This window comes from Vibrio sp. 1731 (assembly GCF_033339955.1).
GTDB classification, from domain to species: domain Bacteria; phylum Pseudomonadota; class Gammaproteobacteria; order Enterobacterales; family Vibrionaceae; genus Vibrio; species Vibrio alginolyticus.
In genome coordinates this window covers 158510-216180 of sequence record NZ_JAWOVO010000009.1, presented here as the reverse complement: position 1 = coordinate 216180, position 57671 = coordinate 158510, and the positions used below count along the sequence as shown (strand labels likewise).

48 protein-coding genes (2 of these 48 running past the window's edge) are annotated in these 57671 nt (G+C 45.1%); 25 read left to right on the top strand and 23 right to left on the bottom strand.

What is annotated here, in order from left to right:
- Positions 1 to 261, bottom strand: the 5' end (the start) of a protein-coding gene (locus R7035_RS13105; RefSeq protein WP_005375462.1) for an SgrR family transcriptional regulator. It extends 1497 nt beyond the left edge of the window; the window shows 261 of its 1758 coding nt (coding positions 1-261); it begins with the start codon at positions 259 to 261; its stop codon lies beyond the left edge, outside the window.
- Between the two features lie 564 nt (positions 262 to 825).
- Between R7035_RS13105 and R7035_RS13100 the strand changes: the two genes are divergently transcribed.
- Both R7035_RS13100 and R7035_RS13095 read left to right on the top strand, forming a co-directional pair.
- On the top strand, positions 826 to 1365 hold the full coding sequence (locus R7035_RS13100) for a redoxin domain-containing protein (RefSeq protein WP_104980833.1): 540 nt from the start codon (positions 826 to 828) through the stop codon (positions 1363 to 1365).
- A gap of 511 nt (positions 1366 to 1876) precedes the next feature.
- Complete coding sequence (locus R7035_RS13095; RefSeq protein WP_054865852.1) at positions 1877 to 2560, top strand: hypothetical protein; 684 nt, start codon at positions 1877 to 1879, stop codon at positions 2558 to 2560.
- Positions 2561 to 2755: 195 nt separating this feature from the next.
- Here R7035_RS13095 and R7035_RS13090 read toward each other — a convergent pair whose 3' ends face one another.
- Both R7035_RS13090 and R7035_RS13085 read right to left on the bottom strand, forming a co-directional pair.
- Positions 2756 to 3121 (bottom strand): winged helix-turn-helix transcriptional regulator, encoded by a 366-nt coding sequence (locus tag R7035_RS13090; protein ID WP_054865851.1) that lies wholly within the window; start codon positions 3119 to 3121, stop codon positions 2756 to 2758.
- A 167-nt stretch (positions 3122 to 3288) separates the two neighbouring features.
- Entirely contained in the window at positions 3289 to 3873 is a 585-nt protein-coding gene (locus R7035_RS13085) for an NAD(P)H-dependent oxidoreductase (RefSeq protein ID WP_017635228.1), read from the bottom strand.
- A gap of 270 nt (positions 3874 to 4143) precedes the next feature.
- Between R7035_RS13085 and R7035_RS13080 the strand changes: the two genes are divergently transcribed.
- Both R7035_RS13080 and arsB read left to right on the top strand, forming a co-directional pair.
- Positions 4144 to 4485: an ArsR/SmtB family transcription factor gene (locus R7035_RS13080; protein WP_213891168.1), complete on the top strand. Its 342-nt coding sequence runs from the start codon at positions 4144 to 4146 to the stop codon at positions 4483 to 4485.
- An 85-nt stretch (positions 4486 to 4570) separates the two neighbouring features.
- Positions 4571 to 5626 carry an ACR3 family arsenite efflux transporter gene (gene arsB, locus R7035_RS13075; protein ID WP_005385145.1) on the top strand — a complete coding sequence of 352 codons (1056 nt, stop codon included), beginning with the start codon at positions 4571 to 4573 and terminating at the stop codon, positions 5624 to 5626.
- 36 nt (positions 5627 to 5662) lie between these two features.
- Here the strand turns inward: arsB and R7035_RS13070 are convergent, their stop codons facing one another.
- Entirely contained in the window at positions 5663 to 6442 is a 780-nt protein-coding gene (locus tag R7035_RS13070; RefSeq protein ID WP_203345638.1) for a helix-turn-helix domain-containing protein, read from the bottom strand.
- 19 nt (positions 6443 to 6461) lie between these two features.
- Complete coding sequence (locus R7035_RS13065) at positions 6462 to 6995, bottom strand: YbhB/YbcL family Raf kinase inhibitor-like protein (RefSeq protein WP_206952735.1); 534 nt, start codon at positions 6993 to 6995, stop codon at positions 6462 to 6464.
- A gap of 187 nt (positions 6996 to 7182) precedes the next feature.
- Between R7035_RS13065 and R7035_RS13060 the strand changes: the two genes are divergently transcribed.
- The 4 genes from R7035_RS13060 to R7035_RS13045 all read left to right on the top strand — a co-directional run bounded on the left by R7035_RS13060 (position 7183) and on the right by R7035_RS13045 (position 11160).
- Complete coding sequence (locus R7035_RS13060; protein WP_149191590.1) at positions 7183 to 7974, top strand: PhzF family phenazine biosynthesis protein; 792 nt, start codon at positions 7183 to 7185, stop codon at positions 7972 to 7974.
- Between the two features lie 207 nt (positions 7975 to 8181).
- A complete protein-coding gene (locus R7035_RS13055; RefSeq protein ID WP_411913238.1) occupies positions 8182 to 9132 on the top strand; it encodes an HlyD family secretion protein in 951 nt (316 codons plus the stop codon).
- Between the two features lie 4 nt (positions 9133 to 9136).
- Positions 9137 to 10063, top strand: coding sequence for an ABC transporter ATP-binding protein (locus tag R7035_RS13050; RefSeq protein ID WP_054574432.1), 927 nt, complete (start codon positions 9137 to 9139; stop codon positions 10061 to 10063).
- Entirely contained in the window at positions 10063 to 11160 is a 1098-nt protein-coding gene (locus R7035_RS13045; RefSeq protein WP_064354574.1) for an ABC transporter permease, read from the top strand. Before R7035_RS13050 ends, R7035_RS13045 begins: the two co-directional genes overlap by 1 nt.
- A 109-nt stretch (positions 11161 to 11269) precedes the next feature.
- Here the strand turns inward: R7035_RS13045 and R7035_RS13040 are convergent, their stop codons facing one another.
- A complete protein-coding gene (locus tag R7035_RS13040) occupies positions 11270 to 11641 on the bottom strand; it encodes a hypothetical protein (RefSeq protein ID WP_005375433.1) in 372 nt (123 codons plus the stop codon).
- A 384-nt stretch (positions 11642 to 12025) separates the two neighbouring features.
- Positions 12026 to 16264, bottom strand: a complete 4239-nt coding sequence (gene fdhF / locus R7035_RS13035) for a formate dehydrogenase subunit alpha (protein ID WP_054574434.1) — start codon at positions 16262 to 16264, stop codon at positions 12026 to 12028.
- Between the two features lie 315 nt (positions 16265 to 16579).
- Between fdhF and R7035_RS13030 the strand changes: the two genes are divergently transcribed.
- The 7 genes from R7035_RS13030 to R7035_RS13000 all read left to right on the top strand — a co-directional run bounded on the left by R7035_RS13030 (position 16580) and on the right by R7035_RS13000 (position 26762).
- Positions 16580 to 17002: a hypothetical protein gene (locus R7035_RS13030; RefSeq protein WP_054574435.1), complete on the top strand. Its 423-nt coding sequence runs from the start codon at positions 16580 to 16582 to the stop codon at positions 17000 to 17002.
- A gap of 135 nt (positions 17003 to 17137) precedes the next feature.
- Entirely contained in the window at positions 17138 to 18529 is a 1392-nt protein-coding gene (locus R7035_RS13025) for a TolC family protein (RefSeq protein ID WP_054574436.1), read from the top strand.
- A 146-nt stretch (positions 18530 to 18675) separates the two neighbouring features.
- On the top strand, positions 18676 to 20397 hold the full coding sequence (locus R7035_RS13020; RefSeq protein ID WP_318146160.1) for an efflux RND transporter periplasmic adaptor subunit: 1722 nt from the start codon (positions 18676 to 18678) through the stop codon (positions 20395 to 20397).
- Positions 20398 to 20399: 2 nt separating this feature from the next.
- Positions 20400 to 23609 (top strand): efflux RND transporter permease subunit, encoded by a 3210-nt coding sequence (locus tag R7035_RS13015; RefSeq protein WP_318146159.1) that lies wholly within the window; start codon positions 20400 to 20402, stop codon positions 23607 to 23609.
- 76 nt (positions 23610 to 23685) lie between these two features.
- Positions 23686 to 24252, top strand: a complete 567-nt coding sequence (gene copI / locus R7035_RS13010; RefSeq protein ID WP_256901007.1) for a copper-resistant cuproprotein CopI — start codon at positions 23686 to 23688, stop codon at positions 24250 to 24252.
- Between the two features lie 326 nt (positions 24253 to 24578).
- Entirely contained in the window at positions 24579 to 25430 is an 852-nt protein-coding gene (gene blaCARB, locus R7035_RS13005) for a CARB family carbenicillin-hydrolyzing class A beta-lactamase (RefSeq protein WP_262651866.1), read from the top strand.
- A 282-nt stretch (positions 25431 to 25712) separates the two neighbouring features.
- On the top strand, positions 25713 to 26762 hold the full coding sequence (locus tag R7035_RS13000; protein WP_262651867.1) for a sensor domain-containing diguanylate cyclase: 1050 nt from the start codon (positions 25713 to 25715) through the stop codon (positions 26760 to 26762).
- 112 nt (positions 26763 to 26874) lie between these two features.
- Here the strand turns inward: R7035_RS13000 and R7035_RS12995 are convergent, their stop codons facing one another.
- The gene (locus tag R7035_RS12995) at positions 26875 to 27027 is read right to left on the bottom strand and encodes a hypothetical protein (protein ID WP_005375418.1); all 153 of its coding nucleotides are present in this window, start codon (positions 27025 to 27027) and stop codon (positions 26875 to 26877) included.
- Between the two features lie 246 nt (positions 27028 to 27273).
- On the opposite strand from R7035_RS12995, the gene speG reads away from it, so the two are divergent.
- Positions 27274 to 27813: a spermidine N1-acetyltransferase gene (speG, locus tag R7035_RS12990; RefSeq protein WP_005375417.1), complete on the top strand. Its 540-nt coding sequence runs from the start codon at positions 27274 to 27276 to the stop codon at positions 27811 to 27813.
- A 47-nt stretch (positions 27814 to 27860) separates the two neighbouring features.
- Here the strand turns inward: speG and R7035_RS12985 are convergent, their stop codons facing one another.
- From R7035_RS12985 to R7035_RS12955, 7 genes are all read right to left on the bottom strand, one after another.
- Entirely contained in the window at positions 27861 to 28658 is a 798-nt protein-coding gene (locus R7035_RS12985) for a hypothetical protein (RefSeq protein ID WP_005385112.1), read from the bottom strand.
- A gap of 176 nt (positions 28659 to 28834) precedes the next feature.
- Positions 28835 to 29920 (bottom strand): OmpP1/FadL family transporter, encoded by a 1086-nt coding sequence (locus tag R7035_RS12980; RefSeq protein WP_318146158.1) that lies wholly within the window; start codon positions 29918 to 29920, stop codon positions 28835 to 28837.
- Positions 29921 to 30040: 120 nt separating this feature from the next.
- Positions 30041 to 33181 (bottom strand): efflux RND transporter permease subunit VmeQ, encoded by a 3141-nt coding sequence (vmeQ, locus tag R7035_RS12975; protein ID WP_262651869.1) that lies wholly within the window; start codon positions 33179 to 33181, stop codon positions 30041 to 30043.
- Between the two features lie 10 nt (positions 33182 to 33191).
- Complete coding sequence (gene vmeP / locus R7035_RS12970; protein WP_256901010.1) at positions 33192 to 34334, bottom strand: efflux RND transporter periplasmic adaptor subunit VmeP; 1143 nt, start codon at positions 34332 to 34334, stop codon at positions 33192 to 33194.
- Between the two features lie 90 nt (positions 34335 to 34424).
- Positions 34425 to 35216 carry a hypothetical protein gene (locus R7035_RS12965; protein WP_132936330.1) on the bottom strand — a complete coding sequence of 264 codons (792 nt, stop codon included), beginning with the start codon at positions 35214 to 35216 and terminating at the stop codon, positions 34425 to 34427.
- Between the two features lie 527 nt (positions 35217 to 35743).
- On the bottom strand, positions 35744 to 37903 hold the full coding sequence (locus tag R7035_RS12960) for a prolyl oligopeptidase family serine peptidase (protein ID WP_262651870.1): 2160 nt from the start codon (positions 37901 to 37903) through the stop codon (positions 35744 to 35746).
- A 206-nt stretch (positions 37904 to 38109) separates the two neighbouring features.
- Complete coding sequence (locus tag R7035_RS12955) at positions 38110 to 39681, bottom strand: ATP-binding cassette domain-containing protein (RefSeq protein ID WP_206970783.1); 1572 nt, start codon at positions 39679 to 39681, stop codon at positions 38110 to 38112.
- Between the two features lie 445 nt (positions 39682 to 40126).
- Between R7035_RS12955 and R7035_RS12950 the strand changes: the two genes are divergently transcribed.
- From R7035_RS12950 to R7035_RS12940, 3 genes are all read left to right on the top strand, one after another.
- Entirely contained in the window at positions 40127 to 40552 is a 426-nt protein-coding gene (locus R7035_RS12950) for a universal stress protein (RefSeq protein WP_005375398.1), read from the top strand.
- A 166-nt stretch (positions 40553 to 40718) separates the two neighbouring features.
- Positions 40719 to 41336, top strand: coding sequence for an NAD(P)H-dependent oxidoreductase (locus R7035_RS12945; RefSeq protein WP_005375391.1), 618 nt, complete (start codon positions 40719 to 40721; stop codon positions 41334 to 41336).
- Positions 41333 to 43297, top strand: a complete 1965-nt coding sequence (locus R7035_RS12940) for a monovalent cation:proton antiporter-2 (CPA2) family protein (RefSeq protein ID WP_005375390.1) — start codon at positions 41333 to 41335, stop codon at positions 43295 to 43297. The genes R7035_RS12945 and R7035_RS12940 overlap by 4 nt, the downstream gene beginning before the upstream one ends.
- 92 nt (positions 43298 to 43389) lie before the next feature.
- Here R7035_RS12940 and R7035_RS12935 read toward each other — a convergent pair whose 3' ends face one another.
- Positions 43390 to 43683 (bottom strand): hypothetical protein, encoded by a 294-nt coding sequence (locus tag R7035_RS12935; protein WP_005375389.1) that lies wholly within the window; start codon positions 43681 to 43683, stop codon positions 43390 to 43392.
- Positions 43684 to 43928: 245 nt separating this feature from the next.
- Between R7035_RS12935 and R7035_RS12930 the strand changes: the two genes are divergently transcribed.
- Positions 43929 to 44222 (top strand): ArsR/SmtB family transcription factor, encoded by a 294-nt coding sequence (locus R7035_RS12930; protein WP_005375388.1) that lies wholly within the window; start codon positions 43929 to 43931, stop codon positions 44220 to 44222.
- A 108-nt stretch (positions 44223 to 44330) separates the two neighbouring features.
- On the opposite strand, the gene R7035_RS12925 is transcribed toward R7035_RS12930, so the two are convergent.
- Positions 44331 to 45680, bottom strand: a complete 1350-nt coding sequence (locus R7035_RS12925) for an alpha-amylase family protein (protein WP_206970782.1) — start codon at positions 45678 to 45680, stop codon at positions 44331 to 44333.
- Positions 45681 to 46200: 520 nt separating this feature from the next.
- Here R7035_RS12925 and R7035_RS12920 point away from each other — a divergent pair.
- Both R7035_RS12920 and R7035_RS12915 read left to right on the top strand, forming a co-directional pair.
- The gene (locus R7035_RS12920; protein WP_005375386.1) at positions 46201 to 46557 is read left to right on the top strand and encodes a MerR family transcriptional regulator; all 357 of its coding nucleotides are present in this window, start codon (positions 46201 to 46203) and stop codon (positions 46555 to 46557) included.
- 58 nt (positions 46558 to 46615) lie between these two features.
- Positions 46616 to 46993, top strand: coding sequence for a carboxymuconolactone decarboxylase family protein (locus R7035_RS12915; protein WP_206970781.1), 378 nt, complete (start codon positions 46616 to 46618; stop codon positions 46991 to 46993).
- Positions 46994 to 47070: 77 nt separating this feature from the next.
- Here R7035_RS12915 and R7035_RS12910 read toward each other — a convergent pair whose 3' ends face one another.
- Together R7035_RS12910 and R7035_RS12905 are read right to left on the bottom strand one after the other, a co-directional pair.
- Positions 47071 to 47301: a PAS factor family protein gene (locus R7035_RS12910; protein WP_005375384.1), complete on the bottom strand. Its 231-nt coding sequence runs from the start codon at positions 47299 to 47301 to the stop codon at positions 47071 to 47073.
- A gap of 282 nt (positions 47302 to 47583) precedes the next feature.
- Complete coding sequence (locus tag R7035_RS12905) at positions 47584 to 50010, bottom strand: M9 family metallopeptidase (RefSeq protein ID WP_318146157.1); 2427 nt, start codon at positions 50008 to 50010, stop codon at positions 47584 to 47586.
- A gap of 448 nt (positions 50011 to 50458) precedes the next feature.
- Between R7035_RS12905 and R7035_RS12900 the strand changes: the two genes are divergently transcribed.
- Entirely contained in the window at positions 50459 to 51436 is a 978-nt protein-coding gene (locus R7035_RS12900) for a hypothetical protein (RefSeq protein ID WP_149191601.1), read from the top strand.
- Positions 51437 to 51467: 31 nt separating this feature from the next.
- Here R7035_RS12900 and accD read toward each other — a convergent pair whose 3' ends face one another.
- Entirely contained in the window at positions 51468 to 52331 is an 864-nt protein-coding gene (gene accD / locus R7035_RS12895) for an acetyl-CoA carboxylase, carboxyltransferase subunit beta (RefSeq protein ID WP_017821534.1), read from the bottom strand.
- 141 nt (positions 52332 to 52472) lie between these two features.
- On the opposite strand from accD, the gene R7035_RS12890 reads away from it, so the two are divergent.
- Entirely contained in the window at positions 52473 to 53372 is a 900-nt protein-coding gene (locus R7035_RS12890; RefSeq protein WP_017821535.1) for a LysR family transcriptional regulator, read from the top strand.
- Positions 53373 to 53519: 147 nt separating this feature from the next.
- Here R7035_RS12890 and R7035_RS12885 read toward each other — a convergent pair whose 3' ends face one another.
- Positions 53520 to 55079, bottom strand: a complete 1560-nt coding sequence (locus tag R7035_RS12885; RefSeq protein WP_170893355.1) for a methyl-accepting chemotaxis protein — start codon at positions 55077 to 55079, stop codon at positions 53520 to 53522.
- A gap of 550 nt (positions 55080 to 55629) precedes the next feature.
- Positions 55630 to 56706: a nickel/cobalt efflux protein RcnA gene (locus R7035_RS12880; RefSeq protein WP_161441390.1), complete on the bottom strand. Its 1077-nt coding sequence runs from the start codon at positions 56704 to 56706 to the stop codon at positions 55630 to 55632.
- A gap of 135 nt (positions 56707 to 56841) precedes the next feature.
- On the opposite strand from R7035_RS12880, the gene rcnR reads away from it, so the two are divergent.
- Positions 56842 to 57114 carry a Ni(II)/Co(II)-binding transcriptional repressor RcnR gene (gene rcnR / locus R7035_RS12875; RefSeq protein ID WP_005375370.1) on the top strand — a complete coding sequence of 91 codons (273 nt, stop codon included), beginning with the start codon at positions 56842 to 56844 and terminating at the stop codon, positions 57112 to 57114.
- Between the two features lie 266 nt (positions 57115 to 57380).
- Here the strand turns inward: rcnR and R7035_RS12870 are convergent, their stop codons facing one another.
- Positions 57381 to 57671 carry the end of a GntP family permease gene (locus R7035_RS12870; RefSeq protein WP_170893356.1) on the bottom strand. 1203 nt of this gene lie beyond the right edge of the window, so 291 of the gene's 1494 nt are visible here — the last part of the coding sequence; its start codon lies beyond the right edge, outside the window — the gene reads right to left on this strand; it ends in the stop codon at positions 57381 to 57383.

Sequence of the window (57671 nt, the reverse complement as noted above, 5' to 3'; positions counted from 1 at the left end):
TAACTTGATACGTTCAAGAGCCAAGCTCTCTTTTAAAACGTCTAACTCCATATTCAGAATAAGAGTCGATCGTTGGTTCCGCCCAGCTTTCGGGTGCCAGCTCAACCACGCCTTCTGCTGCATCTGCGTTAGCAGGCTACGAGCATGCCGAGAAGAAGTGAACATGATGTCGGCAATGTCCTGTAACGTGGTTTTTGTTTCATCACCAACGCTAAACGAGAGTAATCGTTGGTAATAGCGAAACAAATTGAGATCAGACACTGAATCAACCTTAGATCTGTGAAGTTTGTGGATAGGAATAGTTTACTTAAGTTGGCGGTAATAAAATAAGAAAACTTCCTAATTATCTGTTCCCCTTTTCCACAATTAACCTCCAAATTCGGCTTTAAAGCCCCATATATTTACGTTATTAGGAAAAAAGCCAACAAAAGCACTCTCTTTTTTATATCCCCTTTTATACACATAATTTACTCGTCAGCTAAAGGAGGAAAAAATGAAGAAGCCAATGATGGCGTACTTTTTTCAGCAACGCCTAGCTCAATCGAGTAATAAAATAGAAGTGATGACTCTGGTTTATCTTAACGATATGTTCCAGTGGTCATAGCCTAACCTCAAGCAGAACTTAGCTCCTGATACTACACCCCCACTTCGTTGTATCTTAAGTTCTGCTTTTTCATCTTTTGCACTCTACTACCTTATTGCAGGTTACTAAAAGTTAACTAGTTGAAACACCGCAAAACAGAGTCTACATTGAAGTCTCATCCCCCAATCGCTTTGTTGAGAAAGGGGCATTCATGGATATACACCACCAATTCGGGAGTCAATATGGCAACTTCAGTGAAACTTAAAGCGGGCGACAGCTTCCCTCATCTTCAAGCCACTTTGCTAGATGGTTCAAGCGTAACGTTGGGTCAGCCGCAAGGTGATGCGACTTGGCAAGCAGTATTCGTTTATCGTGGTAAACACTGCCCTCTTTGTACTAAGTACCTCAACGAGCTTGAGAGTTACAAACAGGCTTTCGCTGATGCTGGCGTCGATATTCTTGCCGTTTCTGGCGACTCAAAAGCACAGCTAGAGGGGCATCTAGAGAAACTCGAAATCAGCTTCTCTATCGCTTACGGCCTGACCGAAGAACAAATGAAAACGCTAGGCTTGTATGTATCTATTCCTCGATCTGAACAGGAAACCGATCATAATTTCGCAGAACCAGGTCTGTTTGTGGTGAATGAACACGGCGACTTACACGTGGTGGATATTTCAAACAACCCGTTTGTTCGCCCTGAGCTTGGCGCGCTATCACGCGGATTGGCATGGATTCGCGATCCAAACAATAACTACCCTATCCGTGGCACATTGGATTACTAATATCTTCTACACCCAAGTAAACTTTCTATCCTTAAATAAGCTAGGATTCTTGCCTTAGTGAGAATAACTTGGAATGCATATCAGATCCGTGAGATCTGATATGTATCAACAAGTTGGAAATAGAGTCCTTGTTCATTATACAACGTCTTGATGAAAAACAAGATCAGTGAAGTCCAGGCTCCCCTCAAACGACGTTAAGTATTTACTTCTAAGTCACTTTCACGATAAATACATGAAATTAAGACTAAAAACTTAGACTTAACGGATACATAAATCATAACGGTACCTACACAAGTAGTTGGCTAGCGATTATTATCCTATTGCAACTCACAATTGTGCAATTCTAATAATTCATACCATAAATGAAAACATAGATACCGTAAGAGACAAAATAAAAGCAAACGATTAAATTATCAATAAAACACCGTTCAATTAAAAATAAAAATTTTCACTTTATATAAATATAATTAATCGTTATTTGCAATCACACATCTTAATTGAGAAATACAGTATGAATAAAATCTCTTTGCTTTATATGGCCGTTTGTATCGGATTAGTTGGATGCGGTTCAGGAGGAAGCGACAACGATCCAGCAAAAGATATACATCCCACCATTTCAAATCCGGAACAAGTCAACGCAATGACGGTGGACAAAGGTCATTTCTATTGTTCTGTAAACCAACAAAAACTGGAACACGGAGGGACATCTGCAACCTTGTCCTACCTGATTGAAAAGAAAAGAAATTCTACGGTTGTCGACGATTATGAATGTACCGAATACGGTTTAAAGAAAGGTGAGTCAATTATCGTCACTAAAAGTGCAATTGAAAACTTTTCATACTCAAAACATTATAAAAGCACGAAGAAGAATGACATTAATGGGTTTAAAATCATCTACCCTACAGGGCTTACGACTCCGATTAATAAAGATTATGAAAAAATTACGATCACGTATAATACGGAGAGACCTGACGTTAACATTAAGATAATTCAATATTTTGACGAAAAGTCTAAATTATATACCATCAAAAAATATGAAAGCCACGTTAACGACAACTCACCAATAGGTTTAGTTGAGAAAGAGGAATTCGATAAATATTCCGATTTTGAAAAGAAACTGGAATTAAATAGTGCTTTTTTAAATTCAACTGAAGTGAGTGATTTATTCTACAACTTACTAAGTATGATAAAATAATAACTAGAAATCAAAAACTTAAAAAGTACGATTATGCTCAAGTAGCCTCGATATGCCTGACTCGAAAGAGTACGTTGTTTTACGAAACAAATTACGATTTGAATGAAGCACATCTAAGTTACTTGGGTATAAACGGCGATGTATTGTTAATCAGCTTTCAAAAGAGAGTAACGTTTGCGATTAACTACTTTGGTCTTAACGAAGCTCAATTTGATGCTTTTCAGACCAAATTCGCAAATCATCAAGAATCTTAAGTGCGGTACGGCCGAACTCTGTTAGTTCATAGCTTACGGCAATTGGGCGGTCGCTGATCACTTTGCGCACCACCATACCTTCCGCTTCTAGCTCTTTCAGGCGTTGGTCGATCATCTTTTTACTTGCACCGCCTAGCATGCGTGCTAAGTCATTGAAACGAACTGGGCCGTCTTTCAAATGATAAATCAGAGAACCTTTCCATTTACCACCAATTAGACGCATCCCTTTCTCGATAGCACATGGCTCCGCACATACGTTCACCACTGACTTACGACCTTTGCTATCTACACTGATTCTGCTTTCCACAATACACCTCAAGATACGCACCTAATCTAGGTAACGAAAAGTAAGCTAGATACATTTAGTGCTTTAGAGTAATAAAAACGTCACCTCGCCGCAAACAAATAAAAATGGACCGCATGTAGCAGTCCATCTCAATTCATCATTCAGTTCGCACTATCTTTCTAAAAGGATTAGAAGTTTTCGTTAATGTGAGCTTCGAAACGAACAAAATCGTTTTCGATATCTGCGTTCTTCATCACGTCGTAACAAGCGAATGTAGGCAGTGCTGACATACCAAAGAAGCGGAAGTTAGCGTGCATGTGGAACATCAAATCATCCACGCCTTTACCTTGGAATAGGTATTCGCTCTCATCATCAAACGATTCTTCTGGCGCGTTGAATGTCAGTGAAAGCATGTATTTGCTGTTGGTTTGAGTACCGCCTGTACCATAGTTTTTCTTTGGTTCTTCTGCGCTACGGCCATCAAATGCACACAGTGCGCCGCCCATACCCGCAGTAAACACGTCGTCCATGTATTTTTTGAATGACCAAGGCACAGACATCCAGTTGATTGGGCTTTGGATGATCACGCGATCAGCCCATTCAAAGTGTGCGAGTTGCTCATCTACGTTGATCTCATCTTGCATTGTCACAACGCGAACCTCATGGCCTTTTGCTTGCAGAAGCGTCTGTGCTTTGTCGACAAGAGAAGCATTTAGACGACCTTCTGAATATGGTGATGGTTCGTGTGCATTGATGATCAGTACGTTGCTCATGGGATTACCTTTAAATAAGTTCACAAGATGACGCAGTAACCATTGTGCGTCGGATGTGGTTTATTATGGTAACCTAGAAATATAGTGCAATTAGTTAACTTTTAGTAACCTGCTTAATTTTTAATTATATCACTGTTTTTAAAAGATATATTTTTTCAACTTTTTATTCATCGTTATTTCACGATTAATTTTTTCATCGATTTGTTGCATCTTCCATAGAGCAGGCGTACACTTTATCGCAATTCGACGATTAACTATTAAGGCCAGCGAATGAGTGATAAGTGCAAGGAGACGTGCGAAGTCGTTTTTCAGACAACGCAACAACAGCTCGAGAAAGAACAAACTCTAGCAGCGCAAGCAAAAGCTTTGTCGCATCCAGCACGTTTGCGCATTCTGCATATCCTGCACACGCTCGATACCATGGGCGGTTGTTTGAACAGTGATTTGGTTTCTGAACTGGGTCTTGCGCAATCTACTGTTTCCGAGCACTTGCGTATTCTCAAGCAAGCAGGCTTTATCAGCGCCGAGCCAAACCCACCTAAGGTGTGTTACCGTATTCAACGCGACGCGTTTGATCAGTTCAATCTAGGCTTTTCCAAGTTATTTGATTGATTCCCTTTGCACGCTGGTCAGGCGTGCAGAGATAAACTATACCTTCAACTATCGCTTTTCGACGATAAACGAATAAGAGAACACTATGACTACTCAAGTTTTAAATAGTGCCAGCGACAAAATGAGCTTCTTGGACCGTTACCTAACGGTGTGGATTTTTGTCGCAATGGCAATCGGTGTAGGTATTGGCGCAGCGTTCCCTCAAGTTGCTGAGTGGAATGAGTCAATGTCAGTCGGCAGCACGAACGTACCGCTCGCGATTGGTTTGATTTTGATGATGTACCCGCCACTCGCAAAGGTGAACTACAACCTGCTAGGTACAGTGACGAAAGATAAAAAAGCGATCACGCTGTCTTTAGTCATGAACTGGATTGTCGGCCCTATTTTAATGTTCATCCTTGCATTGACTTTCCTAGGTGATCATCCGGGTTATATGGTTGGTATCATTCTGATCGGTCTTGCTCGTTGTATTGCGATGGTATTGGTATGGAACGATATCGGTGGCGGTAACAAAGAATACGGCGCAGCCCTAGTTGCACTAAACAGCGCTTTCCAAATCGTGACTTACAGTGTGATGGCATGGTTATTCATCACTGTATTACCACCAGTCTTTGGTTACGAAGGTTTCGTGGTTGATATCTCGATGATGGACATCGCGGAAAGCGTTCTGATTTACCTTGGTATCCCATTCCTAGCGGGCTTCCTAAGCCGTAAATGGCTGGTCGCTGCGAAAGGTGAACAATGGTACAACGACGTGTTCATCCCACGCATTTCACCAATTACGCTTATCGCCCTACTTGCGACCATCGTACTGATGTTCAGCTTGAAAGGTGAAATGATTCTTGAACTGCCAATGGATGTATTCCGTGTAGCAATTCCGCTGGCCATTTACTTCGTGTTGATGTTCTTTGTCAGCTTCTTCGTTGGTAAGAAAATGGGCATCGACTACGACAAAAACGCATCGATTGCCTTCACGGCAACGGGCAACAACTTTGAATTGGCAATTGCGGTTTCTATCGCGGTGTTTGGCCTAAACTCAGACCAAGCTTTTGCTGGTGTCATTGGCCCGCTGATCGAAGTGCCTGTATTGATTGCTTTGGTGAATGTAGCATTGCGAATGAAAGCCAAATATTATGGCTAACCTAAAAAGCACAAAAAATACAAAAGCGGTAAAACATTAACTCACTACCGTTTTAATATACTCGCTGGGCGTTAGGCCGAACTTACTTTTAAAGCGTTGGCTAAAACGCCCCTCTGACTGATAACCACACAACTGTGCGAGCAGCGCAACGTTATACGAGCCATTTTGCATCAAGTAAAGTGCGTGATTTAAGCGCACTTCTGCCAATACTTCGCGATACTGGGTACCTTCTTGTTTCAGTTTTCGTATCAATGTTGCTCGGCTCATAGCAAAGTGCCCCGCGACCATATCTAATGGATGCTCCTCCCCTGGAGAGCGCGATAAGTAACGACTAAGTTTCTGACTAAAAGAGATATGTGAACTCGAGAACAACCGATGCAATAACCCTCTCTCAGCTAGCTGCTGATATAGGCCCATAATCCAATAGCGTTGTGTCGCTTCACTTAAGCTTTCCCGCTCAAACGAAAACAAAGCATTTAACGTCGCTTGCAATGCTTTATCTGTCTCAACAACGGGTACATAGTTTCCTAATGCGTTGCTCATGCTTAGCTCCAACATTTCATCGCTAGGCACACAGTGAAAACTGAACATTCGAGAAAGAAATCGCCCTTGTAGAGGAAGATTTTCAAAATTTAGGGATGCATTTGCTTCACAAAGCATGATATTTGGATGATGGATGTCGAGTACTTCGTCTTTCCAGAAAAGATGTTTACTCCCCTTAACAATCTGAATAATGCTTGGGGAGTGAATCCTGACATTACGAAGCTTCTGCTGCTGCTCCGCACGAAACAGAGTAACCTGATATTGGTGACCCATTCTCTCCCCTTATATTCAATTATCGCGTGTAAGTCGTGGTTAATGTCGCTTTACCCAAAGCAACACTATTCAAAGTAAACCCTACAATGGCTGGTGGCGTGTTTTCATCCAAATTCAGTTCTTCAGTTGGCAATGCCCACACCGTAAACTGGTAACGATGCATCCCATCATTCCTTGGAGGACACGCGCCGCCGAACCCCGTTGTGCCGTAGTCAATACGAGATTCTTTGCCGCCTAACTTGTTCATATCAATGCCTCGAGGCAGCTCGCTAACGGTGGATGGAATATTAAACGCTATCCAATGCCAAAAACCACTGCCTGTTGGTGCATCGGGGTCATACACGGTGATCGCAAAACTTTTTGTGCCCTTTGGAGCTTCTTTCCACATCAATTGTGGTGATTGATTCCCGCCATCACATCCCCAACCAGAGTATTCAAATGTCTTCGCCATCGGGTGGCCTTCTTGAATATCTCTACTCACGAGTTCAAATGCATGGGTAGAACCGACCGCAAAAACACTCAATACCAAAACTGACTTGTAGATCGCTTTCATGTTTTTCTTCCTTTCAATGAATTCAACACTAGTCTAAATACCCAGCAGTCCGAATCCTTGTCAGTAAGTATCAAAAAACACAAAATAATCTATAATTTTGACACTTTAAGATTCTAACACAAATTTCTTACTCTCTTAATTGCACTTGGTTTATGCTAATTAATCGCTCACGGAATAAGGAAGGAAAATGGAATTGGATATCTACGTGGTGGACGCCTTCACCGATACGCAATTCAAAGGCAACTCAGCAGCGGTGGTACCGTTAGAGGAATGGCTAGCCCCAGAATTGATGCAAAATATCGCGACAGAAAACAACTTGTCGGAAACGGCTTTTCTAAAATCCATTGGCGCAAACCGATATGAGATTCGTTGGTTCTCTCCGATTACTGAAATCGATTTCTGTGGACACGCCACACTGGCCTCGTCGTTAGTGCTGTTTGATGAGCTTGGCATTAATGGCACGATTGAATTTCATACTCTGGAAGTAGGAACCCTCACCGTAGAGAAGAATGCGCAAGGTAAGATCGAGATGACGTTCCCTGCTCGTCTTCCAAAAGCCGTTTCTGATATTCCCTCGGCATTGATTGAAGGCCTAAGTTGCGATGTGGAACGCGTACTGCTTAGCCCTCAAGCGTATTTCGTGGTGGTCGACAGCCAACAGGAGGTACTTGAGGTTCAATACCGTTCAGAGCACCTCAAGACACTCGCTCCTTACGATGTGGTCGTTACCGCGAAAGGCGATCAACAAGACTTTGTATCTCGTTACTTTTGGCCTGCAAATGGTGGTGACGAAGACCCCGTAACTGGCTCGATTCACGCTGGATTAGCACCGTTCTGGGCAGAAGCGTTAGGCAAAACATCACTGGTCGCTTACCAAGCTTCTCAGCGCGGAGGTATTTTGCACTGTGAAGTTACTGACGAACAAGTAAGAGTATCTGGCGACGGCGTGCTCTACATGAAAGGCAAAGTTTTTGTTTAAATGATATTCATGTAATCAACTTAAAAGAGCCAAGTAAAGCACGGCTTCCGCAGGATCAAGCCAGCTTCAATAATTAATCAATTGATGAATATTGAAGGAATTAACTTCCTAGCCGGACAAAACTGACTCACGTTACACTGAATGCAGTCCCATACTCTTCTATAGCTTGATACGAGTTCGAGCTCACCTTCTTAGAGGAAGCGTCGCATGATGAAGCGAATCATTCTTGGCACCCTAGCCCTGACTCTTTTAACTGCCTGTTCCAAAGATGACGGACAGCAAGCCCTTGGCACACTAGAACGTGACCGCGTAACCTTTACTGCAACCTCTAGCGAGATAATTCGTGCCCTTCCCATCAAGGAAGGCAGCCAAGTCACCGAAGGAGAAGTGCTGGTTCAGCTCGATACAAAGAACCAAGAAGCCGTTTTAGCTCACGCCGTAGCCGAACAAGCCAAGGCTGACGCCTATCTTTTGAAATTGACCAATGGTGAGCGACCAGAAGACATTGCTGCAGCGCAAGCACGTGTTGCCAGAGCGGAAGCTCAATTGGTTGAAGCGCAAAAGAACTACCAACGTAAAGCAGAGTTAGTTCGTAAGAAACTCATCAGCCAATCAGAGAAAGACACCGCTTTAGCAGCCAGAGATTCTGCCCGTGCAGAGCTAGACTCCTCACAAGAAGAGTTCAGCAAACTGACCGCTGGCTCTCGTCCTGAAGATATTGAACAAGCGAAAGCCGCACTCATGGCAGCAAAAGCCGATGTAGCACTACAAGAACAGAAACTGGCAGAACTCACCATCACGGCCACGCGAGATGGCTTGCTAGATAACCTACCGTTTAACCTTGGTGAACGCGTTCCGGTGAATGGCATTGTTGCCGTAATTCAAGCGAGCCGCGTCCCATACGCCCGTGTTTATGTTCCTGCCAATTATCGAGTCAACTTTGTGCCGGGTAAAACGGTTAACGTGCATGTAGATGGCGTTGAGCAACCTTATAGCGGCACCGTTCGTTGGGTTGCGACTGAGCCTTCATTCACGCCCTATTTCGCGCTTACCGAGGAAGAGCGCTCGCGTTTGATGTACCTAGCAGAAGTCGACCTACAAGACTCAGCACAATCCTTGCCTTCAGGTATTCCAGCGCATGTGGATTTGGTGGAGTAAGCCAATGACCGAATACGCGATTCAAGCTGAAAATGTAGTGAAAAAGTTTGGTGACTTCACCGCCATCAACAACATCACGCTTAATGTGCCCAAAGGCAGTATTTATGGTTTTCTTGGCCCCAACGGCTGCGGTAAATCAACAACCATTCGTGTGCTGACTGGCTTGCTTAGCCCAAGTGAGGGCAATGTCGATGTACTCGGGCTAGAGATCCCAAAACAATCTGAGCTTCTGCGCCTCAAGATTGGCTACATGACGCAAAAGTTCTCGCTTTATGATGATCTGACGGTTCAAGAGAATCTTGAGTTTATTGGACAAATCTTTGGTATGGAAACCAAGGCTCTGAAAGCTCGCATCGAAGAACAACTATCCACCTACGGTCTCGACCAACTACGTAAACAGCGCGTCGGCGGAATGAGTGGTGGCCAGAAACAACGCTTGTCTCTCGCCGCAGCGACCATGCACAAACCAGAACTGTTGTTTCTTGATGAACCCACATCTGCGGTTGACCCAGAAAACCGACGCGATTTCTGGGAGCAGTTGTTTGATCTCTCTGACCAAGGCACGACGATTTTGGTCACTACGCATTACATGGATGAAGCAGAGCGTTGCCATCGTCTGGCTATTATGGAAGCGGGGAAAATCCGCGCCGATGGTGAGCCAGAAGAACTCATGGCGCAAATGGGCGTTAACATCGTCGAAGTCAAAGCGGATAACTTACGCGAGCTAAAAGAGAAAGTCATTCAGCGTGAAGAGGTGCGCTCGGCCGCACAGCTCGGCATTCGTTTACGCATTTTGATCCACCAGCACATCGAAGAACCGATCGAATGGTTAACCCAAACCTTTCCTGAGCTTGATGGCTGCGAGATGAACATTGCTCGCCCGAGCTTGGAAGATGTGTTTGTCAGCGTGACGGGAGAAGGTCGCCAATGATGAAATCTATTGCCCGTATGAAAGCGGTAATGATCAAAGAGATCCGTCAGCTTTCACGTGACCGCATTACCTTTGGCATGGTCGTGATGATCCCGTTGATTCAGCTCCTGCTGTTCGGCTTTGCCATAAATACCGATATTCGCAACATTCCCGTGGGCGTCGTCGATCAAAGTGGCAGTACTGCTGGGCGTGTGATCACCGAGTCCGTCAAAGTCACGCAAGTGGTCGATGTGGTCGAAACCTTCGCTACCGCAACAGAAGCCGAGCAAGCCATTCAAGACGGCTTGGTACGAGCGGCTTTAATTCTGCCTAGCGATTTAACCCAACGTATGGTGCAAGGGCGAGAGCTTGGCCAATGGATTGTGGATGGTTCAGACACCATGATCAGCTCTGCGATTCTCTCACTACAAACCATGCCGTTAACAGATTTTGATTTTGAAATACGCCCTACTCCAACCAAAACCTTTGAAGTTGCGCTGTATTACAACCCGAGTCGGCGCTCGGCGGTGAACATTGTCCCTGGTTTATTGGGCGTGATTCTGACCATGACGATGATCTTGTTCACCAGTGCAGCCATTGTTCGAGAACGAGAACGTGGCAATTTAGAGTTACTGATTACTACGCCAATCCATTCCATAGAACTCATGGTAGCGAAGATCATCCCCTACATCTTTGTTGGTCTGATACAGGTGTTTATCATTTTAGGCTTGGGTCACTGGATATTTGGTGTGCCGATAAACGGCGCCATTAGTCAGATACTATTTGGCACGCTGTTGTTTATCGCCGCGAGTTTAACCTTAGGTTTGGTGATATCCACCATTGCGACGACACAGCTTCAGGCAATGCAGATGACGGTGTTTATTCTTTTGCCGTCGATTCTTCTATCCGGATTTATGTTCCCTTATGAAGGAATGCCCATCGCGGCACAATGGATATCCGAAGCGCTGCCTGCCACCCACTTTATGCGAATTATTCGTGGTGTGGTGCTGCGTGGTGCAGACCTAATGGAACTATGGCGAGATACAGTTTGGTTACTTGGATTCACCGTTATCGGCCTTATTGTCGCTTCATTTCGCTTCAAAAAATCACTCGACTAATCCCACGATATTGCGTTCATTCCTTAAAAACAAAAATAGCCCCAACGAAGGGCTATTTTTTGTTTCTGTGTTCATACACTGTGCTATCAAGCTCAACTCTCAGACAATATTAATAGTACTCACCGTAGGAACAATCTCGTAAATCGGAAATATTGTAGTTTTTCAAAGAGTTTATTTTAAAGTTGAACACTACCTGTTTACAGACAACGCCTTCGCGATCCGTGTACGTGATAATACCTTCACTGTACGCTCGCTGACCATCAGAGGATGTCACGTCAGCAACAAGTTCCAAATGGCCCTTATGCGCGTCTACGCGATTCATCATCTCAAACACATCTACCCACTCTTCGCGATTTGCCATTTGTATTAGCATCGACTTCGCCTGTGTTTCCAACTGCTGGGGGTATACATAATAACGGTTGTAACCAAAGTATGCGCACATAAGTAATAAAACGAGTGCAAATGAGGTTGTTCTTGTCATACAAGCTTCCTCTTGTTGTTATAAAAATCTTGCTTCGTTAATTCAGTATAGGAAGCGAGCAAAGTTTAGGTTATAGAACTTGCCCAAATAACAGGGGACAGTCAGAGACAGTCAATTCTATGACAAGCTCAACAACAAACTTTATTGCACTCTCATCATGGGCTTGAACAAAAATACGCCACAGAGACAGCAAGAAGTAAGAAGTAAGAAGTAAGAAGTAAGAAAGGAAAACTAACCGGAGCGCGGTGATAACAGAAAAGTAAAAGGAGTTTGAAGAAAAAGACAATCCGAGTGAATGTAGTGAGAGCGGAAATCAAGAGTAGATTATCCGCCCATCAACTAGGCTCAAATTGTCAGTGCCCACAACAACGTGACTCGCCGAATTTAAACGTGTTGGTAACTATCTTCGAGAGACTCTGTCTGCGTTGTCTTTTCGCTCACTTCCACTTTAACCGCAGCGACCTTGAACTCAGGGATCTTCGCATGCGGGTCAGTTGCCGTTGTCGTTAGGCGGTTGACTGGCGATTCAACAAAGTGGAATGGAATGAACACCACTCCTTTTTGAATACGCTTAGTCACAAAAGCATCAATCTCAATGCTGCCGCGACGTGTAGACACCGTCAGACGCTGACCATTACTGATGCCAAGTGCTTCTGCGTCTTCCACGCTCACCATCGCTCGTGGGCCAGCAAGATTATCCAACCCTTTGGTTTTGCGCGTCATGGTGCCAGTGTGGAACTGCTCAAGTACGCGACCCGTCGTTAACACAAGTGGGTACTCTTCATCTGGCAGCTCAGCCGCATAACGGAACGGTACACCCACCATCTGCCCTTTACCACGAGTAAACTGGGTTTGGTGCATGATGCGAGTACCCGCAGGGTTGTTCTTGTTGCTCGGCCATTGCACACCGTTTGGCGTAATGGCATCCCAACGAAGACCCGCGTATTGAGGTGTCACTCGTGCGATTTCATTGGTGATATCAGACACGCAGTGGTAATCCCAATCACTGCCCATGGCATTGGCAATTTCTTGAATAATCCACCAATCTTCTTTCGCTTCACCCGGTGCCGTGACAACCGGATTCACACGCTGTACACGACGTTCTGTATTGGTGAAGTGACCCGCTTTCTCTGCAAACGAGCAAGAAGGCAGAACCACATCCGCGTATTGCGCAGTCTCCGTTAGGAAGATGTCTTGAACAACCAAGAAGTCGAGTGCTTCTAAACCTTCAATCACATGCGCTTGGTTCGGGTCACTCAACACTGGGTTCTCACCCATGATGTACATACCACGAACGTCACGATGGCAAGCCGCATCAATGATTTCTGTCAGGGTTAGACCTTGCTCAGAAGGCAGATTTGGCGCATTCCATTCAATCGCAAACTTCTGACGCACAATTGGGTTGTATACCTTTTGGTAGCCTGGGAAACTGTTTGGCAAAGCCCCCATATCACACGCGCCTTGCACGTTTGATTGACCACGCAGCGGATTGATACCACCACCTTCAATACCGATGTTGCCACACAGTAATTGCAGGTTAGCGATAGAACGCACGTTGTCATGACCTGTCGTGTGCTGAGTAATACCCATCGAGTAGTACACAGCTGTACGATCTGCCGTACCGATCATGCGCGCCATTGCTTGAATGTCTTCGGCTTTAACACCCGTAACCAACTCCACTTTATCGAGGTTGTAAGCTGGCGACATCACCTCTTGCAACAAGGTATCAAAGCCGTCGACACGTTCTTCAATGTACTCTTGATCGTACCAACCGTTCTTGATGATCTGCTGCATGACGCCATTTAAAAGCATCACATCTGTACCCGGACGGTGCGCCATGTACAACTCAGCATGCTCTGCCATATCGACACGTTTCGGGTCAGCCACAATCAAGCGAGCGCCGTGGTGACGAATTGCTTGTTTGATGTGTGAAGCGATAATCGGGTGCGCCGATGTGGTATCCGAACCAATAATAAAGATCACATCAGAGTGCTTAATGCTTGGAATGTCGTTGGTCATTGCACCACTACCGAGTGATGCCTCAAGACCGGTTACACTCGATGCGTGACACAAGCGCGCACAATGATCGACGTTATTGGTGCCTAGTTCACGACGGACAAATTTTTGGAACGCGTAGTTGTCTTCGTTGGTGGTTTTCGCTGAAGAGAAACCCGCCAATGCGTTGCTGCCAAAATCTTGCTTGATGCCAGAGAACTTGCTCGCAATCAGTTGAATCGCCTCTTCCCAACTTGCAGGCTGCAACCAACCGTCTTTACGAATCAAAGGCGTGGTAAGACGCTCTTCACTGCCGATGAAATCAAAACCAAAGCGCCCTTTCACACACAGCATGCCTTGGTTCACTGGCGAGTCACCGCCCTTCACGTAACGAATCGTATTGGTTGCTTCGTCCACGAACATAGTCAACTTACAACCCACACCACAGTACGTACAAATGGTGTCGACCGCTTTCAGATCTTCAGTACGACCCTGTGAGCGGTCACGACTATCGACCATCGCGCCCGTTGGACACACTTGAACGCACGCGCCACATTGCACGCAGTTCGAATCGCCCATTAGGGTTAAGCCATTCTTGTTACTTCCAAAGTGTGGACGGTCGTCAGGACGTAATGCAGGACGACCTTGTTTGTCGCACACAAAGTTCAGTACGCCGTGCACGGCTTTGTCACGACACGCTTGGATACACTGACCACAGCTAATACAGCGGTTGGCATCAAACTCAATAAACTCAGAGCTACGGTCAACTTCGTACTTATGACGCAAGTCTTTCGCACGAAGATCTAACCAATCTTGATGCGATTTAATCTGTAAGGAGAAGTCAAAGCTTTGCTCAGCTTCATATTCGGTGGAGTAATCACGCAGCGCACAATCGGTATTTGCCTGACAGCCACATTCAAGGCAGCGCGCCGCTTCCTTCATCGCTTCTTCGTTATCAAAGCCCAACTCCACTTCAGCGAAGCTTTGCTCGCGTTGTGCTGGAGTCAGCTCAGGCATGATAGAGCGAGCGACTTTCTGGATGTTCTCGAAGTGAAGCGGATCGACTTGAGAGAGCTTCTTCTCTTTACGCGAGTTGAACGCTGCCTTTGGCATATCCGCCATATCACCATTCAAAAACAGGTCAATCGCTTTTGCCGCAACGCGGCCATCACCCACCGCTTCAACTGCCGTTGCTGGACCACGGCGGAAATCACCAATACTGAAGATATTGCCCGTGCCGGTGTGCATGGTCTTTTCATCGGCATCAGAGGTGTTCCAACGCGTAAGCGGAATCGACAAATCTTCGCCTTCGAGGAAGCTCAGATCTGGCTTTTGCGATACTGCCGCAATCACGGTGTCGAACTCTTCGGTGAAGAACTCGCCGGTTGGTTTAGGGCTGCGACGACCAGATGCATCCGGCTCACCCAACGCCATGCGTTCTAGACGAATCGCATTCACGCGTCCGGTTTCATCGGCAAGGTTTTCTGCCGGGTTGGTTAAGAAGTGGAATTTCACCCCTTCGTGTTCCGCTTCGACAATCTCGTAGTCTTCTGCCGGCATTTCGTCACGGGTACGACGGTAAATCAACGTGGTGTCTGCACCAGCACGACGCGCAGTACGAGCACAGTCAATTGCCGTGTTACCACCACCGATCACCGCGACTTTCTGACCCGTGACGTAGTTTTGCTCGGTAACGTAATCTTTGAGGTAATCAACGCCTAAGTAGCAACCTTCAAGGTCACTGCCTGTGTAGTGCATTTCAACCGCTTGAGACGCACCGACAGCCAAACACACCGCGTCGTATTCTTCACTCAATTGAGAAAGCGTTAAATCCACACCCAGCTTTTGATTGGTGTGAACTTGCATGCCATTACGGCACATCAGTTCGATTTCTTTATCGAGAATGTCTTTTGGTAAACGGTATTCAGGAATACCGTAACGCAACCAACCGCCCGCTTTTGGCATGGATTCAAAGACCGTAACGTCGTAGCCTTCATTCGATAAGTAGTAGCCAGCTGTCAGACCACCAGGGCCACTTCCGACGACGGCAATGTTCAAACCTTTGCTTGGTTTCTTTTCTGGTACGTAGGCTTCATGCGCAGACAAATCCGCATCCGCGGCATGACGTTTTAGCTGGCGAATTGCGATAGGTTCATCGACTAACGAACGGCGACATTCACTTTCACAAAATGCTGGGCACACGCGGCCAATCGATAACGGCATAGGGAGCGTACGCTTAATCACTTCAATCGCTTTTTGATGATCGTTCTGTGCGATGTGATAAAGGTACGATTGGATATCAACGCCCGCTGGACACGCGGTTTTACATGGCGCTTCACAATCGGCGTAATGGTCCGTCATGATGCGGTTGAGTGCTTTTCTGCGGTGCTCGCTTAATTGTTCTGATTGCGTGACCACATTGAGACCACGGTAAACTTCGAGTTCACACGCGCGTTTAGTGCCGCCGCTTTCGACTTCAACCACACACAAGTCACACGGTACTTTTTCATTACTTTTGTTCATTCCGCACAGCGATGGGATCTCGACCCCACACACTTTTGCTGCTTCTAAAAGGGTTAGACCCTCTTCTACAATTCTATATTTTCCATCGATGACAATTTCTATCATGCAACCCCCGCAGCAAAGCAAATCCAAATCTGCACAAGTAAAACCATGCATTCTATAAGGATAATCATTTGTAAGACAAGTTAGTGTGATGTAAAACTTATAAACCACATTTTTCACGTGTCATAAAAAGCCAGGGCTTCTTTCGCTAACTTTCCACACTCGGTGTTTAACAAACGTTTTACTCCCTCGAAAGTGCGAAAACTGTAGGGTTGGACTATTTTGATAATAAGAGTAATAAATGATTGACCTTACCCTTAGGTTAACCTTTAGAATCGAAGGGTTTTCATCATTTTCATCAAACACATGGGAAAGGGTATGCACTTAAAATCGCTGCATACAATCTGGTTAGCTCTCTTCACGACACTAGTGCTATTGGTATCTAGTGTGGCGAACAGTGAGCCGTTGATGAATATTCAAATGATGTCTACTGGCATGGCTCACCATCCTTCTATGATGAGTGACAGCGAACACTGCGGTATGCCTGGCACGATGGACGTCTCCATGACTGACGGTTCTATGTCCGAAGATGGCGATGCAAGAGAAACCAGCATGAACTGTGGTGGAGGCTCCGGCATGGTTCATACCTGCTGTACTGCCGCGTGTACGATAGTTTTCGTCCCCCTACCGAATCCTATCAATAGCCCAATGCCCGTTGTCTATCGCGCAACCATTACTCCTGAAGTTGCTTCCCCAGTCGTACACGTCAGCCGCGACCTGTACCGACCTCCTATAGCCTAAACCCGTCCTAGCATTCGACCCTGCGCGTGTATCGCAGGTTGTTTTAATGCGCCTGAACGATGAGGTAACAAGGCTTTACTGTTCCCGCAATAAAATCCGCACCTCCATCGATCCGGCGAACACTGGATTTAGATTATGGATATCAAACCATACCGCTTAGCTGCACCTATTTTTATGGTGGCTCTGGTCGCTGCGCCAACCTTGGTTAACGCCGCAGGTAGAGAGACGCACGCAGCGCAAAATTCCGCATCAAGTGAGCGAGCTTCAACGACCAAGCTTGCCCAACTGATCAACGTCGCTTTGAGTAACGATGGCAATCGTAAGCAATACTCAGCGCAATCTGCTGCCATGCGTGAAACGGGCGTCGCGAGTGCGACCTTGATGGACCCAAAACTAAAAGTGGGTTTTGGTGGCTTGCCTGTCGACAGCTTCAAATTCGATGAAGACCCAATGACCAACATCTCCGTTGGTTTAATGCAACAGTTTGAGCGTGGCTCTACGCTTGATTTACAACAGAAGAAAGCCAATCAACAAGCCGACGGCCTTGGGCTTCAAGTGCATGCTCGTGAGCTTGAGGTAGCCAACAGCATGACTCAACTTTGGTTAGAGCTTGGTTACCAGCAACGCGCTGAGCAAATCTTGCTTGAGAACCGCAAGTTGATGAAGGAGATGGAAAGCTTTATTCAAACCAACTATTCGATTGGTAAGAGTGAAGCGCAAGACCTACTCAACGCTCAATTACAAGTCAGCAAGTTGGATGAGAAACTGCAAGCCAACGCACAAATGCAACGTCGTCTTATCTCTCAACTCTCCGAATGGTTGGGGTCAGATTGGTTGGCGAATGAACAGGCCCTGCATGCGAGCAATCAACTTAATTGGGACACACTGAACAGCAAACTTGCTGCCAGTCAGGGTTCCACCAAGCATTATCAGCAACTCAGCCAACACCCGATGGTTAAGATGGCCGACGTCAGCATTTCTGCCAATAAAACGCAGGTGGAAATTGCTGAGCAAGCCTACAACCCACAATTTGGCGTCGAAGTAATGTACGCCTACCGCCAAGCCGACAACATGATGGGTGAGCCCGCCTCCGATTTGGTCAGCGCTTACCTCACCATGGACATTCCGTTGTTTACGGGTGACCGCCAAGATCGCAATCTCGCGGCCGCTCAATACCAAGTTGGCGCGGCACAATCACAAAAAGACACCTTACTAACGCAGATGAATGCCAAGGTGAACACTCTGTTGGTTGATCGCGGCAACTTAACCCAACGCTTAGAACGTTATCAATCCACCTTATTGCCTCAAGCGAAAGCGCGCATTCAAGCCGTTGAGCGGGGTTATCAAAACAACACAGCGCAGTTTAACGATGTGATTTCCGCCACGACTGACGAGTTGGCTCTGCAATTGGAGCAACAACGTCTACTGACCGATCTCAACATCGCAAACAGCAATTTAGCCACCCTACTCGGTGGTTTCGACTACCAAGTGGCTTCACCGGAAGCTCGCTCTATTTCGACATATTAATTTGTGATTCCCCAAGACAGTTGGGGCTACAGCTAGGCAGCAAACGAGAGAACCCCATGAGCATAGATCTGCTATGTGATTTGGGTGAACGAGAGCAGGCAACAACGCTGTAGCGTCAAATGTGAAGGGGAAAATAAGGTAAAACAATGAAAACATTTAAGATTGCAACCATCGCGCTGATTGTTGGTGGTGCTTTAGGGTTTGGTGCTAATCATTTTCTTGCGGGCTCGTCGACTCACGACATGAGTGCGATGGGTGGCGAATCTGCTGCAAGCTCTAATGATCCGCTTTACTGGGTTGCCCCAATGGATCCGAACTACAAACGCGACAAGCCGGGTAAGTCCCCAATGGGCATGGATTTGATTCCGGTTTACGCAGAAGACCTATCCGGTGAACAAGACGCACCGGGTACAGTGACTATTGACCCTTCAGTAGAGAACAACCTCGGGGTTAAAACCGCAAACGCGACACTACAACAGCTATCACCACGCATCGAAACGGTTGGCTATATTGCCTTTGATGAAAGTCTGTTATGGCAAACCAACGTTCGTGTGGCGGGTTGGGTAGAAAAACTCTACATCAATGCCGTGGGTGAGAAAGTGAAGAAAGGCGATGTGCTGTTCACGCTCTACTCTCCAGAACTGGTTAAAGCACAAGAAGAATTGCTGAATGCGTACCGCACTGGCCGCAAAGGTCTTGAAAAAGGCGCGACCGAGCGCTTGGTAACGCTTGGGGTTGACCGTGCTCAAATCAAATCCATTACTCGTAGTGGTAAAGCATCGCAAACCATTGAAATCAAAGCGCCTGCTGATGGCGTTATCGCGAGCTTAAACGTGCGTGAAGGTGGCTATTTGTCCCCTGCTCAAGCGGTGATCAGTGCAGGTCCTTTGGACAATGTTTGGGTTGATGCAGAAGTCTTTGAGCGTCAAGCACACTGGATGAAAGCGGGCTCTCAAGCCACGATGACCCTTGACGCGATTCCGGGCAATGAATGGCAAGGTGTCGTGGATTACGTGTACCCAATCCTCGATCCGAAAACACGTACGTTGCGTGTGCGTCTTAAATTCCCTAACCCAGATGGCGCATTGAAGCCAAACATGTTCGCCAATATTGCCTTGCAGCCTGTCACTGACGACGCAGTGTTAACGATTCCTAAATCATCTGTTATCCGCTCTGGCGGTATGACTCGCGTTGTTCTGGCGGAAGGTGATGGCAAATACCGTTCTGCTCGAATTGAAGTTGGCCGCGAAGCTGGCGAACAAATCGAAGTATTACAAGGACTTAAACAGGGCGATAAGATCGTTACTTCATCTCACTTCATGCTCGACTCTGAATCAAGCCAGTCGGCGGATCTGTCTCGCATCAATGGTGTAGAAGCGGCAGCAGAAACGGCATGGGCCAAAGGTGAGATCACGGATGTGATGAAAGATCACCGTATGCTGACCATAAACCACCAACCTGTACCAGAATGGGATTGGCCGGGCATGGTAATGAACTTCACTTTCGCAGATGGCGTTGAGATGGGTGACTTGAAAAAAGGTCAGGCTATCGAATTTGAAATGCAGAAAACAGAATCTGGTCAGTACCAAATCGTTGACTATAAGGCAGACAACAGCGTCATTGCAGCTGAAGTTTGGCTGACTGGTGACATCACAATGCTGATGGCTGATTTTGGCATGATCACCTTAAACCACCTACCGGTTGCAGAATGGAACTGGGATGCGGGCGAGATGAACTTCTCTGTGGGTGAAGATGTTGATCTATCGGGTTTTGAAGAAGGACAGAAAGTTCGGTTTCTAGTTGAAAAACAAGGATCTGACTACGTTCTTAAACAGCTAGTTCCTGCAACAATAGCCGTCGAGGGTTAATTATGATCAATGCAATTATTCGTTGGTCACTGAGCAACCGATTCCTAGTGTTGGTCGCGACCTTAGCCCTTATATTAGGCGGACTTTACAGTGTAAAGAATACGCCTGTTGATGCGATTCCGGATCTTTCTGATGTGCAAGTGATCATCAAGACAAGCTATCCGGGGCAAGCCCCTCAAGTCGTTGAGGATCAAGTTACTTACCCACTCACCACCGCCATGCTTGCCGTGCCAGGTGCTGAGACAGTTCGTGGCTACTCCTTCTTTGGTGACTCTTACGTTTATATCATTTTCAACGATGATACCGACATGTACTGGGCACGTTCACGCGTGTTGGAGTACTTAAGCCAAGTAGCACCAAAGCTGCCACCGAACGCAAAACCAACGCTAGGTCCTGATGCAACGGGTGTGGGCTGGGTTTACAGCTACGTATTACAAGACAAAACCGGCAAGCATGATTTGGCCGATCTTCGCAGCCTGCAAGACTGGTTCTTGAAGTACGAATTACAAACCGTGGATGGCGTTTCTGAAGTCGCTACCGTGGGCGGTATGGTGAAGCAGTATCAAGTGCAGATTGATCCTGCCAAGCTGCGTGCTTACAACCTCACTCTGCAACAAGTGAACATGGCAATCCAAAACGGTAACCAAGAAACCGGCGCGTCCGTTATCGAAGTGGCCGAAGCCGAACACATGGTTCGTACCACGGGCTACCTAACCAGCATTGAAGACATCAAATCACTGCCGCTAAAAGTCACCGAGAAAGGCACGCCGTTGCTATTAGGAGACATAGCAGACATTAACCTTGGCCCACAAATGCGCCGTGGTATCTCAGAGCTGAATGGCGAAGGTGAAGCGGTCGGTGGCGTTATCGTGATGCGCTTTGGTGAAAACGCCAGTGAAGTGATTGCGAAAGTCAAAGACAAACTGGCAGATCTACAACGCAGCCTGCCAGAAGGTGTGGAAATTGTTGCAACTTACGATCGCTCTACCCTTATCGATTCAGCGGTAGAAAACCTCTGGAAGAAGCTTGCAGAAGAGTTCATCGTCGTCGCGATTGTGTGCGCGTTATTCTTATTCCACATTCGTTCTTCATTGGTTATCGCTCTGAGCCTACCGGTCGGTATTCTTAGTGCGTTTATCGTAATGCATTGGCAAGGCATCAACGCCAACATCATGTCTTTGGGTGGTATTGCGATTGCTATCGGTGCCATGGTGGATGGTGCAATCGTGATGATTGAAAACGTTCACAAGCACATTGAACGAACACCACTGACCGACAAAAACCGCTGGCAAGTAATAGGTAAAGCCGCAGAAGAGGTCGGCGCACCGCTGTTCTTCTCGTTGCTGATCATTACTCTTAGCTTCGTACCGGTGTTCGCCTTAGAAGGCCAAGAAGGCAAGATGTTCTCGCCGCTTGCGTTCACTAAGACGTACGCCATGGCAGCGGCAGCAGGTTTGGCAATCACACTCGTCCCTGTGCTTATGGGCTACTTCATTCGCGGTAAGGTGTTACCGGAACACAAAAACCCGGTTAATCGTGGCTTGGTCGCGTTGTACCGCCCACTGTTGAACACCAGCTTAAAATACCCTAAGACCATGATTGTTATCGCATTAGGTCTAATGGCATCGGCTTACTACCCAACCAGTAAACTGGGTAGCGAGTTCATCCCGCCGCTGGATGAAGGCGACTTGATGTACATGCCAACGACCTATCCGGGTATCTCAATTGGTAAGGCGCGTGAGCTTCTACAGCAAACCAACAAACTGATCAAAACCGTTCCAGAAGTGAAAACCGTATGGGGCAAAATTGGCCGAGCTGAGACCGCAACCGATCCAGCGCCACTCACCATGATTGAAACCGTGATTCAGTTGAAGCCACGCGATCAATGGCGTGAAGGGGTAACAACCGAGTCACTGCGCAAAGAGTTCGACAAGCTGGTTCAGTTCCCTGGTCTTACTAACGCTTGGGTAATGCCGATCAAAACGCGTATCGACATGCTGGCAACGGGCATCAAAACCCCTATCGGCATTAAGATCGCCGGACCCGATCTGAAAGTGATTGAGACGATTGGCTCTCAGTTGGAGCCAATTCTTAATGGCGTACAAGGCACGGCATCGGTTTATGCGGAACGTGTAGCAGGTGGTCGTTATGTCACGATCGACATTAAACGTCGTGCCGCAGCGCGTTACGGCTTGAGCATCAAAGACGTTCAGCAAGTGATCTCCACTGCGGTGGGCGGTATGAATGTGGGTGAAACCATCGAAGGCTTGGAGCGTTACCCAATCAACGTTCGTTACCCACAAGACTACCGTGATTCAGTGGTTAAACTGCAAAACCTACCTTTGGTGACACCAAATGGCGCCCGTATTTCGCTGGCTGATGTAGCGGACATTCGTTACGAAGACGGCCCTCCGATGATCAAGACAGAAAACGCACGTCCAAACGGCTGGGTCTTTGTCGACATCGATGGTCGTGACCTTGGCTCTTACGTCGTGGAAGCACAGCAAGTCGTGGCTGATCAATTGGAACTTCCTGCGGGTTACTCGCTGGCTTGGTCTGGTCAATACGAATACATGGAACGTGCGAAAGATCGCTTGAGTGTCGTGGTACCAATCACTATCGCCATCATTATGCTGCTGCTTTACTTCAGCTTCCGTCGCGTTGGCGAAGTGATGATCATCATGCTTACTCTACCGCTCGCTATGGTCGGTGGTTTATGGCTCATGCATATCCTCAACTACAACTTCTCGATTGCCGTTGGGGTCGGCTTTATTGCCCTAGCAGGTGTCGCGGTTGAAATTGGGGTCATCATGCTCGTCTACCTCAACCAAGCATGGCACTACAAGAAGCTGGATGCGGAAGAGAGCCAACAGAAGCTTGAGGCAAAAGACTTAACCGATGCCATTCGTGAAGGTGCAGGCCTGCGTGTTCGCCCAGTAATGATGACGGTACTGACAGTCATTATTGGTCTGATTCCGATCATGTACGGCGAAGGTACAGGATCAGAAGTAATGCAACGCATCGCCGCACCAATGATTGGCGGTATGGCATCGGCACTGCTGCTGACGCTGTTGGTACTTCCAGCCATCTTCAAGCTGTGGAAACAACGTGAGTTGCGCCCAAACAACTCAACTCCGAGCCAAACAAGCACGCAAACTGGCAACCAAATCGAAAACGCCGACAGCACAGATCGCACTGGCAACAAGGCTTAACCCCTACCTTCCCCTCAATCAATTCGTTTGGGGGGAAGCAACCAAGTTATTAATGAATTAAAACAAGGATATAAAAATGAAAAAGACACTAATCACTCTTGCTCTAGCCCTAACAACAACGACTGCGTTTGCCCAAATGGATCATTCAAACATGGATCACACGAACATGGATCATAGCAACATGAAGCATGAAAATATGGACCACGGCAGCATGAAGATGGACCACAGTAAAATGGACCATTCAAACATGATGGATATGCCGGGCATGTCGGCAGTTGGTATGCCAGCAAAAGGGGCAAAGCCAGACAAGGTGGTACACGTGATCTTGGGTGATGACATGACCATCAAGTTCAAGAAAGACGTTAAAATTGAGCCAAACGATGTGGTGCAATTTGTTGTGATGAACACAGGTAAGATCAACCACGAGTTCACAATCGGTTCTGCCAAAGAGCAGCTAGAACATCGTGAAATGATGAAGACAATGAGCGGCGATCACATGCATGACTCAGGCAACGCAGTTACGGTGGAACCAGGTAAAGCGAAGCAATTACTGTGGCACTTCCACGGTGACAACAAGGTTGAGTTCGCGTGCAACATTCCGGGCCATGCAGAATCGGGCATGGTTAAAAAGATTGAACTGTAAGTAATTATCCAAATAGACAAAGGAGCTGATGATTCAGCTCCTTTTATTTCTCTGGATCAAACTATTCGTTAGCTCATGATAAGAAATTCTGAGCCAGTGTCTCTCGCTAAGATATTTCTGTGACCGAATCACCGACGTAATATATAAGCCAAACTACAGGCCTTGATAGCAACACTCTTCTCCCCATATTGAGACCGTTTAAGCGTATTGCAAAGAATCCTACATAAAATAGACATAGATTTAACAGTGTTTAGAGTATTGGCTCGTTATAGTTTACGTGACATCGCTACCGCGCGAACTAAAACTAAAATTGAAGAACACGATCCATGAAAAAGTTATTTTTGTTGGCTGGGCTAATGGTTTGCTCAACCCTAAGTTACGCGTCCCAACTGAATGAGGACATTTCTCTCCTCGAGCAACAAACCTCAAGCAGAATTGGGGTGTCAGTTTGGGATACCCAAGCAGACGAGCGTTGGGATTACCGTGGCGATGAACGCTTCCCACTCATGAGCACATTCAAAACCCTAGCTTGTGCCAAAATGCTAAGTGATATGGACAGCGGTAAGCTAAGTAAAAATGCGACCGCAAAAGTCGATGAGCGCAGTATCGTTGTATGGTCTCCAGTGATGGATAAGCTCGCAGGCCAAAACACACGCATAGAACACGCGTGTGAAGCCGCTATGTTAATGAGTGATAATACCGCAGCCAACTTAGTATTAAATGAAATTGGCGGCCCTAAGGCCGTAACAATGTTTCTGCGAACAATTGGAGATAAAGCAACGCGCCTAGACAGAATAGAACCTCGCTTGAACGAAGCCACACCAGGCGACAGCCGCGACACAACCACACCTAACGCCATACTAAACACTCTTCGAACTTTGGTCGAAGGCGAAACGTTGTCTTATGAGTCTCGTGTACAAATAAAAATCTGGATGCAGGACAACAAAGTTTCAGACTCGTTAATGCGTTCTGTATTACCAACAGGTTGGTCTATTGCAGACCGTTCTGGTGCGGGAGGTCATGGTTCGCGTGGCATTAACGCGATTATATGGAAGGAAAATCATCGACCTGTTTACATTAGTATTTATGTCACAGAAACCGAGCTCTCACTTCAAGCTAGGGACCAACTCGTTGCGCAGATAAGTCAGTTGATTTTACAAAAGTACAAAGACAATTAAGTCTCTACTCACCTGACCCCATTTGTATCCTTTTCTAGCCCTTCTCTTCCAGAAGGGCTCATTCTGTACTTCCATCTTAAAAACACCACTTATTGAGTAATGACTTACTTATAAATAGGTATAAGATTTACTTATTTAGGGTGAGTTAACGCCCACATTAAGCAACCAAACGCACACAAACGGCGATAATTAAACCATACTCTTACCAAGAAGCACATTTTCTACAAAATAGCTTCACGTAATTTATTGTTGGTATTTGCAACATTGCCAAGGAGATGTCTATTGAGACTTGAAAGAACTTTTAACCCTGATGACTTATCGATGCAAAACATGGAAAGTCCTATATGTATGCCGATAGGGTTTGTTCACTTTTTAGCTCAATCGGAAACACTACAGCAAGTACTTGATACGGTGGCAGAATGGATAAATCGCATATTTAACTCTGACCGTGCGAGTATCACACTTTATGAAAACAATGATCATTTAAAGGTCTACTCTTTCTCTGGTAGTAAAGCGATTCCCGCTGAATTTTTAGTGCCCATTCATCAAGCGTTTGTTGGCCGAGTGTTCAAAAAGCAACAACTGATGATCTGCGATGATGTTACGCAATCTGATGAGATCGATTGTGTGATGCTCGCATCCAATGGTATGGGTACGTGTATGGACGCGCCTTTAATGCACGGTAAAGTCTGCCTAGGAACGCTTAATGTTGCGCATCATCAAACGCACATTTACACAAACGAACAAGCGGCACAGCTTCAGTGCATCGCTAATTGGATTGCTTTAAACATTGCCCTTCATATACAGATTGTGAAAATGGAGCACCTCGCCACGACGGATGATCTAACAGGTATTCCAAACCGCAGAGAGTTCATGCGACAAATCGAAAGCCGCCTAAATGAATACCGAACCCAGGGCATTGACTTCCATGTTGCTATTTTAGATCTCGACAATTTTAAAAGCCTCAATGACCGATTTGGTCATGACGCAGGCGATAAATCACTGATCCATGCAGTTAATACTATTAAAAGTCATCTACTTGATTGTGACTTACTTGCCAGAGTTGGTGGTGAAGAGTTTGCCATCGTATTAAGAAGTCGCTCATCACAGCAAGCTCTAGAAACATTAGAAACGATTCGTAATGCACTAGAAACGACGACCGTTCAACATTCAGGTTGTGATATGAGCTTCACCGCGAGTATTGGGGTCACTCAAGTCTGTCGTCTCGACGACTCATTTGAACCATTAGTTAAACGCGCCGACTTAGCACTTTACAAGGCAAAAGAAACCGGAAGAAATCGCGTTGAGTTTCATATTGGTGAAGAAAGGTAGAAAAAATAAAAAAAGGTAGCGACTCATTGCGCTACCTTTTATCGATTCTAACCCGCTTAAAATAACTAATACGAACTTTAAGCCAGTTAAAAATAAGAATGAGCAAATTTAATTATGCTTTCTTAAGATCTTTAGCTGGGTAAGTTAGTGTTTTTTCGCCTGCTTTTACATGTGTGTAAAAACCGCCACTGCTTAAACCTGTAACAACCATTTCGCCAAGATCGATACCTTTAGTCGCTACTACTACGTCACCGATTGAAAACATATTGAATACCTTGTTTGTTTAGATTAAGACACTAAGTCGTTGCGCGGTATTTAATACGATATTAGGCAAAGCACCTAATCGAGTTTTTTATCGTAAAGATTAATTTATATTTGTCGTGAACTCTAAGTTTCCACATTGAAAATCACAGGATATTTTCCAAAAAAAGATGCGCGATTCTTGTGAAATACGGTAATATTTTCTAGCATCAAGTGCGGAGGTATTCTCCGCCCTCATTGGAGAAAAATGATGAAGAAAGGCCTAAAAATGCGTGCATTAGAGCGTTCTGATTTGCGCTTTATTCATGAACTGAATAACAACCGAAATATCATGGCCTACTGGTTCGAAGAGCCTTACGAATCTTATGACGAGCTCGAAGAACTTTATCGAAAACATATACATGATGACGCTGAAAGGCGTTTTGTCGTCGAAGATGAAGACGGCATCGTAATTGGCTTAGTTGAGCTGATCGAGATTAACTACATTCACCGCAGCGCGGAATTTCAGATAATCATCGCCCCAGAGCATCAAGGCCGAGGTTATGCGACAGAGATGATTAATCGTGCGTTAGATTACTCATTCTCAATTCTTAATCTACGTAAAATCTACTTATTAGTCGCAGTGGATAACGAAGTCGCTATTCACTTATACAAAAAGTGCGGCTTTATCGAAGAAGGTCACCTTGTAGAAGAATACTTTATTAACGGCGCTTACAGCGATGTTAAGCGCATGTATATATTAAAACACCAGTACCAGAAAAAGATCGAAGAAAACAACTCAATTCACTAGTTCATTCTATCAAAGTAAAAACGCAGCTATTTGGGCTGCGTTTTTATTTATTCAAATTGATATTGATATGATAATACGATGCGCTTGTCTGCTTCATCCAAATAGGTGTTGTTGTCCATGACAAACGTCATTACGTTAAAAGAGTGGCGTTTGCTCACGAGGTAACCAAGACCAATACCACCAAAGAAGCCTTTGTAGTTCTCTCCTTCACTGTTTTCTGAGCCGTAAGTGCCTGCTGCGAAGCTGATTAACGTCAGCTCTTTGGTAAACGATTTCAGCGCAAATGCACCAACGTAACCGCTACTGCCTGAAGAGCTCATCATATTGAAGCCATTCTCTGCACTTGGCGTACCCGTAAAGTTAGGCTCGCTACAGAGACTACTTTCTGCACCGTCACAAACAGGAACATCACCAGTGTTGTACGTATAGCCTGCCATTGGGAAAATTTGGAAGCCTGCTGGCTCAATCCCGAAATAACTTAGCGGCATAAAGGTACCAACGCTGTAGTTGGTTTGATCCGCGCCGTTTACGTATTCATTTTTGCCGAAGTTGAAGTTCACGATACCGACCGGAAACAACCACGAGCCACCAATACGCCACTCGCTCGCATCATCATTGATACGCAGGTTGATTTTGCGCGCTTGGTCAAGCGCAAGTGAGCCCGAGAATGAGATGTTTTGATCATCAAAATCGTAGTTGTTTGCGTACGACGCGCCAAATTTCGTGATGACTTTTGTTGGGTCATCCGCCAACTTGTTTTTATTGTCTTTTACTCGATGCTCGGCACCATGAGCCAGCGTACTGACCAACAAAGTCGTACACACTAACGCTAGTTTGTTTTTCATTTTTTAGTCCTTTGAGATGTTGAATACCCGCACTTAGCTGCGCAGATATTTTTTGAATCATCACTCACTGGATGTGACAAAAGCGCCCTAACTACCTTAGATGGCGTGACAGCATCCAGTGCAGGTAGTTAGGGTAGAATGGCCTGTAAGGAAGGCGTTTTAGCGATTAGGAATGATTAGTTTTTCCAGTTGTAGCTCATGCTCATGAAGTACAGTGCAGGCTCATCAAAGCCCGCTTGGAAGCGTGGCGTTTCTGAAGACTCCATCAAGACCGCTTCAAACGCGAAACCAATTGAGTTTTCTGAATCCAATTTGTAATCAATGCCTGTACCAATGCGGTACGCCTTGCCAGTAGGAACGGTAATGTCACCGTTTGATTGGCTTTCATACATGCTGGTATCGAATGCAAAACCTGCATTCCACATCATTTTTTCATTCAGTTTATACTGAGTACCCAATGCGATTTGGTAAGTGTCTTGTGTCTCTACGTTCAGCGTGGTTGTGTATTCGCTCCAGTCTTGCCAGTTCACGTTCCACATCACCGCTAGGTCATCATTCACTTCGTGGTAAGCACTGAAGATCAGTTGTTGCGGAGCAATGGAGTTGCTATTGTCGAATTCAAATTCGGTTTCAGAAGAGTAAGACAGACCAAGACGCGTGCCTGGTGTTGCTTCATAAAGCACACCTACTCGGCCGTTGAGCTGAGTATCTTGGTCTTCGTCATTGAAGTTCAAGGCTCCCTTCGTTTCCACTTCATACATACCGTACTGAATGCCAAGCGCCGCACCCACAGACCAGTGATCATTGATGCGGTAAGAAGCGGAAGGTTGAATGGTCAAGGCTTGCGTCGTTGCTGTAGGAATATCTAAATGATCACCCAAAAGACCTTCGTACTCGAGGCCAAGACCGTAGTTGGCATACAGACCAATACCCAGCGTCCATTTGTCGTTCACTTGTTGGCTGTAAAATGCCGACGCCATAGGAACAAAACCAATCACGTTGCCCGCATCGCCAGTCATCGTGTCTAGTTGCGCGTCACCGTAAAGGCCAATCAGGTTACCAGAGAAAGATTTACCAGAAACATTCGCCAGACCAGCCGGGTTTGCTGCCATTACTGAGGCATCTTGCGCACGAGCCGCCATACCAGCGGATGCCAAACCAATATCCGATGCTGTTGTTTCGTAAAGGTATAACCCACCCGCTTGCGCAGCAGCACAAGTCAGTAGAGAACTCGCTACGACGATTTTTGAAAGATTTTTCATGTTAAAACCTATTATTGTTAGGGGAACCCACGCTGCGACGGTGGTTGTATATCAATGAAAGGCATTGGCCAATCGCACACAGCGTGGGGGTGTTGTGGAGTCAGTCAGTTGAAATCAGCGTTATTGCTCGCTCACCTCAAGTTCAGTGGGTTTCTTTCGCTTAAACTTCTCGCGCAGAGATTGCATCATCACGAAGAACACTGGCGTCAGTAACGTGCCAACAAACGTAGAGAGAATCATGCCGCCGAATACCGCAAAGCCCAGTGAGTGACGAGATGCCGCACCGGCACCCGATGCAATCACCAACGGGAATACCCCCCAGATGAAGGCGAATGCGGTCATCTGTACTGCTCGGAAACGGATTCGAGCAGCTTCTTTGGCAGCATCAATGATGGATAAGCCCTTTTCTTCTCGCAGAACTTTGGCAAATTCCACGATAAGAATCGCCACTTTGGCGGACATACCGATCAAGATGACCACACCAATCTGCACATACAAATCGAACGGTTGTCCCACCAGCAGTAGCGTGCCCATTGCGCCGAGAATCGCGACTGGAACCGCCATCATTACCGCAGCAGGAATGGTCCAACTTTCGTACTGAGCCACCAAGAACAAGTAGGTGAACAGCAAAGACAATGCGAACGCGATTGGTGCCATGTTGCCTGCTTTCATCTCTTGGTAAGTCATGCCTGACCACTCGTACGAGTAACCACTTGGCAAAGATTCCGCAGCCAGTTTTTCAATGGCTTTTACAACATCACCCGAGCTGTAACCTGGCGCTGGCGCACCGTTCACGGTTGCAGAACTGAACATGTTGTAGTTCGACAAGGTATCAGGGCCGAAGATCGGCTTCACTTTCACTAGCGTTGCCAGTGACACCATTTTTCCAGAGCTAGAACGAACAAACAGATGGTCGATGTCGTCGATGTTGTCACGATATTGCTCTTCTGCTTGCACTTTCACTTGGTACGAACGACCAAACAAGTTGAAGTCAGAAATGTAGGCACCGCCCAACTGCGCTTGCAGTGTGCTGAAGATTTCATTCAACGGTACGCCCATCGAAATCGCTTTATCGCGGTCAATATCGATGTAACGTTGCGGAATGTTGGCACGGAAAATCGAGAACGCACGCGCCACTTCAGGCAGTTGGTTGATTTGGGCAACAAAATCAGCGGTTGTTTTTGCCAACTCTTGTGGAGAACGGCCCAAGTTGTCTTGCAGCACAAGGTTGAAACCATCTACCGCACCCATACCTTTGATTGCCGGCGTCGCGAAAACGAACGAAGCGGCATCTGGCGTTGAGTTCAGCATTTGGTTAACTTTATTCATCAATGCGCGTTGGTGTAGCTCAGGGTCTTTACGTTTGCTCCAGTTATCCAGTTTGATGATCAACATGCCCGAGTTTGGAATCGACGCCATGTTAATTACCGAGAAGCCCGCAACCGAAACCACGTTCTCCACACCTTCCATCTGTTTTAGTTCATCAACGTACTTCTTCATTAATGGTGCAGTACGCTGCAATGCTGCTGCGTCTGGTAACCGCATTTCGACCATGAACACGCCTTTATCTTCGTTCGGTACGAAAGAAGAAGGTACGGTCATGAACGCAAACGCCAGCACCGCAATAAGCGCGCCATACACACCGATACTCAGCACAATACGACGGCTCAAGAAGCCAACTAAACCTTGGTATTTGCGCGTTATTGCTTCAAAACCTCGATTAAACGCACGCAAAGGCGCAATAGGTTGCGAGTGAGTTGATTTCAACATCAACGCACAAAGCGCTGGCGTTAACGTTAATGCGTTGATCGCAGAGATCAGCACCGACACACAGATGGTGACTGCGAACTGGTTGAACATTCGACCGGAAATACCCGGCAATAGCGCAACCGGTACGAATACCGCCAACAAAATAAGCGTTGTTGCCAATACTGGCCCCGTCACTTCTTTCATAGCTTGGATCGTGGCCGGAATCGAGTCTAAATGCTCTTCATGGATAACCCGCTCCACGTTCTCTACCACGATGATCGCATCGTCCACCACTATACCGATGGCGAGGATCAAGCCAAACAACGAGATGGTGTTAATGGTCATGCCCATCACGCCCATGATTGCGAAAGTCGCAATGATGGAAACCGGAATCGCTAAGGTTGGAATGATGGTCGCTCGCCAGTTCTGCAAGAAAACGTACACAACGAAGGTGACAAGAAGTACCGCAATCACCAGCGTCTCGTACACTTCATCAATCGATGTCTCTACGTATTCGGTAGAGTCATACGCGATGTCATAGACCAAATCATCTGGGAACGATTTCTCGTACTCTTTCATGGCCTCTTTCACCCGCTCCATCACGTCTAGCGCATTCGCTGTCGGCAACTGGTACAAGGCCAGAACGGCGGCTGGTTCATTATTCATACGACCATCAGCTTCGTAACCTTGTGCGCCAACTTCGACACGAGCCACATCTTTCAAGCGAATCAGAGAACCTTTCTTGCTCGCACGGATGATGATGTTCTCGAACTCTTCCGCAGAAGTAAGGCGGCCTTTGGTTTGCAAAACATATTGATATTGCTGATCACCCGGAGCTGGCATACCACCGATCTTACCAGCCGCCACTTGGATGTTTTGCGTTTTAATTGCGCCAATAACATCGCTAGCAGAAAGCTTCAAGGTAGCCAGTTTATTTGGGTTCAACCAAATACGCATTGAGTAGTCTTTCTTACCCAGCAGCGTAATGTCACTCATACCTTCGATACGTTTTAGACGCTCGACAATATTGAGATCCGCGTAGTTAGAAAGGTAGATACTGTCGTGAGACTGTTTCGGAGAACGCAGTGTGATAACGCCCAGCATGTCGGAAGATTTCTTCTTAACCGTCACACCGATTTGGTTTACTTCTTGTGGTAGAGACGACGTCGCCTGTGCCACCAAGTTGTTCACACGAACCTGCGCCATATCGCCATCTGCGCCCACTCGGAAGTAAATACGCAATGTGTATGAGCCATCGTTACCAATCACAGAAGACATGTAAATCATGTCTTCAACGCCGTTGACTTTGGCTTCTATCGGTTGTGCTACGGTCTTTTTAACCACGTCCGCGTTTGCACCCGGATACATGGTGCTCACCGTAATTACCGTTGGAGAGATTTGAGGATACTCAGAAATTGGCAAGACTTTCAGGGCGATCATACCCATCAATGTCATCGCCAGTGAGATCACCAAAGCAAACTTCGGCCGGTGAATGAAAAATTTACTTAACATCAGTACTCACTCAGCCTTGTTCACTCTGTAGTTCAACGTCTTTCACCGTTGCACCCGGACGCACTTTTTGTAGACCATTGACGATGACTTTTTCGTTAGCCGCCAAGCCAGTCAGCACAGCACGTTTCACACCGTAGGTCTGACCGAGTTCAACGTTACGACGAGACACCACGTGATCATCACCAACCACCATGACGTAGTCACCCACTTGGTCTTGTTGAACAGCCGCCGATGGGATAAGCAAACCATCAATGGTTTTGTTGCGCAGCTTGATGGTCAAGTTGCCATATTCACCCGGCATAAGCGCGTAAGTTGGATTATCGAATTGTGCTTCTGCTCGAATTGAGCCTGTTTCTAAATCGATCTTATTGCCAACGGCGTAGATCTTGCCATCAAGCGGATACAATGAACCGTCTGAAAGCGTCAGTGTTAAATCAACATCCAGTTTGTCATCGTTACGATGAGCTACATCAATCGCACTTCTTACGCGGCGGTAGAGCTTCTCATCCACATCAAAGCCAAAGCGAATTGGGTCTACTTGAGTGATCGAAACAAGAGGAACGAGTTGAATTTTCGAAATACGGTCACCCACTCGGAAGTTGCTGAAACCCACGCGACCAGAGAAAGGAGCACGCACAGAGCTAAATTCAAGATCGAGCCTTGCTGAAACCAGCGTCGCCTTCGCCTCTTCTACCGAAGCAATCGCTGCGGCTTGCGCGGCAATGGCGTCATCGTATTGCTGCTCACTGATGCTTTTATCTTTGATGAGTTTCTTCACACGTTCTGCATCACGCGTAGTTTGAACGAGTTGCGCTTTTGCTTTTTGCAACGACGCTTTTGCATACGCCAGTGCCGCTTTGTAAGGACGGTCGTCGATTTCAAACAACAATTGGCCTTTTTCGACCATATCGCCATCTTTAAAATGAATCGCGGTTAATTCACCACCGACTCGCGGCATAATATCAACGTCATTTACCGCTTCAGTTCGACCGATAAAATTATGATAAGGAGTGATTTTTGTTTCGGTTAGGGTAACGGTTTCAACAGAGGGTGCTTGGGCTGTTTTCGTTGCGATATCGCCAGTTTTGCATCCTGATAGTAATGCAGAAGATATAGCAATAGATACCAACGCAAATTTATATTTGGCTTTCATGATAAACCTACTTTATGTAGAAAGTGCCCTAGCCTAAATATTTAAATATATGGATAAACGCACTTTCTATTCTGGAAATAAACGAGGGAGTTAGAATTGGTAGTTAAATTCGATACGGTGATCACCATCACCGAAATTAACGTGCTCATTCCAGTTTGCAAAGTAACGAATATTAGCGCGAGGATTAATTTGATAAGACAACGCAAACTCATGAGTTAAGATATTATCTTCACCCGCGTAATAAGTGTCTTTATATTGACTAGACCCTGACAATGTATGCATATACATTGGGTTGTAGTTAATCCAGATTTTATCGGTTAATTCAATTTTTGAGTACATACCGACAACGGTGAAAGTACCTGGAATTTCATAACCTTTGTCATCATCACTAAAATCATTAGCAATAGTGACACCCGCACCAGCTAAAGGAAATAACTGCAACATACCAAACTTAGGTAGGCCTTGAATAAAGCTGTAAGATGCATCTAATTTATCGTTATCAACATCGTAGTTTACATCCAATTGACGGCCTAGACCTTTTGCGACTTCTACTTGGAAATTACGTAGTCGGAAAGAGTCAATGCTGTCATCAACATTGGCATACATTGGATCGTCATTGTCGCGAATGCCAAATAGCTCACCACCAATGCCTTTCATTTCGATGATGTTCATCGCCATGGTACCAGGCTGGCTAGATTGGTAAGTTTGACCGATTTTGATGTTCGCGCCTTTATCAGTAATACCAAAGCCAGCTTGGGTGTATACCGCAAGTGGGTCAGACATATCTTGTAGTTCTTCGTTATTGTTTGTCTGCGCATAGGCAGAAGACGCGAGTTGTAGGGCTGCAACCATAATGGCAACAGACGGTTTCACTAAATTCATAAAACTGTATCCATTTTAATGATTATAAAATTATTCACGTCATGAGGTCATCATAAATAGCAAGCAACACAACTCGCTTTGGATAACATAAATTATCAAAGCAAATTCAATAATGACGAAACATTCGACGTTTTAATTAAAATAAAATAAAGCATCGTAAAAGTTCAATCACCGCTACTTATATCTTATATAACTTGAAATTTGGTAATACCAATGAAGAAGGAAATATTAAAACTTATGAAAATTCAATTATCATTATAACAAATGATTAATTAATTTTACCATATAAATAGAGAGTGCAATGTATTTAGGTGATCGCGATCAATGTTTCATTTCGATCGTACAACACTCTTCAGATTAATTAGAACATTATAATAATTTAAAAACCTTAGTTTGATTAGCCTAGTATCAGATTAGAATAGTAGGCCTATAATAAATAAAAAGGGAATCACTCTCTGTGATTCCCTTTTATTATCGAGCGATAAATCGCCGATGCGTTTCGATAACTAAAACGCAAACAATTCGCACTATTGCAGTTTCTCTATTCCCATATTGAACAGTGCAAAACTATAAATATCTGCATTTGTCTCAATTATTTTACGCGTTGGTGTGCCTGCACCATGTCCTGCATTGGTTTCGATGCGAATTAAGGTCGGATTTGAACCCGCTTGCTTCGATTGCAACTCAGCAGCAAATTTGTATGAGTGAGCAGGAACAACACGGTCATCATGATCACCGGTTGTAATCAATGTTGCTGGGTATTCCACCCCTGCTTTTACATTGTGCACCGGCGAATAACTTTTCAGATATTGGAACATCTCTTTACTTTGCTCTGCCGTGCCGTAGTCATACACCCAACCAGCACCTGCGGTAAAAGTATGGTAACGCAGCATATCCAGTACGCCGACTGCTGGCAGCGCCACTTTAAACAGCTCTGGACGTTGCGTCATAACGGCCCCCACTAACAAGCCACCATTCGATCCACCGTTAATGGCTAACTTGTTTGATGACGTTACCTTTTCATCAATTAGGAATTCAGCCGCAGCAATAAAGTCATCAAACACATTTTGCTTTTGCATTTGAATGCCAGCGTTGTGCCATTCTTTGCCATATTCCCCACCACCACGAATGTTCGCTACCGCGTAAACACCACCAAGCTCTAACCAAGCCGCACGTGTCGGGCTAAAAGATGGCGTGAGGCTAACGTTGAAACCGCCATAACCATATAGGATGGTTGGTGCACTGCCGTCCATCGGTGTCCCTTTTTTATAGGTGATGATCATCGGCACTTTTGTTCCGTCTTTTGAGGTGTAAAACACCTGGCGAGATTCATACAAAACAGGGTCAAATGGCGCTTTAGATTTGTAGTACACCTCGCTATCACCGTCTTTGATGTTCAGACGATAGGTAGTGCTTGGCATCTTGTAGTTGGTGAAAGAATAGTAGACTTCGGTTTCTTCTTTTTTCCCCGAGAAACCGTATGCGCTGCCAATATCAGGCAATTTGATTTCTCGGATGAGTTTGCCGTTCATGTCGTATTGCTTCACCATCGAGATCGCATCAACAATATAGCTCGCAAACAAATTGCCACCCGCGGTAGAAACACGTAACACGTTCTTTGTTTCAGGAATCACATCTTTCCAGTTTTTGGGCTGCGGCTGACTTGCATCCACCATCACGACGCGTTTGTTCGGCGCATTAAGGTTCGTAACCAAGTACAGTTTCGTGCCTTGGTTGTCTATCACCCAAGTATCAGAACTGGTGTTATCTAAAATGGTTTTGAGCGAGCTATTTGGCTTACTCAGGTCTTTGAAGAACAGTTTGTTGCCCGACGTCGATACGCTAGCTGAGATAAACAAGTAGCGTTCATCTTCCGACGTGTAACCCCCAACGTAGCGATACTTTTCGTCCTTTACACCACCGAAAATTAATTGGTCTTCACTTTGTTTCGTCCCTAGTTTATGAAAGTAGAGCTTGTGTTGGTCTGTCTTCGCAGAAAGTTCACTCCCTTTTGGCTTGTCATAACTTGAGTAATAGAAGCCTTGATTGCCGAACCAACTGATGCCACTGAACTTAATATCCACCAGCGTTTCGCCGACGGGCTTTTTGGTTTCTGTGTCTAACACAATGACTTTGCGCCAATCGCTACCGCCTTCCGAAATGCTGTATGCAACCAAAGAACCATCACGTGAAAAGCTCACTCCCGCTAACGATGTGGTGCCATCTTCACTAAAAGTATTTGGATCGAGGAAAATTTCTGCTTCGCCATCACCTAACTGCCGATAAAGCACATCTTGGTTTTGTAACCCGTCATTTTTGTAGAAATAAGTGAACTTACCCTCTTTGAACGGTTGGCTTTGCTTTTCGTAGTCCATGAGCTTAGTGATGCGCTCTTCAATCTGCTCGCGGTAAGGGATTTTCGACAGATAATCAAACGTCACTGCATTTTGTGCCTTCACCCATTCTGCGGTTTCTGGGCTGAGATCGTCTTCCAACCAGCGATAAGGATCACTCACTTTTGTACCAAAGTAGTCATCGACAACATCCACTTTTTGTGTGGTTGGATACGTGATGGTTTTCGGGGTTACCTGTTCAACCGACGATTGCGCCGCTTCATTGGCATACGCCACAGACAACACACTTCCGAGTACGAGAGCCGTTGTGAGTGCTAGGGTGTTCTTTTTCATGAAATTCCTTTTTATTTTTCTGTTGTCTTTTTGTGCAATACATCAGAACTCTACTATATATCGACAAAATGAATCTAATTTCATTAAACGAGTTGTGAAAGCCATCCTAACTCCCTCATTTCCTGCGAATTCTACATATCGGTAAGTGGCGGTGTAGAGCTTAGGAGCAATACTTAAGAGCTACGATGGCGTTTACTCTCTTTCGTCTAAGTCAGTTCAATTTGACGCAAAACCCCAGACTCAGAAGCGAAATCTTGGTCGTGACTAATCAGAACAAATCCACCTTTGTATGTGTTTAACGCCTGACTAAGCATTATTTTTGACTCGAGGTCGAGATGGTTATCTGGTTCATCAAGCAGCAGCAAAGGCTGAGAATTTTGGTGGCTGACTATCAGCATCGCGAGCTTCATCTTCTCGCCACCGCTCAGTAGGCGCCCCAACCGAAACACAGCATCTCGACGAAAACCGATCCCGGCCAATAAGGTCCTCGCTTCACTTTCCGTCATCTCTTGGCAGCTCTCCATTACGTTTTCAAGTAACGAAAGATTTGGATTCACTGCGCCAAAATGTTGGTCGAGATAATACAAAGGCGTATTCACTTGCAACTCACCACTCTGCAACGATAACTCGCCAAGCAATGCCTTTAACAAGGTTGATTTTCCGCAGCCATTTTTCCCTTTGAGATGGACTTTGTCGTTCGCAAAAATCTGCAACGTGATAGGTGTAGAATTCCCAAAAGGTAATATACCTTCTTGTATCGACAATACTTTTCGCGAACGGTTCGGATTATCTGTAAGATAAAACTTTTGCGCCTTGAGCTGCTCATGTCGCGATTGCAACGCCTGTTCTTTGGCTTGTAAATGCGCTTGTCTGAGTTGCTCATTCTTATTGCGATTTGAGGCACTGGCGGTCGCGCTATCCTTTTTTCCATCAAGCAAAATTTTGGGCTGACTGCCGTCTTTGCGCAGTTTGTTCCCTTGCGCGGCGCGTTGGTCTGCTTTTTCGCGATTTTTCTGGGCTTGCTCGGCTAACCGTTTTTTCTGTTTATCGACTTGCGCTAACTGCCTCTCGACCGCTTGCAGTTCAGTGCGTTTTTTCTCGGCGTACACATCGTAATTTCCACCAAAAGCCTGGAAACCTAGGCCCGATAGCTCCCAAATTTCCTCCATCTCTCGCAGCAGCTCACGATCGTGACTGATGAGTAAAATCGCGCCGCTGAAATGCGTCATAGACTCTATCAGCCATTGTTTCGCCTCGGTATCGAGGTGATTGGATGGTTCATCGAGAATCAAAAGCTCCGTTTCGTTTTCAAACAACTGCCATAGCTGCAAACGTGCCGACTGACCACCACTGAGCCGAGCACAAGAGAAATCAGGGTCTTGCGGTAATCCCATCGCAGCGAGCTGCTGTTTGAGTTTTAATTCAATATCCCACTGCTCGCCAACCAGTTCGAACCAATGTTCAGAAACATCACCTTGTTCAATCTGCTTTAAAGCATGCAAGACCGCATCTTTGCCCAGAAACTGGGCGATCGATTGCTGACCTGAAAGCAGATCAGACGGCTGCTGGCGATACATCATGAAAGAAGAGGGAGCAGTCACAACACCGCTGGCAGGCTGAGTTTCTCCCGCTAAAATGGAAGCCAAAAGCGACTTGCCGATGCCATTGCGCCCAACCAAACCAACACGTCGTTTAGTCATGGAACAAGAAATAGACTGGAATAGCGTATCGCCATTATCAAACTGATGGCTAACATTAAAAGCTTGTAAAACTGGCATAATTTGCCTCCTGTATGACAGGGACAACAGCCGTAGCTATGATTTGAAATTGCAACAAAACGCGTGCACAAACGCATTAAGCTCTATGTAAAGCTCGACGATATACGTCAAATCAAAAAGTCGTCTTGTTGCAAAGAAATATCGGAAAGTGAGCTACGCCTACTACCCCTGCAGATCCAAAAAATAAGTAAAAATATGGATGACAGGTTTAGTTCTTCATGTTGGCGTAATCTCCTAGAGAAATGATGCCCAAAGTGTAGCCGCTTTTTTGTTCAAAAAGCAAGCTTTCTAACCAAATGCGAACAAAAAGAAAGTTTCACAGTAAGTTGTTATATCACATTAACTTTTTAACAAGTCTTTGAACAATTTCGAGATCTTAGCAACACAATTTTTATCCAAGCCATACTATGCTTAGGGTAAAGATAATCCACATAAGGGCGTGGTTATGAAATACAAACATATCCTTGTTGCACTCGAACTGTCAGATGAAAGCACCGTGCTTATCGACAGAGCGGTATCAATGGCAAACTATCTCGACTCCGATATCTCCTTTATTCATATTGATGGTACGCACGGAGAAATCTATCGTGAGCTTGTAGACATTAAAGAAAACCCGGATCAAAGGCCGTTGAATGAGCATTCAATGGAATGTTTAAAAACATTTAGTGATTACATGGATTACCCACTTAAACATTTCTTCGTAGGTACTGGCGACTTGGCTGATAAATTAGAGGTCACCATTAAAGAGCAAGAAGTGGATCTTCTGATATGTGGTCACCACCAAGATTTCTGGAGCAAGATTATTTCTTACTCCAGACACTTAATTAACAAGTCACCGGTGGATATTCTAGTCGTCCCTATTCATGATTAGTAAAACGTAACGCTTCCCAAAACCACCAATCTATTTGGTGGTTTTTTATTGATATTGAAACAGCTTAAACAGTTTTCCAAACTAGCTTGGTGATCATTTATGAGTTACATTTTCTAACCAACCCGCGCTCCTACTGGGCATGGTTATTTAGATAGCAAGGATCCCTATGGCAAATAAAAAAGTACTCATTCTCTTTGCTCATCCTTCCCAGCATCGTTCAGAAGTGAATACTCCACTTTTCAAAGAAGCTCAAAAAATTGAAGGCGTGACATGTGTTGATCTCTATGGCGAATACCCTCGTTTCGATATTAATATCGACCGTGAGCAGCAACGCTTACGTGAGCATGACGTGGTGATTTTCCAATTCCCACTATATTGGTATTCAACGCCTGCGATTTTAAAAGAGTGGCAAGATCTGGTTTTGGAATATGGCTTTGCTTACGGTACAGATGGCACAGCACTGCAAGGCAAGACCATGCTTTGTGTGCTGTCTGCAGGGGGCAAAGAAGAAGCTTATAAGGCAGAGGGCTACAACCACTTTACGATTCGTCAACTGCTTGCGCCTATTGAACAAATGTCCGCACTGACCGGCATGAACTACATTGCCCCTCTCGCGATGTTTGGCGCACGTACAGCAGATGAAGAAGGGCGAATCCCTCGTCATGTTGAGCGGTACAAGAGCCTGCTAACAGCTTTAGTCGAAGATAGGTTGGATGTTGAAGCTGCGGCGTCATTAATCAAGCTTAACAGCGCATTGCCAGAGCTCATTAAGGAGGCTTCATGACAGGGATATTCTTACAAGCCTTCGTATATTTGATTGCTGCTGTAATTGCAGTCCCACTTGCTAAGCGTTTGGGACTTGGGTCCGTTTTAGGCTATCTCATCGCAGGTGTGGTTATTGGCCCAATTATCGGTTTAGTCGGTGAAGAAACAACAACAATCCAGCACTTTGCCGAGTTTGGCGTGGTGATGATGCTGTTTCTCGTTGGCTTAGAGCTCGAACCCAAAATGTTGTGGGCGATGCGCAATCGCTTAATGGGCTTAGGAGGTCTGCAAGTCGGCGGTACCGTCGCGGCGATTATGGGTATTGCCTTATACTTTGACCAGCCTTGGACCATAGCCTTAGCCATAGGTTTGATCTTCGCCCTCTCTTCTACTGCGATTGTTTTGCAAACTTTTAGCGAAAAAGGATTAACGAAGACGGAAGGTGGACAAAACGCTTTCTCCGTGTTGCTTTTTCAAGATATTGCAGTGATACCAATGTTGGCGTTCATTCCCCTATTGGCCTTACCTGAATTAATTGAACAGGCACAGTCCGCAGCACAAACAGCCGCAGCGCACCATGAAGAATTAAGCCTCGTTGCGGGGTTGCCAGGCTGGGCATACGGCATCGTAATCACAGCATCGATAGCAATCGTCGTCGTTGGTGGACACTTTTTAAGTCGACCGCTGCTCAATTATGTGGCTAGCTCTGGTTTGCGAGAAATCTTTACCGCAACTGCACTCATGCTTGTCATTGGTATCGCTGCACTGATGAGTTTAGTGGGCTTATCTCCTGCCTTAGGAACCTTCTTGGCTGGCGTTGTATTGGCGAACAGTGAATTCCGCCACGAGTTAGAATCCAATATCGAACCATTTAAAGGCCTATTGTTAGGTCTGTTCTTTATTACCGTTGGCGCAGGGATCAACTTCTCGGTCCTTTTTGGTGATTTCTGGTTGGTCATGGCATTGACCATTGGCGTGATGGTTTTGAAAGCCTTGGTGCTGTTTATTCTTGCACTGATATTTAGGGTGAAAGGCAGCAACCGCTGGCTGTTTACCCTAAGCTTGGCTCAAGCAGGTGAATTCGGCTTTGTACTTCTAAGCTTTTCAGTGCAAAACCACGTCATCCCATTTGAACTTTCACAAACTCTTGCGTTAGTGGTTGCGATTTCGATGTTCCTGACACCAGGTTTGTTTATTCTGTTTGATAGAGTGATTCTGCCGCGCTTTGAAAGCCAGTCAAATGAACGCGAAAGCGATACGATTGAGGAAACAGGCACGGTGATCATCGCCGGCATCGGCCGCTTTGGACAAATAGTGAATCGCCTATTGGTATCAAACGGCGTGACTACCGTGGTACTTGACCATCAATCTGACCAAGTCGATAACATGCGCCAGATTGGCACTCGCGCCTATTTTGGCGACGCGACTCGACCAGATATGCTACATACAGCCGGCATTGAGCACGCCGCTGCGTTGGTTGTGGCGATTGATAACCAAGAATCGAGTGTAGAACTGGTGAAGTACGTTAAGCACACGTACCCAAAAGTAACAGTGATTGCACGTGCCTTTGACCGTGGACATGGCTATCTTTTGCGTCAAGCGGGGGCTGATATTATTGAATCAGAGACCTACCATTCTGCATTGGAGATGGGCGGTCACACAATGAAAGCCCTTGGCATTCACCCCTTCTTTGTTGAACAACAGAAGGCGACATATAAGCGTGTTGAAGCACGTAAGTCAGAAATACTTTACAAAGCTTGGGAAGATGATTCTGAAGGTGAACGCTATGACAACAATTTCCGACAACTGTTTATTCAGTTAGAGGAGAAAATGGCGGAAGAGATGCAAAAAGATCGTCATGACAAACTATCGCGGTCAGAACGTGGTTGGACACCGCCACCTAAAGGTTACGCCGATGACTTTAATGAAGATAACGTCCAAGAGCTAACACCACCAAGAGAAGAGCCTATCCAACGATAACGCACTCCATATTAAAAACCTCCCGCTTGGGAGGTTTTTATTTTTTCAGTACAGAGCCACACGCCGTGCAGAATAAAATGATCTTCTCGATATTACATAAGATCATTCATTAAAATCTCATACTCTTCGTTTGCTTCTTCCACTAAATGAGAAAGCTCTAACGCATCAGTAACTGCAAGATTGAACTGCCACGGAGTTGTGTCTTCTTTACCACAGATTCGAGTTTCACACCCACGACTCTCAAAAGACAAATCATCAAACTCTGTGGTGTGGCGCTCTTGAAGTTCAACAATCTCAACTTCTAATTTACCAACAGGGTTGACTTTAACGTGGGCATGTAACTCCGAACTGTTAGACAAACAATAATCTCTATGAACCGCAATCATGGCCGCCTCCTTGGTCTGCCAACTGACAACTCAACATTGAGTGTAGACGAGGGATTTTGAACGTGGCGTGAAATAATAATGAAGATTGATCTGTCTCATTAGAACAGACAATTGTTGTCATGAAGGCATGAGCCAGTATGAATCTCATCTGATTTAAACTGTTCTGAGATCGTAATAGTTGGCATTTACCGAGACTTTCCCTATTATCGAAACAAAATTACTGTGGTCATTCTTTAGAGGTCAGTATGGAGCTTGAAGCCGTTGCTAAAGCACTAAAAGAGTTAGGGCATCCGACTCGTTTAAGTATTTACAAAGAAGTCGTCAAAGCGGGATACAAAGGTATCGCGGTAGGCGGCGTACAAGAAAAGCTTGGCATTCCAGCATCCACTCTCTCTCATCATATCTCGAGCCTTGCTTCAGCTGGTCTTCTCACCCAGCGCCGCGAGGGTAGAACCCTTTTTTGTGTTGCAGAGTATCAGTGCTTAGATGACGTAATTGGTTTTTTAAAAGCAGAATGTTGCGTTAACGAGTGCTCATAAATTTCTAGCAAAAACGAGAGAGTTTGAGTTTCTATTGAACTTCAGCAGAACGTGAATGACGATGAAAAACATACACACCGAAGTTGCTAAGCTCGGTGTGTACATCTTCTAGTTCGCGACAAGTAACATCGACGACTTAGATGGTACGATTAACTTACCGTCAGTTGGAATGATTTGTTCTGTCATCAAATCAACCCAATTGCCATCCGTTTTTAATGTCAAAGACTGTTGACGCTGTGATTTATTAAGCACCACAATACCTTTGTCACCTCGCTTAAGTACGAGCATGTCATCGTTACCTTCAAGAACACTCATCGGCTCGCCATGCGTCATATTATGGAACTGGATCATTTTTGTCATTCTCGGGTCGCTCCATGCACCTTGCCACCTTGGCTGACCATTTTTACCTTTAATACCGCTGGTGTTTAAGTCGGTATAAATCAACGGCACACCGCCATCTCGGCCTAGAATATAGGCATAAGCTAACCATTCGTTTTCCTCGTCCATGATGAGATCAAGAAAGACATCATTGTTAGGAATATCATGTGTGATAGCAAATGTAATCGCACGACCGGGGGACAAAGCCTGACCAAAACAATAGGGATCAATCAGAGACTTGAAGCTGCCCTTTTTAGCAAACGCCTTAAACATGGTTGAGAACAAAGGGAAATCGTACGCACCTAGGCGAGTTTCCTGTAGATACGGCTCAAGAAACAGCTGATACTCTTCTTCAGTCGCACCGCCATCGGTAATAATTTCACCAAATATATGCACATCCCGCGTGATGTCGTCTGTCCAAACACGCTTAAGATGCTCTAACGTCATGTGTTTCGCAGCGTCAATACGAAAACCTTTCACACCAATAGCTTTCAGCGCCTTTAGGTACGCTCGCTGCTGCTCAACGACATGGTCACAAACACGAAGAGTTGGCAAGCCAGGATCGGTTGGTCCACCTGTGATACGTCCGTTTTGAACCTGCCACTTATCTTTCCAGTCTTTGATGCCGAATGCTTCAACAAAGTCCTCTTCATCAAAAAGTGGTTGAGATAGATCGCCAAACAACGCTAGCGACTGATATTTCTGTTTGTTGTTCTGGTATTCCTCCAAGACCTCTTGTCTTGGGTACTGAAGGTCTCTGCGAAGGTGGGCCTCATTTGCCATATGGTTAAACACTACGTCGGCATAAACCCACACACCAACTTGCTCCAGTTCACGAACCATATGAATAAAATCTTTGGTATCACCCAAAGCATTATCGATAACACGATAATCTTGTGGTTGATAACGCTGCCACCAGCGCTCATCGTGTGCGCTTTTCATTGGTGGCGAAACCAACACAGAGCCATAACCAAGCTCGCGGATTTCTTTTGCTCGTTGGGCAATGTCAGCATACTTCCAATCAAACGCATGTAAGATAACGTTTGCACCGAATGATTGTGTTTCCTGTGAGCCACTCATGTTGTTCTCCTGCTCGTTTCCACTCACGATTACTTGTTTGCATTTTTTTGTGAGTGAATTCAATAATCGAAATTATAAAAGCTATTCATCAGAGGCACTCACCCTTTTAGCACTAACTCAAGGCTGAAATCGAAGGCGTAGCGACTCATCCATTGCACAGCGATAAATCGTTCTGAGTGAATAACGGGCACACGACATACAACCCGAACAGACCAAAACAAAACTAAGGCATTGTTTTGATTAACAAAAACTTAAATTTAAAAAGATAGAACATAAGACCTATGTACGCCCTAAAATAGGCCCAAAGGATAAAAATAGCCAAGCCAACCCGTTGAGTAATCAATTGTTAATAAAACGAAACTGGCAGATGGATCACGTTTGGCGCGTTTCAAAAATCCAGTAAATCACCATACCTAGCGTTAAAAGACTAAAGATTTCTGTTTGTATCTGTCCCGAAATGACTTCAAAATGCGAAACTTAGCTTATCTCTATGGGGTATGCTCTACCTTGGAGGATAATAATGAATATCAAAGAATTTTCTGACCTCGTCGGGCTATCTGCTCATACACTTCGATACTATGAAAAAATCGGTTTACTTAAACATGTCCATAGAAACGCGAGTGGACATCGAATGTATAGTTCGAAAGATCTAAACTGGATAAGCTTTGTTAAGCGTTTAAAAGAAACTGCAATGCCACTTGAAGAGATTCTAGAGTATGCCAAATTAAGGGAAGTCGGCTCTCAATCTGTACCACAACGTCAAGCCCTGTTAGAACAACACCAAGAAAACCTCAAACGCCACATTGAGCAACAGAAAAAGCACTTATCGGCTCTAGAAGAAAAAATTGCCTTGTATAAAAGCGGAAAAGTTCGTTGACTTAGAGTTAACTCTAACGATTAAGGTGTGTTTACGTTTATTCACTAGGAACATACCGATGGAACAATCACGCTTTAACAAAGGATTAGAACTACTCTCTCAAATTGATGGCGACGCTGGTCATAATGTCATCGAAACCTTACAAGATATTTGTCCAGATTTAGCTCAGTACACCATTGAGTATCCGTTTGGCGATATTTATGCTCGCCCGGGCTTAGACCTAAAATCGAGAGAAATCGCAACCGTCGCCGCGCTAACGGCAATGGGGGATTGCGCGCCGCAACTAAAAGTGCACTTAAATGCAGCGCTGAATGTAGGCTGTAGCGAGGATGAGATTAAAGAGATCATTTTGCAGATGTCCGTCTACGCAGGTTTTCCCGCGGCATTAAACGGCATGTTTGCATTCAAAGAAGTGCTAGCGGAAAGAGCAGAGTAATAACGACGTTGAAATCAATTTAACCGCAATTAAAAACGGCCCTTGGGGTTCGGGCCGTGATTAAAACAACGAGTGAATTAGCGCTCAGGAGTTTCAAGCAGTTTAACCGCGCAATCTACCGCGTTGTTAATGCCTTGACTGCTCTCCAACTTGCCTGAACTTGCAGGACCAAGGGCACAAGAATACAAAGCCAGCTGCTTATCGAACGGCAGATCCAACTGTTCATAGAGATTTTGTCGGATTCTTGCATGTTGTTCTGGTTCTTGGTTAGCAAGGCTAATCAACGTTTCATAAATAAGCGTTTTCATGTCTTTCCCTTTTCACTTTATTGCACGGGGTGCATAAATATTGTATCCATTTGGGAAGCACAAATCAGAAGCTAGGTCACAGAACGCGTCGCTAAAAAAGTTTATGTGCGCGGTAAATTGCAATACAAACCTAAAGCCGTTTAGAAAAAGGGCAACTGATAACTCGATAGATCAGCCGATTAACTAGCATTCGCCGCTGTTTGTTTATAATCGTGTCCGATATAAACAAAAACGTCGCTGTATCAGCGACGTTTTATCTCGACTTTAGTTAATCGAACCTGTTTAGTTGAAGTGCACTAGCATTTCAACGTCATCGCCTTGCTCTGGAGCCTGAAGAGCGAAGTGCACGTACCCTGCTTCAGTAACAGGAATCGCAAGGTATTCATTGCTGCCTGCATAGTTGGACGCATACTCGTGCTGCTCTACTGTAGGCCAATGCTCCCTACTCGCGTATAGATCGACATTACCAGTTTGAGAGTGAGCCGTTAGCCATACACGAACCTCTTCAACACCTTCAGGCACATAAACTGCTGCATAACGCTGCTTGTGAACGGTAAGCATTTTGGCTTCACCAGACTCTAATACCACAGGTGCTAAATCATCTTGCACTTGGGTTGGCGGTGTTTGCGCTTCCACTTCTAACGCAGCCACAAGATTCACTGAGTCATAGCTATCACGTCCAGTTAAGCTGATGTAGTAACGACCCGCTTTAACGTAACCATCTTGCTCTGGTTCAAACACAATCTCTTCATTGCTGCCATCAGCATATTGACTCATTTCGAAATCATAGTAATGCGCGACTTTGTTGTAGCTCATGTAAAGATCCGCATCACCCGCACCCTCAATAGATACATTGAAGTTAACGGTGTTGGCTGGAACATCAACGTAGAACAGTTTTTCGCTGTATGCTTTGCCACTGAGCTGAAGGCTTTGGTTCGCCGTCAATTCAGTCACTTGTGCTTCAGGGCTTGTTGGTTCTGTTGGCTCTTCTGGGTCTGTATCAGGTTGCTCAGGTTCCACTTTTAATGTGTCCAACCAACGTTCAAACTCAGCATCGTATTGTTGACCTAAAGACGTCACCTGCTGTGCCCATTGTTCGAACTGGCCAGAGCGCGACAATGCCAACAAGCTTTCGACGTCTTGTGGATGATTTTCTAACATGAATCGAACAGCTAGATAACCCCAACGATAGATACGATTGGTATCGTGAGAGTACGTGGTATCAAACACAGTGGAAAGGCTCAGTTTACCATCTGCAATCAGCTCAATCGCAGCTTGGTAACCTTGCTTGTAATGCATGTATTCAGCAAAACCTTCTAGCCACCAAACAATATGACCATGAGCCAAGTTATCGCTGAACGAACCGTATTGGTTAAATCGTGCATCTAAATAGTGCGTGTATTCATGTTCTAGGTTCAAGATAGAGAGATCTTCACCATTCGCGTAGCGATAAGCGACGAAACGCGCAGTATTGTCCGCTTTTGAAGGGTCACCTTCTAGGTACTGACCACCGTTGTCCGTTGTATTACCAAATAGGAATGAAGAGTAATCAACGTAACTAGTGTTACTCGCGAATACCGCCACTTCAACACGATCATTCAAATCATCAGCGACAGGTTGATTACCCGTATTCGCAACTCGATGGAAGTCGGCTTCTTTTGCCGCTAGCACTTCACACGCTTTCGCTGCTTGAGCATCGGTCAGATCCTCAGAGCGAATAATGGCAGGTCCCTGACATTCAAAGCGATTTGGCATTACACGTGCAGCTAAATCTTGCTTGGCTTGCTCAATATTCAGACCATTTAGGCCTTCTGGTGCGTAGTAGCTCATCATTTCAACGGCAGCAAGCCATAGTTTGTCATGCTCACTACCCAGTGGATAACGCTGCATCACCTGTTGCATTACTGCCAATGCTTTGCGTTTGGTCTCCTGATCTGGGCTCGCGAGCAAACGACCAGTTTCACGTAATGCATTGAAAACGATAAAGCTTGCATCCGTATCTAATGCCCAAGCATTATCAGATGCGAATTTCACCAACGTATCAATATGGTGTGTATTGTTTGCCATGTATCGGTAGAACGCATCGTTCGCCGCATGGCCTGCCATAGAGCGGAACAAGTTGTTTAAACCATCAACCCATTGCGTGTCCTGCGCGGTTTCACGATTAAAGTGCATCAACGCGGCCATCATGCTATCCATGGTCAGCGGCAACTGCTTAACGTTATCAACCATCAAAGTCAGGCTCTTCATTGCACCAACTTGTTCACGACCTTGATCCAAAGCATGAGGGTTGTTTAGGAATAGGTTCGTCGACTGAGCAAAACGCTGACTCAACGCTTGCGAAAACTCAGGTGTACCAGTACCAGCGTTGTAGCGAACGTAGTAGGCCGCTCGAATAAATTCGCCTAGGTTCTCTAGAATACGAGCTTGATCTGCTTCACCACGATAGCGAGCGATTTCTTGATCCAGCGCGACTTGGATACGGCTTAGGCTCGCTTCACTATAGATATCATTCAGCGTTTCTGAAGGTGCTGAAAACCATGCGTGGTAGCAATCATACTCAGCACCAGAAACGGCAGTAGCCAGATCTCGCGATTGTTGTAAATCAGCAACAGCACACTGATTTTGTGCAAAAGAGAAGCCAGACAAACTCGCTAGCATACAAGCAAGCGCCAAACGATGGCGCGGGAAAAAACGGATATGAGACATAACAACACTCATTGATTATTAACATACATTGAGTGGGGGTTTATATTCTTTACAGCTCAAACAGTGAAATCAGTGTCATAAAATTTATGAAACCGCTCCCAAAAATAGGTCTTTTACTCTAATTAAATGGGAGCAATCCCACTCCCCAAAAACTCACAATTATCAATAAAAACATTAATTTACCTTTTTCTAAATAACGACTTTATGAGGAAAATTGCCCTTAAACGCCCCCCTTAACTCTTCCAGATAGAGTTCACGACAATCAAAGGTTCTAAATTAAATTTTGATGCTTGATACCATCTATTTTTATTTGTGACTCATTCCCAATAAGTCATCGAGTGCATATCAAAAGGTTGGCATTAATGGTAAATTCTCCGCCAAATCAAACACATTTACTCCTCGAGTCATTGATGAGTGAATAAAGCAGATATTTGGCTAGGGATAATACATGTCACTTTGGGGATTTTTGGGAACGGGGATTGCCTACTTCATGACAACATTTGCCTTTGTTTTTGGCGGCATTTTTTGGTTATGTGCTGAAGGTAATACATTAAGAGAAACAAAGCGCCAATCATCAATAATGTCCGGGGTTATTGCTTGTACTATTGGAACTTGGGTGCTTGCTTTTGGTGTTTACGTTTACGGTTACTTTTGGGATAACTCTTCTCACTATTATTTTTATTTGCTCACTCCATGGGGACTTGCCATTTTTGGGGTAAAACTTCGTAACCGCTGGGTTAAGCAATACGCGCGTGTAAAAAACGCAAAAGAAGAACAGTGGCAAAAGCGCTGGCGAGAATTATTAGGGGAAGATACTGAAGAGCTTCCACCATATACACATGATTACGAGCTCTACTCGGGCATTTGGCAAGCCAATGAAACGCTCCGAGAACAGTGTTTTGCAGCCCTTCCTCACGGGAAAGTAGTCTACGAGAGAGTGAAAGCCTTCCAAATGATGGCCTCCCCCGCTGGTGACATAAACAATCAAGTTTTGCTGAGTAAACTCGATCAACTAGAGGATGAAATCATTCAAGTTCTTGAGCAACACTCGCAAAAGAAAGTAAGCATTGAAACTGGCGCAGGTACTTTACACAAAGAGTCAAAACGCAATGTTTATCACCATGAGAATGGCCCAACAGAAGAGCAACTGTACAACTCAATCAACCTCCAACATGATTTGGATCGAGAGCTACGCAACATTATCTATGATCGGCTCGGTTACGATGGCGAAGATGAGTACTTTTTCCTCCAAGCGCCACTCGAAGAGCTTACCGAGAATGAAACCGCAATCAACTGGATGCTCTGGGGGTTAGTAAGCGACCATTTTGCTGTTGACCCATACCAAACGGCGTTGGATCTCAGCCTAATGAATGCAGAACCAAGATGGGGGCAAAATGAACGGTTTGTAATGATTACGGCTCAATAAACGCAAGTACTAAGTCTAACTTTAATACAACCTATTCTGAGACCACCCTCGCGTTGGTTAACTTAGCCAGTAAGCGGCCAACGCGATCGCGCATTTCACGTCTATCGACAATCATATCTAGCGCACCATGCGCTAGTAAAAATTCACTTCGCTGAAACTCGTCTGGTAGCTTTTCACGTACCGTTTGCTCAATGACCCGTCTTCCCGCAAAGCCAATACTTGCTTTAGGTTCACCAATATTGATGTCTCCTAACATCGCTAAACTCGCCGAGACGCCACCATAAGTTTGGTCCGTCAATACTGAGATATAGGGTAATCTGTGCTCAGATAAGTGGTTTAACGCGGCGCTGGTTTTTGACATTTGCATGAGTGCCACCAAAGACTCTTGCATGCGCGCCCCTCCGCAAGCGGAAAAACATACTAACCCAGATTTTGTATTAATTGCGCTTTCAACTGCTCGGACAAACTTCTCGCCAACCACTGCGCCCATCGAGCCTGCCATGAAAGAGAATTCGAATGCACACGCAACAACAGGCAGCCCCAATAACTTGCCCTCCATCACCACCAACGCATCTTTTTCTCCAGTCGTTTTCTGTGCTAAAGCAATTCGCTCTTTATATCGCTTTAAGTCTTTAAAACCCAAAATATCTTGTGGCTCCAACTCACTTGCCAACTCTTGTTGTGTTCCATGGTCCAGAAAAGAGATCAACCTTTGACGCGCAGCCATTCTCATGTGATATGAGCATTTAGGGCATACTTCCAAATTTTCTTTTAACGCGGCACGATAAAGTATTTGTTCACACTCAGGACACTTTGTCCAAACGCCCTCAGGGATAGACGCTTTGCGCGAACCTATTATATTTTTATTCTCAAATAACCGTTCTAACCAGCTCATAAATTCACCACTATTGATTACGTTCTAGCGCGATATCTCGTTGTTTGTTCGCTTAAACTTGTAAATAAAATTGTATGTAACTTAGTACAGGGATAAAGTGCGATATGCTGGCTTGATAATCCAATAAAGTGGGATAATGAAATGTTTGATAACGTTGACCAAATCTGGTTAAAAAGTTTTCACTGTGTTTATGAGAACAACAGCTTTAAGCGAGCCGCTGAGTGTTTGAACATACCAACATCAAATGTCAGCCGACACATTGCCCTGCTTGAAGAAAAGTTAAACATTAGGTTGTTCAATAGAACAACAAGGCGAATGACGCCTACCGAGGCTGGAGAAGAGCTCTATAGCAGCACTCGTCCGTTATTGGAGCAACTCAACGCCGCACTAGAAACTGTAACGCGCCACTCGCACACGGTAACAGGGGAACTGCGAATTCTTATGCCAGACACACCTGTACTGGCAAAAGCTATTGTTTCCTTTTGCAATCAATATCCAGCAATCTCTTTGCATTGTGATACAACGCTCGCCCCTAAAGGCGATGCTATCGATGGCTTTGATATAATATTGAGTTTTCACAGAGGTACTTTGTCAGACAGTAACTGGGTGGCGAGAGAGATAAAACGCTGGCCCAGTGCCATTTTAGCCGCGCCTCAACTAATTGAGAAATACGCCCCCCCTTACAAAATTACGGATCTAAGTCATGTTCCCTGCATCACGACGCTTACCGCAGTAAATGGTGCACCATGGGTATTCAGAAACCCTGCTGGGGGCCATATTACTCAAACTGTGCAATCTTCATTCAAAGTAAACAGCGGTCATCTCGCCAGATATGGCGCGTTATCAGGGCTTGGATACGCAATATTGCCAATTGAGTCATGCCAAAATGAGATCAAAAATGGTGAGCTAGAAATCGTCACTCTAGAGTACGAACCTGAGGATTTAGTACTTTACGCCTTTTACTCGTCAAGAAAACATGTAGCTAAGAAAATATCTATGTTTGTTGAACATTTAAAGCAAAACGCAAAACTTAACGCCTAGCTAAGCTTTACTCAACTAATTTATCGTACTCTGTTTTATCGTCTAGAAAGGACAAACACCGCTAAGCGATTTGAGACTCGATTTTTTCAAATAAAAAAGCCAGCAATTAACATTTACTGGCTTTTATTAAAGAGGGTCAGTTGGCGTTTAGATTCTAAACGCTCCTACGTGACGATCGAGTGTTCGCGATAGCTCCGCGAGTTGTTGACTTGATTCTTCTAGTTGCTCACTCGCCGTTAGCGCACTTTTCACTGAGTGGCTGACGGTATCCATGTTCATATTAATTTCGTTTGCTACCGTTGATTGCTGTTCTGTTGCGGTTGCTACTTGAGTATTGATATCTGAAATAGTCGTCACTTGTGCAGCTATTGCTTCTAAAGCCTGTCGAGCTAACTCGGTTTCTGCCGTTCCTTCTTCAATAAGAGCCTTACTATTGCTCATTGAATTCACCGCACTTTGAGCTTCAGTTTGTAGCTGGTGAATCATGTTGTCAATTTCATCGGTAGAATGAGCGGTTTTAGTCGCTAGGTTGCGAACTTCATCAGCTACGACTGCAAAACCTCGGCCGGCATCACCAGCGCGTGCCGCTTCGATAGCCGCATTGAGAGCCAATAGATTGGTTTGCTCCGAAATACCTCTAATCACCTCTAGAATACTACCAATCGACTGAGTATTTTCAGCAAGACTCACGATAATGTTGGAAGTGCTGTTCATCTCGTTTTCAAGATTAGTCATCGCCGTTTTGGTTCTTTCTAGCGTCGTGTAGCCATCTTGCGCTTCATTACTTGCTGCACTCGCAGCATTTGCCGCTCCAGCAGCATTGGAGGCAATTTCATTGACCGTCGCAATCATTTCGTTCATGGATGTGACAACCAGCATGGTTTGCTCGTTCTGCTCTTGCCCTCTTGTGAGCGCTTGTTGAGATTGCCCACGCAAAGCGACAGCTGAACTATTAAGCTCCACACCAGTATTTACAACTTGTGTAATAATCTCATGTACTTTCCCAACAAAAACGTTGAAAGCAGAAGAAATTTGCGCGACTTCGTCATTACCTTTCGCTGGCAAACGAACGGTTAAGTCTCCGTCTCCTTTTGAGATGTCTTGTAGAGCGTCTTTAAGCGCAGAAAGCGGTCTCATCAGTTTATTTAGCAGAAGTGACAGAATCAAAACACACATAACGAAGATCGCCACCATAGAGATCAACTGGTAAGTAATAATTCCATTCGTCGCTTGGCTCACTTCGGTAATAGGAATACCAATATCAAAAGTACCGTATAACTGACCATCCACATAAATTGGTGCCATGATGTCAAACACCCATACTTTCTGGACATCGGCATACCACTTTGAGTACTGTTTAACACCTCTCGTCGCGCCTTCAACAGTATATTCATCGTTATAGGTTTTGTTCAGCTTGTGCTTATCACTGTGGGCTACTGCCGTTACGTTACGGTCAATTACAACGGCATAACTCACGTCTGAACGTTGTTTCAGCCCCTCAACAAGCGATTGTAAATCTTGCATTGGATTAGCTGAGTTCTCCAAAATGTAACTCGCATTTCCCGCTAGAAACTCAGCTTGAACTTGGGATTTGTTTAAGATGATGTCATCGATTTTCTGACTCGAAATTAGGTACGTTGATGCCATACTCGCCACGACAGCAATACCAAACATGGCGCAGACTGCTAATAAGATGATTCTTTTCATTATAATTGTCTCAATACAATTCAATTGATGCTCATTAATCGAGCGCTAAGCCTTTCTTCTCCAAAACCAACCAAACTGCATTTTGGGTCTGTTTGGCAGAGCAAGACATAACTTTATAACTATGTATCTGCTTGGTTCCCGATTACTTTAGACAGAAGGAAAAAAAGTCTTCAAAACGTCACATTTCTACGAGGTCTGGCGAAGGAACGAGTACGCAAAAGGAAACGTTTGCATAGTTAAATTTAACTATGCGACCAAATTGGTATCGAACATTAAAGAAAAGACTTCTAATTAGCGTTTTAACCGTCGGGAGCACTGTGGTCAGTGCTCCCGTTTTATCATTTAGTATCTCAGGTTCAGATATTAGAGCCACAATTGCAGCGGTTGTAATCCGGGATGCTTGGTGAAGCGAGAATGACTTGGTTTGTAGATATGGCAGCGATGTCAGATCGAGTGATTCTCAATCAAGAATCGGCAGCAAAATAGGCAAACCAAGGCATGAAGCTATTACCCATGCAAAAAGAAAGGAAAAGAATCTTTACCACAGAGTTTAACTTGTCAGCGATATGTATCCATGCATACCCATGTACAAACCAACTGCACTGATCAAGACGCCCGATAAGTAAGGAGCTCGACGTGCAACATCATTCAAACCGCTCCATTTAGATGTCGCTTTTTGCACGCCCACTGCTGCCACAACGCCAACAGCAACCAGAGTCAAGGCTAAGCCAATACTGAATGACACAACTAATGTCGCACCAAGAGTCATTGCCTTAAGCTGCAAACAGATAAGCAAAACCGTTACCGCAGCAGGACATGGAATCAAACCGCCCGTTAATCCAAACAGCAGAATTTGCCCATTCGTCACGTCTCGATTCTCAAAGCGTTTTTGAATGTCTAAAGCGTGAGCGCGCTCGTGAGCATCTTGATATTCCTTATCTTCGCTTTCTAAATGAGAACCAGGACGAAAATGTACATCAAAGTCATGGGTATGATCATGGTGCCCGATGATCAAAGTGACAGAAAGTCCATTAGAGACTTCAATGCAAGACGCCGATTCCAAGTATCCATCACGCTCTATAAAGTGATAAATATCAGCAGGTTGATAACCATCACTCGATACCGAAACCTTGATACCTTCAGCAGTTAAAGGTTTACCGCTGAGTGTTCGCAACTGGAAACGGTGATGCTCCCCTTCCTGTGTAATCGAAAGCGAAACATGCCCATGTCCTGTATCCACAACTTGCGTCGTCCAATCGCGAGCATGATCCTGAGCTTTGTTCCAAGCTCGCTCATCGCTCCATGTCCGCCAAAACATCCATACGCCGGTTGTCACGATAATGACCCCAGAGATAAGTTGCATCCATGGTTCAGCCGCTTCAGCGGTGAATTTCTGGCTAATATACATCCCGCCAACAGCGATTAACCATACAATTGCAGTGTGAGAAAGTGTGGCAGCTAAACCCAGCATCACGGCTTGTTTGACCGTTCCTTTCACAGCGACAATGAACGCCGCCATCATCGTTTTAGAGTGCCCAGGTTCTAAACCATGCAAAGCGCCAAGCAAAATGGCACTGGGAATAAAGAACCACCCATTACCTTGTTGTAGTAACGCGACAAAATCCATTGTTGTTCTCTGTTGTTGATTCTAATTTATCGCAAACTATACTCCCCCCTAGTATTAAACACTACCCCCCAGTATAAATTGAGTGCTACATTATCAGTTAGAATAACTCGGCCCGTAACTTAAAGAAGATAAGACATGTCGCATACAACCAGAGATCAAAAGAAGCTCAACACTCGAGTCAGTAAAATACAGGGTCAGGTGAATGGACTTAAAAAAATGCTGGAAGAAGAGCATGAATGCCAAGATGTATTGCAGCAGATTGCCGCTATTCGGGGAGCAGTAAATGGTTTGATGCGAGAAGTAATTAAAGGTCACTTACTTGAGCACGTTGTACTTGAGGAAGACAAAACTCAACGTGAAAAAGATATGGAAGTCGTATTAAAAGTACTGGACTCTTATATAAAGTAACCCTACTTCGCTAGAGTAAAGTCACTAGAGTTAAACTCGAATAGATCCTTTATAGGTAATCGCTTACTAAGCGGGAAATAACAATTCCATTTCATATTGATTAAGTTGAAAACGGAACCTATATCGGTTCAAGTTAAATAGTTTATTTATAAGAACTAAAACGGCCCAAACATAGGGCCGTTCATACTATTAACAATCTCTAAACCATCTGATAAAAATACATGTTGTGATAGGTTTTTACTTTATGGAAGAGTACAAGTAAACCTTTATACCTCTTGTAATTCGACGTGCTTAGCGCTGTAAGATTTTGTAAATGCAACACACCCCAAAAGTACAGCAAGTGGTAACACGGGATCAAAGATTGAACCATGAGATCCGAAGAATAAGTTAAGAATCATGACTAATGAACCACCAATAGCCCAAGCAATTGTTGTTGGAATAGTCCAAATAATGAGTTGTTTCTTAACCTCAGTCACCCCCATTAGTCGATTAACAATATGGAATAGCGAGTCATTAAAGTAGCCAGCAAATAGAGATCCCATCGTAGCTGCCGTCGC

What these genes read in the sequence shown, in the direction of transcription:
- R7035_RS13100 (WP_104980833.1), top strand. Translation starts at nt 826, where the DNA reads ATGGCAACTTCAGTGAAACTTAAAGCGGGCGACAGCTTCCCTCATCTT.
- R7035_RS13095 (WP_054865852.1), top strand. Translation starts at nt 1,877, where the DNA reads ATGAATAAAATCTCTTTGCTTTATATGGCCGTTTGTATCGGATTAGTT.
- R7035_RS13085 (WP_017635228.1), bottom strand. Translation starts at nt 3,873, where the DNA reads ATGAGCAACGTACTGATCATCAATGCACACGAACCATCACCATATTCA.
- R7035_RS13080 (WP_213891168.1), top strand. Translation starts at nt 4,144, where the DNA reads ATGAGTGATAAGTGCAAGGAGACGTGCGAAGTCGTTTTTCAGACAACG.
- arsB (WP_005385145.1), top strand. Translation starts at nt 4,571, where the DNA reads ATGACTACTCAAGTTTTAAATAGTGCCAGCGACAAAATGAGCTTCTTG.
- R7035_RS13070 (WP_203345638.1), bottom strand. Translation starts at nt 6,442, where the DNA reads ATGGGTCACCAATATCAGGTTACTCTGTTTCGTGCGGAGCAGCAGCAG.
- R7035_RS13065 (WP_206952735.1), bottom strand. Translation starts at nt 6,995, where the DNA reads ATGAAAGCGATCTACAAGTCAGTTTTGGTATTGAGTGTTTTTGCGGTC.
- R7035_RS13060 (WP_149191590.1), top strand. Translation starts at nt 7,183, where the DNA reads ATGGAATTGGATATCTACGTGGTGGACGCCTTCACCGATACGCAATTC.
- R7035_RS13055 (WP_411913238.1), top strand. Translation starts at nt 8,182, where the DNA reads ATGATGAAGCGAATCATTCTTGGCACCCTAGCCCTGACTCTTTTAACT.
- R7035_RS13050 (WP_054574432.1), top strand. Translation starts at nt 9,137, where the DNA reads ATGACCGAATACGCGATTCAAGCTGAAAATGTAGTGAAAAAGTTTGGT.
- R7035_RS13045 (WP_064354574.1), top strand. Translation starts at nt 10,063, where the DNA reads ATGAAATCTATTGCCCGTATGAAAGCGGTAATGATCAAAGAGATCCGT.
- R7035_RS13040 (WP_005375433.1), bottom strand. Translation starts at nt 11,641, where the DNA reads ATGACAAGAACAACCTCATTTGCACTCGTTTTATTACTTATGTGCGCA.
- fdhF (WP_054574434.1), bottom strand. Translation starts at nt 16,264, where the DNA reads ATGATAGAAATTGTCATCGATGGAAAATATAGAATTGTAGAAGAGGGT.
- R7035_RS13030 (WP_054574435.1), top strand. Translation starts at nt 16,580, where the DNA reads ATGCACTTAAAATCGCTGCATACAATCTGGTTAGCTCTCTTCACGACA.
- R7035_RS13025 (WP_054574436.1), top strand. Translation starts at nt 17,138, where the DNA reads ATGGATATCAAACCATACCGCTTAGCTGCACCTATTTTTATGGTGGCT.
- R7035_RS13020 (WP_318146160.1), top strand. Translation starts at nt 18,676, where the DNA reads ATGAAAACATTTAAGATTGCAACCATCGCGCTGATTGTTGGTGGTGCT.
- R7035_RS13015 (WP_318146159.1), top strand. Translation starts at nt 20,400, where the DNA reads ATGATCAATGCAATTATTCGTTGGTCACTGAGCAACCGATTCCTAGTG.
- copI (WP_256901007.1), top strand. Translation starts at nt 23,686, where the DNA reads ATGAAAAAGACACTAATCACTCTTGCTCTAGCCCTAACAACAACGACT.
- blaCARB (WP_262651866.1), top strand. Translation starts at nt 24,579, where the DNA reads ATGAAAAAGTTATTTTTGTTGGCTGGGCTAATGGTTTGCTCAACCCTA.
- R7035_RS12995 (WP_005375418.1), bottom strand. Translation starts at nt 27,027, where the DNA reads ATGTTTTCAATCGGTGACGTAGTAGTAGCGACTAAAGGTATCGATCTT.
- speG (WP_005375417.1), top strand. Translation starts at nt 27,274, where the DNA reads ATGAAGAAAGGCCTAAAAATGCGTGCATTAGAGCGTTCTGATTTGCGC.
- R7035_RS12985 (WP_005385112.1), bottom strand. Translation starts at nt 28,658, where the DNA reads ATGAAAAACAAACTAGCGTTAGTGTGTACGACTTTGTTGGTCAGTACG.
- R7035_RS12980 (WP_318146158.1), bottom strand. Translation starts at nt 29,920, where the DNA reads ATGAAAAATCTTTCAAAAATCGTCGTAGCGAGTTCTCTACTGACTTGT.
- vmeQ (WP_262651869.1), bottom strand. Translation starts at nt 33,181, where the DNA reads ATGTTAAGTAAATTTTTCATTCACCGGCCGAAGTTTGCTTTGGTGATC.
- vmeP (WP_256901010.1), bottom strand. Translation starts at nt 34,334, where the DNA reads ATGAAAGCCAAATATAAATTTGCGTTGGTATCTATTGCTATATCTTCT.
- R7035_RS12965 (WP_132936330.1), bottom strand. Translation starts at nt 35,216, where the DNA reads ATGAATTTAGTGAAACCGTCTGTTGCCATTATGGTTGCAGCCCTACAA.
- R7035_RS12960 (WP_262651870.1), bottom strand. Translation starts at nt 37,903, where the DNA reads ATGAAAAAGAACACCCTAGCACTCACAACGGCTCTCGTACTCGGAAGT.
- R7035_RS12955 (WP_206970783.1), bottom strand. Translation starts at nt 39,681, where the DNA reads ATGCCAGTTTTACAAGCTTTTAATGTTAGCCATCAGTTTGATAATGGC.
- R7035_RS12950 (WP_005375398.1), top strand. Translation starts at nt 40,127, where the DNA reads ATGAAATACAAACATATCCTTGTTGCACTCGAACTGTCAGATGAAAGC.
- R7035_RS12945 (WP_005375391.1), top strand. Translation starts at nt 40,719, where the DNA reads ATGGCAAATAAAAAAGTACTCATTCTCTTTGCTCATCCTTCCCAGCAT.
- R7035_RS12940 (WP_005375390.1), top strand. Translation starts at nt 41,333, where the DNA reads ATGACAGGGATATTCTTACAAGCCTTCGTATATTTGATTGCTGCTGTA.
- R7035_RS12935 (WP_005375389.1), bottom strand. Translation starts at nt 43,683, where the DNA reads ATGATTGCGGTTCATAGAGATTATTGTTTGTCTAACAGTTCGGAGTTA.
- R7035_RS12930 (WP_005375388.1), top strand. Translation starts at nt 43,929, where the DNA reads ATGGAGCTTGAAGCCGTTGCTAAAGCACTAAAAGAGTTAGGGCATCCG.
- R7035_RS12925 (WP_206970782.1), bottom strand. Translation starts at nt 45,680, where the DNA reads ATGAGTGGCTCACAGGAAACACAATCATTCGGTGCAAACGTTATCTTA.
- R7035_RS12920 (WP_005375386.1), top strand. Translation starts at nt 46,201, where the DNA reads ATGAATATCAAAGAATTTTCTGACCTCGTCGGGCTATCTGCTCATACA.
- R7035_RS12915 (WP_206970781.1), top strand. Translation starts at nt 46,616, where the DNA reads ATGGAACAATCACGCTTTAACAAAGGATTAGAACTACTCTCTCAAATT.
- R7035_RS12910 (WP_005375384.1), bottom strand. Translation starts at nt 47,301, where the DNA reads ATGAAAACGCTTATTTATGAAACGTTGATTAGCCTTGCTAACCAAGAA.
- R7035_RS12905 (WP_318146157.1), bottom strand. Translation starts at nt 50,010, where the DNA reads ATGTCTCATATCCGTTTTTTCCCGCGCCATCGTTTGGCGCTTGCTTGT.
- R7035_RS12900 (WP_149191601.1), top strand. Translation starts at nt 50,459, where the DNA reads ATGTCACTTTGGGGATTTTTGGGAACGGGGATTGCCTACTTCATGACA.
- accD (WP_017821534.1), bottom strand. Translation starts at nt 52,331, where the DNA reads ATGAGCTGGTTAGAACGGTTATTTGAGAATAAAAATATAATAGGTTCG.
- R7035_RS12890 (WP_017821535.1), top strand. Translation starts at nt 52,473, where the DNA reads ATGTTTGATAACGTTGACCAAATCTGGTTAAAAAGTTTTCACTGTGTT.
- R7035_RS12885 (WP_170893355.1), bottom strand. Translation starts at nt 55,079, where the DNA reads ATGAAAAGAATCATCTTATTAGCAGTCTGCGCCATGTTTGGTATTGCT.
- R7035_RS12880 (WP_161441390.1), bottom strand. Translation starts at nt 56,706, where the DNA reads ATGGATTTTGTCGCGTTACTACAACAAGGTAATGGGTGGTTCTTTATT.
- rcnR (WP_005375370.1), top strand. Translation starts at nt 56,842, where the DNA reads ATGTCGCATACAACCAGAGATCAAAAGAAGCTCAACACTCGAGTCAGT.